Source organism: Bradyrhizobium sp. UNPF46 (assembly GCF_006658625.1).
GTDB classification, from domain to species: domain Bacteria; phylum Pseudomonadota; class Alphaproteobacteria; order Rhizobiales; family Xanthobacteraceae; genus Bradyrhizobium; species Bradyrhizobium nitroreducens.
In genome coordinates, this window is sequence record NZ_LFJB01000084.1 from 54,934 (window position 1) to 110,225 (window position 55,292).

Below are 55,292 nucleotides of genomic sequence, written 5' to 3' on the forward strand. Positions count from 1 at the left end.
TCCGATCATGGGAAAGAACACCAGCCCCATCATCGCCCATCCGAGCACGCCGTAGGCGATTCCTTTGATCGCTCCAATATTGCCCGGCAGCCACCGATAAAGGTGTCCAAAGGCGAGACTGACGAGGGTTGAGCCATTCAGGAATGACAGCAGCCAAGGCACCACGGGATGAACTGCAGTGCCGGCCGCGTGGCTCAGCGTCGTCTGGAGACTTTCGTAGGGCTCGAATGACGGAAGTAGTCCGGCCCAGGACTTGGAGTACATCAGCAGCGAATGCACGATGCTTCCGCACGCCCCTGCAACGACTGCCTTCCAAATCCTGTTGCCTGAAGGCATGCCGGGTTGCCCGTTCTCAGCGGTCGCTGCTGCTTGTCGCGATCATGGACGCAATTCGATTGAGGGCGTCAATCCGGCCTCGTCAGCTGAGGAACTGCTCAAGCGTAAAGGGAAGCATGCTGCGCTTCTCCCGGGCAATTTCGATTGAGCGTAGAGAACTGCGCGGCTTCGCCGCTTGATGAGGATCAACGTCGTCCCTCGAGGTCCGCTGGCTGCCCGAGGTTGACATGGACCCCTTTCGGCTTCGACGTCGTCTTCTGCGCGCATGGCGGACGCCAACAGTTCGACGGTACGCCTAGCTCAGCGCTCGTGCCCCGTGCGCCGCGTAGCGCTTCGGCGATGCGAAGCATCGTCCGGCGCGGTGTGCGGCGGGGCCGGGGCCCATCTCTGCATGGTGTCGTGTCACGTTCTGGGTCCCGGCTCAGCGGAGCAGCGTTGCACGCTGCACCGCGTCCGGGACACGAGCGGAGTCGAAGACGAAAACGGGGCCCGAAAGGGCCCCGCAAAAAACTCAGTCGCTTGTCCGCGTCTTACTTGATCTTGGCTTCGCGGAATTCGACGTGCTTGCGCGCGACCGGGTCGTACTTCTTCTTGACCAGCTTGTCGGTCATGGTGCGCGAATTCTTCTTGGCGACGTAGTAGAAGCCGGTGTCGGCCGAGGACACGAGCTTGACCTTGATGGTGACCGCTTTGGCCATGTTCAGAACCTCAGGAATGAAGGGAATCTGGAGCCGGCCAAACGGCCCGCGTTGGCCGGCAACCTAGCCAGAAATCGCGGGAAGTCAAGCTTCAGAAGTCACGACTATGGCTAAAAAGTGGCCGTAATCGGATCCCCGCTTTGAAGCTACAACGGAGGATCCGAAGTGTCGGTGACTTCACGCTTGGCCTCTTCAAACAACACGTCAAGGCGAGGTGGAGGACGCGACAGGTCAGGCTGGACGGACGTCAAGTATTTCTCGATGAGGGATCGCCATACTTGGTTGGCTTGCGCCCGGGGCAAGCCTGAGCGGGTAATCATTAGATCGATTGTGCTGACATGGTGCGCCGATTGCTCTGGTGCGTCGCGGCTCCGAAGGACGACATTAATAAAGAGCAGGGGCGCTATAACGATTACGTACCAAACGGAGCTAAACTCGTCCAATGCGATCCACAACTCGCCCTTTTCTACAAGAGCAGCAACGTGAACGAGCGTCTTCATCAGAAAGCCTAGCGCTACGCCGATCGCAAGTCTGACGGGGAACAGGGTTCCAAGCGCATTTGCTAGCTGACGCATTACTCCTGAGATTTGATCGTTCATCGCAATCTAAACAGCCCCTCAAACCGTTGCCTCTAAATATGTGCGGCCACGGCACCTACCGAAGACAAGCCCTGAGCTTCATCACGTATAACGGATTTTCCTACCTTCGTTCCGGGAGGAGCCTCACCGTCGTGATGTTTTCTTGCAATGAATGAAATAAGTTCAAGTGCTTCAGCACGATTGGTACCGAAGTATCCTCGCGAAACTCGATATTCAGTTAGGGTAGTTTGCAGAAAAAATAAGAACGCGATTCCAGATGAAAGAATTATTATCCCACTATCGCGCATCCAGATTGCGGTGCTTGCAACGATTAGAAGAATAAGCAGGGCTAGAATCGAACGATCATTGGCCTCGTGTACATAGTTTTCGGTGAGAACATCCGAACTCTTCTGGTATTCTCTTCGGGCAAAAATTCGTAAGCCGGTTGCGCGATGGAGCAGAAGCCTAACACTACCTCTCCTCGTCGTTACCAACTTGAGCCCAACGACCAGAATGATGAGAATGGGCCATACGAATATACAAACGCAGACCTTACTGTCGTCCTTAATGTCTTCAATCGTATAAAGGGCAAACGCCAGAAGGCTCGCCATCAATACGACGCAGGCGGCGCAAATCCTCGCAGTGGACAATGATCTAACGAATATCCGAAGTATGTGCGCGGGTGTCTTGCTATCTCTCGACATGAACCCTCAATAGCCCGAAGCGCCTACCAAACAGTGGCAAATTCACTCTAAATTTACAAGACGAACATTCGCCTTAAAGTGGTGGAAGCAGCCAATTCCCCAATTCCTATTGAATTGCGCCACAAGCTATTGATCTTGAGTGTGTTATTGTATGCTGCAGGTGCTTAGTCTCCCTCGAAGAAGCGGTTTTTGGGGCGCGGCAGGCCGAGATTCTCCCTCAAAGTGGCCCCTTCATATTCCTTCCGGAAAATCCCGCGCCGCTGCAGTTCCGGGACGACCTTGTCGACGAAATCGTCGAGGCCGGCGGGCAGGAACGGGAACATGATGTTGAAGCCGTCGGAGCCGCGCCCGACCAGCCATTCCTCCATCTGGTCGGCGATGGTTTTGGCGGTGCCGACGAAGGAGAGCCCGCCATAGCCGCCGACGCGCTGGGCGAGCTGGCGCACCGTGAGCTTGTCGCGGGCGGCGAGATCGACCATGCGCTGGCGGCCGCTCTTGCTGGCGTTGGTCTCGGGGATTTCGGGGAGGGGGCCGTCGGGATCGAAGCCGGACGCGTCGGTGCCGAGGATGACGGAGAGCGAGGCGATCGCACTGTCGTAATGCACGCGGCTGTCGAGCAGCGCGCGCTTCTCCTTGGCCTCGTCGACGCTGTCGCCGACCACGACGAAGGCGCCGGGCAGGATCTTGAGGTGTTCAGGATCGCGGCCGACCTTCTCCATGCGGCCCTTGATGTCGGCATAGAGCTTTTGGCCGTCGGCAAGGCTGCCGCCGCCGGTGAACACCGCTTCCGCCGTTTCGGCCGCGAGCTGCTTGCCGTCTTCCGACGCGCCGGCCTGCACGATGACTGGCCAGCCCTGCACGGGGCGGGCGATGTTGAGGGGGCCGCGCACCTTCAGATATTTGCCGTGGTGGTCGAGCGTGTGCATCTTCGCGGGATCGAAGAACAGCCCGCTCTCGACATCGCGTACGAAGGCATCGTCCGCGAAGGAATCCCACAGGCCTGTGACGACGTCGTAGAACTCGCGGGCGCGCTTGTAGCGCTCGGCATGCTCCATGTGGTCGTCGAGGCCGAAATTCAGCGCCGCGTCCGGGTTCGACGTCGTGACGATGTTCCAGCCGGCACGGCCGCCGCTGAGATGATCGAGCGAGGCGAAGCGGCGCGCGACGTGATAGGGCTCGTCGAACGTGGTCGAGCCCGTCGCGATCAGGCCGATACGCTCGGTGACCGCCGAGAGTGCCGACAGCAGCGTGAACGGCTCGAACGAGGTCACGGTGTGGCTGCGCTTCAGCGCATTGATCGGCATGTTCAGCACGGCGAGGTGATCGGCCATGAAGAAGGCGTCGAACTTGCCGGCCTCGAGCTTCCGGATCAGCTGCTTGATATGGCCAAAGTTGAAATTGGCGTCGGGCCAGGCCCCGGGATAGCGCCAGGCGCCGGTGTGGATGCTGATCGGGCGCATGAACGCGCCAAGCTTGAGTTGCCGTTGTGCCATCGCCCGGTGTGTCCTTCTTCATTGTCGTTCGGAAAGACATAGGTGCGCCGGGGAACTCCGCCATTAGGGAAGGTGGGAAGAATTTTCCGTTTTTTACAGCTATCTCAGCACGTCATTCCGGGGCGCGCCTCTTGGCGCGAACCCGGAATCCATCGAACTGCAGAGACGGTGGAGGAATGGATTCCGGGTTCGCGCTACGCGCGCCCCGGAATGACGAAAGGAATCCCGCAATGAAGAAGAGGCTTGGCGTCGCGGAGCTCAGCCCAAAATATCCTTCTGCATCCTGCCGCCGTAGAAATGGAAGAACGGCACCGGCGCGTCGTGGCGGAGCGGGCCGGTGGCAAGGCGGGTGTCGAGCTCGTTGAGCACGTTGCGCGTCATCGGATGCAGATCGGCCAGCGGCTTGGAGCCGAGCTCGACCCAGACCAGCTCGACCAGCTCGGCATCGGCATGGATCACACCGTCGACGCGATGGGTGATCGCGGAGGCATCGGCGGTGAAGAAGCGCGTGTCGAACCGCTTGACCCGGCCCGGCGGGGTGATCGCGCGCGCGATCAGGAACAGGCTGGAGGGGTCGGGCAGCAGGCCTGCATCGGCGAACGGCTGCCACGGACCTTCGAGCTTCGCCTTGATCTCCGCCTTGCGGCCGAGGCAGAGACCGGTTTCTTCGCAGGCTTCGCGGATCGCGGCAATAGCGAGCGACTTCGCGCGCGAGGCGGGAGTCTTCGGGCTTCCCTTGGCGAGATTGGCCTCCAGCTCGGCGGTGATGGGCGCAGCACAGGGCACGCGATGGTCGGCCTTGTCGACACGTCCCCCCGGGAAGACGAACTTGCCGGGCATGAACACCACCTTGTCGTGGCGCTTGCCGACCAGCACTTTCGGAACGGCGCTGCTGCGATCGACCAGGATCAGGGTCGCCGCGTCCTTCGGGCGGAAGTAGGGATGATGATCGGCCTCCTTCTCCTCGTGAACCCGGGCCTTCTCCACTGCCTGCGCCGTATCCGTCATATCCCCACCCAAACCGCTTTTGCTTCTTGCTTACACAGGCGGAATACCATCCGGAGGGCTCTCGTCAAACCCGTGCATGCGCAGAGCCCATTGCAAGCCGACCACAGCTCCCTTGACCGGCTGCAGCAGTGCGAGCGAGGCCACGAAGGTGAACGGCAGATAGGCCGCGAAGCTGATCCAGACCGGTGTCGAATAATTGGTCTCGATCCAGAGGACCGCCGGCACCACGATGTGGCCGACGATGACGATGACGAGATAGGCGGGCAGGTCATCGGCGCGGTGCGGCGTGAAATCGAGACCGCATTTGGCGCAATTGTCTGATGTCTTCAGGAAAGCGCGGAACAGCTTTCCCTGGCCGCAGCGCGGGCAGCGGCCGCGAAAGCCGCGCCTCATGGCGGCAAAGACGTCGCGCTTCTCGACGAGGCCGTCCTCGCGCGTCCAGATTTTTGGAGCCGTGCTCATCGTCACCATGCCTTGCCCTTCTTGCCCTTACCCTTGCTCTTGTTTCCCTTGGCCTTTTTCCCTTTGCCGGATTTTTGCTTTGCCGGCTTGCGTTTTCTATCCGGGCTGCGGCCGGGATGGGCCTTGAGCGAGGGGCGGCGTTGCGGGTTGGGACGCCCGCGGTCGCGCGGCGCAGTCTCGCTTGCCGACCCCAGCAGCTCGAAGCGTAGCGCGCCGGCGATGGGAGCGGCTTCGATCAGGCGGACGTCGACGACGTCGCCGAGCTGATACATGGTGCGGCTGCGCGTGCCGACCAGGGCGTGCCGGCCCTCGTCATAGTTGAAATATTCCGTGCCGAGGGATCGGATCGGGATCAGTCCGTCGGCGCCGGTCTCGGAGAGCTTCACGAACAGGCCGGCGCGGGTGACGCCGGAGACGCGGCCCTGGAAGCTCGCGCCGATGCGATCGGCGAGGTGATGGGCGATGAGCCGGTCCACGGTCTCGCGTTCCGCCTTCATCGCGCGCCGTTCGGTCAGCGAGATGTGCGCGGCGACTTCGCTCAGGGTCTCGGGCGTCTCGCTGTCGGGCAGGGCGCCTTCGCCGAGCCCAAGCGCGCGGACCAGCGCGCGGTGCACGACGAGGTCGGCATAGCGGCGGATCGGCGAGGTGAAATGCGCGTAGCGGCGCAAATTCAGGCCGAAATGTCCGTAATTCTCGGAGGAATACTCCGCCTGTGCCTGGGCGCGCAGCACGACCTCGGAGACCAGCGGGTAATAATCATGGCCTTCGAGCTGGGCCAGCACGCGGTTGAACAGCGTCGGGCGCAGCGCGCCTGATTTGGCGAAGGGGACGTCGAGCGTCTCCAGGAATTCGGAGAGCGCGTGGACCTTCTCCAGCGTCGGCTCGTCATGCACGCGGTAGATCAGCGGGAGCGACTTCTTCTCCAGCATCTCGGCTGCCGCGACATTGGCGAGGATCATGAACTCCTCGATCAGCTTGTGCGCATCGAGGCGCTCAGGCACCACGACGCGGTCGACCGTGCCGTCGCTGTTGAGCAGGATCTTGCGCTCGGGCAGATCGAGATTGAGCGGATCGCGCTCGTCGCGGGCGCGCTTGGCGCAGGCATAGGCGGCGTAGAGCGGCCTCAGGATCGGATCGAGCAGGGGGCCGGTGGTGTCGTCGGGCCGTCCGTCGATCGCGGCCTGTGCCTGCGCGTAGCTGAGCTTGGCGGCCGAGCGCATCAGGATGCGATGAAAACTGTGCGAGCGCTTGCGGCCGTCGGGGCCGAGCACCATGCGCACCGCGAGCGCGCCGCGCGGCTCGCCCGGCACCAGCGAGCAGAGATTGTTGGAGATGCGCTCGGGCAGCATCGGCACGACGCGATCCGGGAAATAGACCGAGTTGCCGCGATCGAGCGCGTCACGGTCGAGCGCGGTGCCCGGCCGCACGTAGAAGCTGACATCGGCAATCGCGACGTTGACGATGAAGCCGCCTTTGTTGTTGGGATCGTTATCCGGCTGCGCGTGCACCGCGTCGTCGTGATCCTTGGCGTCGGGTGGATCGATGGTGAGAAGCGGCACGTCGCGCCAGTCCTCGCGGCCCTTCAAATTGGCTGGCTCGGCGGCTTCCGCCTCGCGCTCCGCGGCGGAGGAGAATTGCAGCGGAATCTCGTGGGCGTAGATCGCGATCAGGCTGATCGCCTTCTCGGACTTGACCGAGCCGAGCTTCTCCTTCACGCGGCCCGAGGCGAGGCCAAAGCTGCGCGTACGGACGATGTCGACGCTGACGAGATCGCCGTCCTGCGCACCCTTGGTGTCGGCAGCGGCGATGTTGAGCTCGCGGTCCGCCATCTTCTTGTCGACGGGCACGAGCCGTCCGCCGCCTTCGGGAAGCTCGCGGAACACGCCGAGGATGCGGCTCTTGGCCTTGTCGAACACCTTGACGATACGGCCGCGATATTGCGGCCCTTCGGCCTCGTTGGTCGGCTCGACGCGCAACAGCGCGCGGTCGCCGACGCCGGCGGTGGTGCCGGGCTTGGGCCGGCGCGGCATCTCGATGATGATCTTGGGCGGCTCGCCGTTCTCGACCTCGTCCCATTCGGTGGGGGAGGCGATCAGCTCGCCGTCGCCGTCACGGCCGGTGATGTCGGCGACCAGGGTCGGCGGCAGCGCGTCCGGCTCGGACACCTTGTGACGTTTCTTCTTGATGGTGCCGTCGTCGGCGAGCTCGCGCAGCATGCGCTTGAGCTCGACGCGATCGGCGTTCTTCAAGCCGAACTCGCGCGCAATTTCGCGGGTCCCGACCTTTCCGGGATTTGCCTTGATGAAGGCGACGATGGCTTGCCGGTCGGGAAAGCCACGGTCATTCTTGCGTTTCACTTAACCTCTAATTCTTGATCTCAAGTCTTGCCGGCACTCTTCTTGGCCGGAGCCTTGGTGGCGGCGGACTTGGTCGGCGACGTCTTCGCCGTCGATGCCACGCCGGCGCGCGCCTTGCTGGTGGATTCGGATTTGGTTTTGGCCGCGGCTTTCTTCGCGGCCGGTTTCTTCGGCTTCGGCGCGGTGTCCTCGCCGTCCGCAGCCTTCTTCGCCTTGGCGGGTTTGGCCGCCTTCTTCGCCTTGGTCTTGCCGCCGCCCTTGGCCGCGCGCTCGTCGATCAGCGCGATCGCCTGCGCCAGCGTGACGGTGTCCTTTTCGAACTCGGCCGGGATGGTCGCGTTGACGCCACCGGCGGTGACATAGGCGCCGTAACGGCCGCTCTTCACGGTGACGGTGCCGAGCGTGGGATGATCGCCGATTGCCTTGCCAGGATCGGCGCCGAAGCGGCGGCTCGGGCCCTTGGCGACCTTTTCCGCGATCAGCGTGACCGCGCGGTTGAGACCGATGTCGAAGACTTCGTCGCCGCTCTCGAGGCTGGCATAGGTCTTCTCGTGCTTCACGAACGGTCCGAAGCGGCCGAGGCCGGCCGTGATCGGCTGACCGGTCTCCGGATGCTTGCCGATCTCGCGCGGCAGTGACAGCAGCTTCAATGCAAGCTCGAGCTCGACATCGCCGGGCGAGGTGCCCTTCGGGATGCCTGCGCGCTTCGGCTTCTCGCCTTCTTCGTAATCCTTGGGCTCGCCGAGCTGGATATAGGGCCCGAAGCGGCCGGCCTTGACCCAGACATCGCGCCCCGTCTCAGGATCCTGGCCGAGCGAACGGTCGGCGGTGGCTTCGCCGTCGGCGGCGAGCTGGCGGGTGTAGCGGCACTCCGGATAGTTCGAGCAGCCGACGAAGGCGCCGAACTTGCCGGCCTTCAGATTCAGCCGGCCATTGCCGCAGCTCGGGCACTGCCTGATGTCGCCGCCATCCGCGCGCGGCGGATAGATGTGCTGTCCGAGCATGTCGTCGAGCACGTCAAGGACCTGCGCGACGCGCAGGTCCTTGATCTCGTCGACGGCGCCGATGAAGCCGGTCCAGAAATCCTTCAGAACCTGCTGCCAGGAGATCTCGTTGTTGGAGATGCGGTCGAGCTGCTCTTCCAGATTGGCGGTGAAGTCGTATTCGACGTAGCGGCTGAAGAAACTTTCGAGGAACGCAACCACGACGCGGCCCTTGTCCTCGCCGTGCAGGCGCTTCTTCTCCAGCTTGACGTAGCCGCGGTCCTTGAGGACCTGGAGGATCGAGGCATAGGTCGAGGGCCGGCCGATGCCGAGCTCTTCCATGCGCTTGACCAGCGAAGCCTCGGAGAAGCGGGGCGGCGGCTCGGTGAAATGCTGGGTGACAGACAGCGATTGCCGCTTCAGCGCGTCGTTCGGGCTCATCGCGGGCAGGCGGCGGGAGTCCTCGTCCTCCTCGTCGTCGCGGCCTTCCTGATAGAGCGCGAGGAAGCCGTCGAACTTGACGACCTGGCCGGTGGCGCGCAGCTCCAGCGTGCGACCGCCCGCCTTCGCGGTGATGTCGACGGTGGTGCGCTCCAGCTCGGCCGATTCCATCTGGCTGGCGATGGTGCGCTTCCAGATCAGCTCGTAGAGCCGGGCCTGATCGGCATCGAGCTTGCGGCTCATGCTGTCGGGGCGGCGGGACATGTCGGTCGGGCGGATCGCTTCGTGCGCTTCCTGGGCGTTCTTGGCCTTGGCCTGGTACTGGCGCGGGGCCTCCGGCACATAGGCGTTGCCGTAATCCTCGCCGATCACCTTGCGCGCCTGGGTGATCGCCTCCGGGGCGATCTGCACGCCGTCGGTACGCATATAAGTAATGAGTCCCGTGGTCTCGCCGCCGATGTCGATGCCCTCATAGAGGCGCTGGGCGATGCGCATGGTGTGCGCCGGCGCAAAGCCGTATTTGCGGCTGGCTTCCTGCTGCAGCGTCGAGGTGGTGAAGGGGGCCTGCGGATTGCGCCGGGCCGGTTTCGCGTCCACCGCGGTGACCGCATAGGCAGCCGCTTCCAGCGCCTTCTTGAAGTCTTCGGCTTCCGCGCCGGTTCCAATATCGAGGCGCTGGATCTTCTTGCCGTCGGCGCCGACGAGGCGGGCCTCGAACGCATCGCCGCGCGGGGTCAGCAGGGTCGCGATCAGCGACCAATATTCCCGCGGCACGAATTTCTCGATCTCCAGCTCGCGGTCGCAGACAAGGCGCAGTGCCACCGACTGCACGCGGCCGGCCGAGCGGGCGCCGGGCAGCTTGCGCCACAGCACGGGGGAGAGGGTGAAGCCGACGAGGTAGTCCAGCGCGCGGCGCGCCATATAGGCGTCGACCAGCGCGCCGTCGATCTGGCGCGGATGCTTCATCGCGTCCGTGACGGCCTGCTTGGTGATGGCGTTGAACACCACGCGCTCGATCTTCTGATCCTTCAGCGCGCGCTTCTCCTTCATGACCTCCAGCACGTGCCAGGAGATGGCCTCGCCCTCACGATCAGGGTCGGTCGCCAGAATCAGGCGGTCGGCACCCTTCAGGGACTTGGCGATGTCGTTGAGCCGGCCGGCCGCCTTGGGGTCGACCTCCCAGATCATCTTGAAATTGCTGTCGGGATCGACGGAGCCGTTCTTCGCAGGCAAGTCCCGGACATGGCCGAACGAGGCCAGAACCTCATAGGACGAGCCCAAATATTTGTTAATCGTCTTGGCTTTCGCCGGCGACTCCACAATGACGATATTCATGTAGTTCCAGTAACTTACGGGAAAATTGGGGGCCGAAAACGAAAGGACTCGGGTCGGCCGTTTCGCCCCGAACATGGGTGGTGAGACCTCCGCTGTCAAATCGAGGGGTGTTGAAGCCCTCCCAAATGGGAAAAGTTTCATATCGAGAAAGTTGCAAAATACCACCTTGGAGTTGCGGCCGATGTCGGCGTAATGTTTCCGCGGGGCATGGATTCGGGTGGGGTCTGGTGACTAGGCCGGGAAAGAAACGGGCGCGCGCCGCATCAGGCGTGCCGGGAGGCTCACGTCACGAGGAACCGGGGGAGGGGGGCGCGGACGAGGCCGTCGCCTTCATCGCCGAGCAGGTCGGTGCGTTGCGCAAGCTCGCCGAGCGTCACAAGCTCGATGTCCTGCATTATCTCCTGGGCATGACCAAGCTGGAAGCCGACGAGCATTTGCGGCTGCGCAGCAAGCGCAAGCTGTCGTGAGGGGCGGGATGCAGCCGGGCCGTCGCCCTTCGAGGCTCGCCGAAGGGGCGAGCGCCTCAGGGGGACGGTGAGACAGTTGAAGCGAAGCAATCCAGAATCTTTCCGCGGCGGGATTCTGGATTGCGCAATGACGGAGAGGTTAGCGGCTTGCCATCCTGGCCAATCGCTGGCCGAGATATTCGGCCGTGTCGAGGTCGCTCTGCGGCAACGCGCCGTCCACCAAATGTGTTGCGAGGCCAAGCTGGCTGCCCAAGCGATTGCGGCCGCCCGGATCCTCGCCTCCAGGAATGTCGAGCCCGCACCAGAGCATGCCGTGCTGTGCAGCCAGGATCGTAAAGTAGGTCAGCGTGTGGAGTTGATCGCCGCTTGCGCAGGCGCCGGTGGTGAATCCGGCTGCGATCTTGTTGGACCATCGCTGCCGGGTCCACCGGTCGCTTGAGGCATCTGCGAAGGCTTTGAACTGCGCCGCGGGGCCGCCCATATAGGTCGGGCTGCCGAATGCAACCGCGTCGGCGCGGTCCGTCGTTTCCAATATGCTCTCATTCCGGAAGCGGCCCGACACGATATCGTCGCCTGTGATGCGACAAAGGGCGACCTGCGCTGTGCCATCAGCTCCGCGCGCTACTGCATGTGCCAGCGTCTCGGTGGTGCCGGAGATGGAAAAATAGATGATGGCGAGCAGGGGCATGGCGATGCCGCTTTGAGGGACTTACCATCTTTGACGGCGTCCATATTTTGCACAAGTCCCCCAGCGCGCATTGCGAGCATAGCGGGGTGGGAGGCGGTGCGCGGTCATCACGCCGAGCGCCGCCGCGGCGCCGGCCGCAGCTTCACCATCGTCTCCGCAGGCGTGAGCAGCCGCCCATCCTCCGCGCGCATTTCCAGCTTCTTCACTGGGCGGCCTTTTTCTCGATCCACCAAGATCGTTGCGATCTCCTCGGGGCGGTCGTCGAACTCCTCGCTCCATTGCCGCAGCGCCACCAGGATCGGGAAGGTGCCGCGGCCCTTCGGTGTCAGCACATATTCCTGATAGGCGCTGCCGTCGGAGGCTGGGGCGGTCGCCAGGATGCCGCGGTCGACCAGAGCGCGCAGCCGCGCCGACAGGATGTTCTTCGCCATGCCGAGCTTGTTCTGAAACTCGCCGAAGCGGCGCAGCCCAAACAGCGCCTCGCGGATGATCAGCAGCGACCACCAGTCGCCGAGCGCGTCCAGCGACCTCGCGATCGGGCAGGCATCGCCCTCGAAGCTCGTTCGTTTCACCATCGTCGCCTGTCCCATTCGCGTTCGCACGATTGCCGGGCCGATCACGCGCTTGTGTGGTTGCATCATAAAACCAAATGCCCTAGATGGCAATCTAGTTTCATAATGCAACTGCTGGAGGCGAGCGTGAGACTGACAAACAAGACGGCCCTGATCACCGGCGGCAACAGCGGCATCGGGCTTGCGACGGCAAAGCTGTTCGTGGCGGAGGGCGCCAGGGTGGTGATCACCGGGCGCAACAAGGAGACGCTGGCGGCGGCGGCCAAAGAGCTGGGGCCGAATGCGCTCGCGCTCGTCGCCGATGTGACCGACATCGCAGCGACGGAAGCCGCGATCAGGCAGGGCGCCGAAAAGTTCGGCAAGTTCGACATCGTGTTCGCCAATGCCGGCATTCCCGGCGCCGGAGGCACGCCGCTCGGTTCGGCGAAGCTGGAGGTGTTCGAGAAGGTCATCAGCACCAACCTGACCGGCGTATTCTTCACGGTGCAGTCGGCGCTGCCTTATCTCAACGACAACGCCTCGATCATCCTCAACGGCTCGGTGATCTCGGTGCTCGGCATTCCCGGCTATTCCGCTTACGGCGCGGCGAAAGCCGGCGTGCGGGCGATGGCGCGGATCATGGCCTCGGAGCTGTCGCCGCGCGGCATCCGCGTCAACGTGGTTGCGCCCGGCGCAATCCGCACGCCGATCTGGGGCGCGGCGATCGCAACGCCGGAAGCGGAGAAGGCGTTCGAGAAGCGGATCGGGTTGTCCACGCCTCTCGGGCGTATTGGTGAACCGGATCACGTCTCCAAGACTGTGCTGTTCCTCGCCTCCGACGATGCCGCGCATATCCAGGGCCAGGAGATCTTCGTCGATGGCGGCGCAGTTGCCGCTCCGGCCGGCGCGCCGATCTATCGCGGTTGATCGATTCAAACAAAATTGAATCCATCCGGCGCCACACGCAGGTTGCGCCGGATGGTTCCCTCGTCTTGCGAGGCGTATTTTCTGAACCTTTGCGTGAAGCGTTGAACCTTCGCTTGCGCTGCAAAGACATTTTTACGGGCAGGGGTCACGAGACTCATTTTCAGGGAGCCCGCGATGCCAAAGGCAGCTCGCATTTTTTCGTCGATTTCAGCACCGCGCATTTACAGCGAACGTTCCGCCATTCCCGCCAAACGCTCCGACATGTCCGAGTTCATCGGGGTGGCGCTTTTCGCCGGCATCGGCCTGTTCATTTCGCTGGTCGCCGTCATCCTCGGCATTCAGGGCGCCTGGTTTTAGCCTGATCGACCTGTCAGCCGCCGCCGGAATCCGGCTGCGGCTGTTGTCAGCGTGAGGCTCAGGCCGCGCGCAGGCTGGTGGCCGACTGAAGCGCGCCGGCGATCGCCTTTTCGCGGTGTTCGGGCCCGACCTGGATGCCGTCTGCGGAGATGAATTCGGGATTGGTAATGCCGATGAACCCGAACACCCAGCGCAGATAGGTTTCGAGATGCTCGCCAGCGGCGTATGGCGTCTCCGCGCCGTAATAGCCGCCGCGCGAGATCGCCACGATCACGCGCTTGCCGCCGGCGAGACCCTCGGGGCCGGCCGCGCCATACTTAAATGTCTTCCCAGCCACCAGGATGCGATCGATCCAGGCCTTGAGCTGGCTCGGGATGGTGAAATTGTACATGGGCGCGCCGATCACGACGGTGTCGGCATCGAGGAACTCGTTCAGCACGGCCGCGCTCGCAGCAAGGTCCGGGCCGAGCTCTGCGGGCGCGGGTGCGCCTTGCGCGGCGGCGAGGTGCGAGCCCGAGAGGTGCGCGAGCGGCGTCTGGGTCAGATCGCGGTAGACGATTTCGAGCGAGGGGCTCGCCTGGCGGAGCCAGTCGACGATGGCGGCGGAGACCTGCCGGGACACGGAGTGGGGGCCGAGCACGCTGGAGTCGATATGGAGGAGTTTCATTTGGGGTCACCCTGGTATAAGTTTGTAACCAGCGCTACATGAGTGACTGTCGAAATCCCCGCAAGAACGCACTTTTTTGAGCCATGGGCACATTATTGAAACCTGAGAACACCGGTTTGCCTGCTCCGTCGAGGCCAACCGAGAGGCCCGATCCCAACCACTCCGACTGCCGCGACGTCGCCTCCGTGCTGTCCCGCGTCGGCGACAAATGGAGCGTGTTCGTGATCATGATGCTCAGCGACGGGCCGAAGCGCTTCAACGAGCTGAAGCGCATGATCAACGGCATCTCGCAGCGGATGCTGACCCTGACGCTGCGCGGACTCGAGCGTGACGGGCTGGTCACGCGCACGATCTTTCCGACCATCCCGCCGCGCGTGGACTACGAGCTGACCGATCTCGGCCGCGGGCTGCAACAGCCGGTGAAAGCGCTCGGCGAGTGGGCGATGGCGCATCAGCAACAGATCGCTTCGGCGCGGGCGCGGTTTGACGAGCGCAACGATCGCTAGATCAGAGACACCAACCCGCCGCCGTGACGCTCCAGCTTGCCGGCAAGCTCGAGCTCCAGCAGCACGGTGCGCACGATCGCGGGCGAGGCGCCGGACATCCGCACCAGATCGTCGATCGAGATCGGGGTGGGGCCGAGCAGGCCGATGATCTGGTCGCGGTCGTGACCTTGCGGATCGGTCTCGAACGGCTCGCTGTCGGGCTCGCTCGCTGGGATCATCAGCGGGCGCTCCATGATCGGTGCGACAGCATTGATGATGTCGGCAGCTTCGGTGACCAGCGTTGCGCCCTGCTTGATCAGATCGTTGGCGCCCGCCGCGCGCGGATCGAGCGGCGAGCCGGGCACCGCGAACACCTCGCGGCCCTGTTCGGCCGCCATGCGCGCGGTGATCAGCGAGCCCGAGCGGTGCGCCGCTTCCACCACGACGACGCCGAGCGAGGCGCCCGAGATCAGCCGGTTGCGGCGGGGAAAGTCGCGGGCGCGCGGCTCGTGGCCGAGCGGCATCTCGGAGATCGCAGCACCGTCGTGATCGAGGATCGATGCGAGCAGATCGCCATGCTCCGGCGGATAGATGCAGTCATGGCCGCCGGCGAGCACCGCGATGGTGCCGCTCTCGACACTGGCGCGATGCGCGGCCTGATCGACGCCGCGCGCGAGCCCGGAGATGACGACGAAGCCGGCCTCGCCAAGCTCGCGCGCGAGCAGGCCCGCGAATTTCAGCCCGGCGCCGGAGGCGTTGCGCGAGCCGACGATCGCGATCATCGGCCGCATCAGGGTCTTGGCGTCGCCGCGCACGGCGAGCAGGGGCGGCGCATCGTCGATCATCGCCAGCCGCGCCGGATAGCCGTCCTCGCCGGGCGCGAGCCAGGCGATGCCAGCCTTGCGGCCAGCCGCCAGCTCGGCCTTCGCCTCGTCGGCGCTGCAGATGCGCCCCGATCGCTGCGCACCGCCGCGGCGCGCCAGATCCGGCAGCCGCTCCAGCGCTGCGCGCGCGGTGCCGAAATGATCGACCAGCGAGCGGAAGGTGCGCGGGCCGACATTGTCGGAGCGGATCAGCCGCAGACGGTCGATCCGCTCGGCCTCGGTCAGCTCCACGGTGGGATTGATGGCGTCCACGGCGTCTCCTTGCAAGCGCAGCATGGAACAACCTGAGGGCGTTGCGCAACAGCGACGTGCGCTTGCGCGACATCGCCCCAATGCTAAAAGCGATCCCAATAAGAAGGGTATTGCCATGATCTCACTCGCCGACCTCCAGCGCCGCATTGAAGCCGGCGAGCTTTCGCCCGACGACGCCATCGCCCAGTCGCATGTGGCGATCGAGGCCAAAGAGAAGGACGTCCGCGCCTTCGTCCGGCATGACAAAGCCGCGAAGGCGCAAGCGTCCGGCCCGCTGCGCGGCATCGCGGTCGGCATCAAGGACATCATCGACACCGCTGACATGCCGACCGAGATGGGCTCGGAGATCTATCGCGGCTGGCAGCCGCGCGCCGATGCGCCTGTTGTGATGATGCTGAAGCGGGCGGGCGCGACCATCATCGGCAAGACCACGACGACGGCGTTCGCCTCGCGCGATCCGACGCCGACGCTCAATCCGCACAATCTCGGCCATACGCCGGGCGGCTCGTCCTCGGGCTCGGCGGCGGCCGTCGGCGCCGGCATGATCCCGCTGGCGCTGGGCACCCAGACCGGCGGCTCGGTGATCCGGCCCGCGGCCTATTGCGGGACCGCCGCGATCAAGCCGTCGTTCCGGATGCTGCCGACGGTTGGCGTGAAGTGCTATTCGTGGGCGCTCGACACGGTCGGCCTGTTCGGCGCGCGCGCGGAAGATCTTGCGCGTGGCCTCCTGGCGATGACGGGCCGCACCGAATTTGCCGGCATCGTCCCGGCCAAGGCGCCGCGCATCGGCGTGGTGAGGCAGGAGTTTGCAGGCGCCGTCGAGCCGGCGGCTGAAGAGGGCTTGCAGGCCGCGATCAAGGCCGCCGAACGCGCCGGTGCCAGCGTGCAGACGATCGACCTGCCCGAGGCTGTGCAGGAGGCCTGGCGCATCCATCCCATCGTCCAGGATTTCGAAGCGCATCGTGCGCTGGCCTGGGAGTTCTCGGAGCGTCACGACGAGATCGCGCCGATGCTGCGGGCAAGCCTCGATGCGACCGCCCATCTGACGCCGAAGGAATATGACGAGGCGCGCCGGATCAGCCGCCGCGGCCGCCGCGAGCTCGGCGAGGTGTTCGAGGGTGTCGATGTGCTCCTGAGTTATTCGGCGCCCGGCACGCCGCCGGCAAAGGCGCTCGCGACGACAGGCGATCCCCGCTACAACCGGCTGTGGACGCTGATGGGCAATCCTTGCGTCAACGTGCCGGTGCTGAAGGTGGGGGGCCTCCCGATCGGCGTGCAGGTGATCGCGCGCTTCGGCAACGATCCGGTCGCGCTTGCGGCGGCGTGGTTCCTGGAGAACGCGCTGGCGAATTCAGGCTAGCGCGGGTTCGAAGGGGACAGCGGCGGGCGTTGCGTCTGCCTTTGCACGTTGCCCGAGCCAGCGTTCGGCGGCTGCGCGACCGCTTCGGTGCAGCAGGCGAATGAAGCCGCGGCCGAGATCGGTGGATGAGCGCTGCGCCAGGCCGTCAATGGAATCTTCCGCCGCGATCCTGGTGAGGCGCAGCGACGGTGCGGCATGAGCCTGCGCCCATGCGATCGCCGCGATCTCGGCATTGAGCGCGGCGTTGGCCGCGATCTGGTCGAGCCGGCGGTCGATCGCGGCGAGCGTGATCGGCACGTAGCTGTCGCGCGCCGGCGTGACCTGAACGAGCAGGACGTCGGAGGTCGTCGTCTCCTGCGCCAGCCGCAGCAGCGGCGGGTTGCCGCCGAAGCCGCCGTCCCAATAGGCTTCGCCCTCGATCTCGACGGCGCAATGAACCAGCGGCGGACAGGTCGAGGCCAGCGCGACGTCGGCGGTGATGGCGTCATTGCGGAAGACCTGCTGCTGCCCGTCGCGGATCCGCGTCGCCGCAATCAGCAGCTTTGGGCACGCCGCGCCGCGCAACGCGGAAAAGTCGATGTCGCGCGACAGCGCCTGCCGCAGCGGATCGAGATCGACCGGATCGAACTGGCCGGAGCGCAGCGTCGGCCCGAATGCGACCGAGCTTCCCGCCGGTGAGAAACCACCGACCAGCATCAGCGAACGGAACGAGGCCTCGTGCATCAGGCGGAGCCAGAACCGGCTCAGCCGGCTGCGCGCAGCTTCGCGGCCGCCCTCAGCGAGGCCGGAGGCGAGCAGCAGTGCATTGATGGCACCGGCGCTGGCGCCGCTGATGGTGTCGATCTCAATGGGTTCTTCCAGCAGCCGCTCCAGCACGCCCCAGGTAAAGGCGGCAAAGGTGCCGCCGCCCTGCAGTGCCAGCGAGAGTCTGCGCGGCGGCCATTGCTCGGCGCTTGCCGGCGCGGGTGCGGCCCGAGCAGCCCTGGTCACGACCTCGACCGTCGCAGGTGCTTGCACAACGGGCGGCGGTGCCGGCGGCAAAACCGGAATGGGATCTGGCGCGGGAGGCGGCGAGGGCGCATCGGACCAGATGTCCGTCGTCGAGAGCAGCCGGCTCGCCGCGGTGCGGGTAACACCCTGCGAACCACCCCCATCATGCGCGTCGACAATCTTCTCGCTCATTCCGAGCAACCGCGTAACGCCATCTCGACTGTCAGGATGACAGGCATGGAACCCATTCGCTACTGCCGGCCGCGAATGCGCGGGCAGTTGCGAACAGGATTTGAGATATAATGCAGAGAGAGGGCTCCGGTATCCGTAGATGCCCCGGCTTTAGACGCTTGTCGCGACAAGGTTCGCGACGCGATCAGGCCTTCTCGCCGATGCGGCTTTCCCTGCCGGCTTGCAGCCGCTTGATGTTCTCGCGATGCGCGTAGAACAAGAGCAGCGTCAGCACCGCGAACAATGCTGCGAGCGCGAGGTGGCCGAACCACCACAGGAACATCGGCGTGATGAACGCGGCCACCAGCGCCGACAGCGACGAGTAGCGGGTGGTGAAGGCGGTCGCCAGCCAGAGCAGGCAGAACACCACCATGCCGGGCCAGAACAGGCCGAGCAGGATGCCGATATAGACGGCGACGCCCTTGCCGCCCTTGAACTTGAGCCAGACCGGGAAGAGATGGCCGAGGAAGGCGCCGAGCCCGGCCACCATGGCGGCGTTGGGACCTGCGATGTAGCCGGCGATCACCACCGCCGCAGTGCCCTTGAGCGCGTCGAACAGCAAGGTGCCCGCGGCAAGGCTCTTGCGCCCCGTGCGCAGCACATTGGTGGCGCCGATGCTGCCGGAGCCGATCGAGCGGATATCCTGCGTGCCGGCGAGCCTGGTCAGGATCAGGCCGAACGGAATCGAGCCGAACAAATAGCCGATGACGAAGGCCACCGGCAAAAATGCTTCAAGCCCCATGGCGGCAGCTCCAAAGGCTGGATTTCGCGTCAGACATGCTCGTACACCGTCCGGCCGCCGACAATGGTGCGCACCACGCGGCCTGTAAAGCGGGCCTCGTCGAACGGAGTATTCTTGCAGGGCGATTTGAGGTCGGCGGGATCGACCACCCAGGGGACGTCGGGATCGATCACGATGACGTCGGCGGGGCTGCCTGCGCGCAAGGTTCCGCCAGGCAGTCCCAGAATCTCGGCCGGCCGGGTCGACATCGCCCGGATCAGCGTCTTCAGGTCCAGCTCGTCATTGTGCACGAGGCGGAGGCCCGCCGGCAGCATGGTCTCGAGTCCAATGGCGCCGGGTGCTGCCTCCGCGAACGGCAGGCGCTTGACCTCGACGTCCTGCGGATTGTGGTCCGACATGATCACGTCGATGAGGCCCGAAGCGACGGCTGCGACCAGCGCGCGGCGGTCGTCCTCGGTCCGCAAGGGCGGCGACAGTTTCAGGAAGGAACGGTAGGGGCCGATGTCGTTCTCGTTCAGCGCCAGATGGTTGATCGAGACCGAGGCGCTGACGGTGAGCCCGGCGTCGCGGGCGCGCTGGAGGACCTCCAGCGAGTCGACGCAGGTCAGCGAGGCCGCGTGATAGCGGCCGCCGGTCAATGCCACGAGGCGCATGTCGCGTTCGAGGATCACGGCCTCTGCGGCATTCGGAATGCCCATCAGGCCGAGCCGCGAGGCGAACTCGCCCTCGTTCATGACGCCTTCGCCGACCAGATCGGGATCCTCGGTGAAGTGTACGATCAGCGCGTCGAAATCGCGGGCGTAGGTCAGCGCACGGCGCATCACCTGCGCATTGGTCACGCTTCGAACGCCGTCGCTGAAGGCGACGGCGCCCGCGGCCTTGAGCAGGCCGAACTCGGTCATCTCCTGGCCATGCATGCCCTTGGTGAGGGCGGCCATCGGCTGGATGTTGACGATCGCGGTGTCGCGGGCGCGGCGCATCACGAAGTCGACGGTCGCCGAATTGTCGATCACGGGCTCCGTGTCGGGCTGGCAGATGATGGTGGTGATGCCCCCGGTCGCGGCCGCCTGGCTCGCGGTGGCGAAGGTCTCTCGATGGCTGAAGCCGGGCTCGCCGACGAAGGCGCGCATGTCGATCAGGCCGGGCGCGACGATCTTGCCGGAGCAGTTGACGATGTCGGTTCCCTCGGGGACGCCGGCTGCGCCAATGCCGCGGCGGGTCTCGCGGATGGTGCCGTCGGCGATCAGGACGTCGCCGACACCGTCGAAATCCCTGGAGGGATCCACGACGCGGGCATTGGCGAGCAGGATGGGGCGGCGATCGGTCAACATCGGCATCACGCGTTCGGCAGGTTACGGGCGAGCGCTTCCAGCACCGCCATGCGCACGGCCACCCCCATCTCCACCTGTTCGCGGATCAGGGATTGGGCGCCGTCGGCCACGATCGAGTCGATCTCGACGCCGCGGTTCATGGGGCCGGGATGCATCACGAGCGCGTCCGGCTTGGCATAGGCGAGCTTCTTCTGGTCGAGCCCGAAATAGTGGAAATATTCGCTCGACGACGGCACGAAGGAGCCGTTCATGCGTTCGCGCTGCAGCCGCAGCATCATGACGATATCGGCGCCGTTGAGGCCCTCGCGCATGTCGCGCGCGACCTCGACGCCCATCCGCTCGATGCCCGGTGGCAGCAGCGTGGTCGGGCCGACGACGCGGACGCGGGCGCCCATCGTATTCAGCAGGATGATGTTGGAGCGGGCGACACGCGAATGCAGCACGTCACCGCAGATCGCGACCACGAGCCCCTCGATCCGGCCCTTGTTGCGGCGGATGGTGAGCGCGTCGAGCAGGGCTTGCGTCGGATGCTCATGCGCGCCGTCGCCGGCATTGATCACGGAACCGTCAACCTTGCGCGCCAGCAGTTCCACCGCGCCCGAGGCGTGATGGCGCATCACCAGGATGTCCGGGTGCATCGCGTTCAGCGTCATCGCGGTGTCGATCAGCGTCTCGCCCTTCTTCATGGACGAGGAGGAGACCGACATGTTCATGACGTCCGCGCCGAGCCGCTTGCCGGCGAGTTCGAACGAGGATTGGGTCCGGGTGGAGGCCTCGAAGAAGAGGTTCACCTGCGTCCGTCCCCGCAGGACGGTGCGCTTCTTGTCAACCTGGCGGTTGAGCTCGACATATTCTTCGGACAGGTCGAGCAGGCCGGTGATGTCGGCCGCGGAAAGGCCCTCGATGCCCAGCAAATGCCGGTGGCCGAGGACGAAGGTCGATTTCGATGTCATTAAAGCGAGAGCTATAGGCGCGGATGGCTGGGGGGGCAAGGGCCAAAGCCGGGGTGGTGAGTTATCCCCTGATCTGTCGCCCACTCGGTCATTCCGGGATGGCGCGCAAGCGCCAGACCCGGAATCTCGAGATTCCGGGTTCGATGCTGCGCATCGCCCCGGAATGACGCCGGAGGACGGGAGGCATCGTGAAAACAATTCTTGCAGCTTTTATATCAATCGTCGTCATCTCGCCCGCCCACGCCCAATCGCTTCCCGGCGGCTTCGTCTACCTGCGGGACGTCGATCCCAGCATCATCCAGGACATCCGCTACGCCACGTCGAACAATTTCGTCGGCCGTCCGCTCGCCGGCTACGACGCCGGCGAATGCGTGGTGAAGCGGGAGGTGGGGCTGCGGCTCAAGGCGGTGCAGCAGGAGCTGGCGGCGCAAAACCTCTCGCTGAAGATGTTCGACTGCTACCGGCCGGCGCGGGCCTCGCTCGATATGGTCAAGTGGTCGCAGAACGGTCATGAGACCGCGGCCGAGCGGCGCTACAATCCCAAAATCCCCAAGACCGAGCTGTTCCGCCTGGGCTACATCGCGAGCCGCTCGCAGCATTCGACGGGCGCCGCGCTCGATCTCACTCTGGTCGATCTGAAGGCCGACAATTCCGGCAAGTATGACCCATCAAGAAGCTATGCCGATTGCACCGCGCCGGTCGAAGCGCGCGCCCCCGAAGGCAGCGTCGACATGGGCACCGGTTATGACTGCACCGACACAAAAGGCCATACCGCGGCACCGTCGATCACGGCGGAGCAGCGCGCTTGGCGCAAGCGGCTGGTGACTGCGATGGCCAGGCAAGGCTTTGTGAACTATTCGAAGGAGTGGTGGCATTTTTCCCTGCCAGGGGCAGGCGGGGCCGCCTATGATTTCCCGATCCAGCCGCGCCGGAACTAAAGTCCGCGCCGAGGAAACCTGATGACCCAGCCGAGCTCTGCGACCCACGAGGTCTTCAACCAGTCGCCGCCGTTCGAGGATATCGATCTCTTTACCGTGGACCAGCCGCTGGTCGCCGCGGTGAAGGCCAATGGCGGCGCGGCGGCGGAGCGCGAGCTGGCGGCGTTCGGCAAGCAATGGGGCTCGGCCGCGATGGCCGATCGCGGGCGCCTGGCGAACGAGAACACGCCGAAGCTGCGCACCTTCGACGCCAAGGGCAATCGCCGCGATCAGGTCGAGTTTCACCCGGCGTATCACGAGTTGATGGCGCACAGCGCCCACGCAGGTATCCACAATTCGACCTGGACCGCGAACGGCAAGCCTGCGGGCGAGGCCGCCGAAGTCATTCGTGCGGCGAAATTCTACATGGCCGCGCAGGTCGAGACCGGCCATCTCTGCCCGATCACCATGACGCGCGCCTCCGTTGGCGCGCTGGCGATGCAGCCGGATCTGCTCGCGCGCGTGATGCCGGTGCTGTCGACCAGGAGCTACGATCCCGCCTTCGCGCAGTGGTGGGAGAAGCGCGGCATGACGCTCGGCATGGGCATGACCGAGAAGCAGGGCGGCACCGACGTGCGCTCCAACATGACGCGTGCCGTGCGCGAGGGCGAGGCCTATCGCATCACTGGCCATAAATGGTTCATGTCGGCGCCGATGTGCGATGCATTCCTGGTACTGGCGCAGGCCGAGCAGGGCCTGACCTGTTTCTTCATGCCGCGCTTCGTGCCGGATGGTTCGGTCAATGCGATCCAGTTCCAGCGGTTGAAGGACAAGCTCGGCAATCGTTCCAACGCGTCCTCCGAGGTCGAGTTCGTCGGCGCCTATGGCGAACGGGTCGGCGAGGAGGGCAAGGGCATCCGCACCATCATCCAGATGGTGCAGCTGACGCGGCAGGATTGCGCGATCGCATCCGTCGGCCTGATGCGCTCGGGGCTGGCGCATGCGCTGCATCACGCCCGTCACCGCAGCGTGTTCCAGAAGCATCTGGCCGACCAGCCCCTGATGCAGGCCGTGCTGTCGGACATGGCGCTGCATGTGGAGGCGAGCACGGCTCTGGTGATGCGGCTGTGCCGCGCCTTCGACCGCACGCCGCACGATGCGGCCGAGGCCGCCTATATGCGGCTGCTGACGCCCGCGATCAAATACTGGACCTGCAAGAGTGCGCCGCCGTTCCTCTACGAGGCCATGGAATGCCTCGGCGGCAATGGTTATGTCGAGGACGGTATTCTGGCGCGGCACTATCGGGAGTCGCCGGTCAACGCGATCTGGGAAGGTTCGGGCAACGTGATGTGCCTCGACGTGCTCCGCGCGCTTGCGCGCGAGCCGGAGCCGGCGATGGCCGTGCTGCAATCGCTCGCGGCCGAGACGAAGGGATTGCCGGGGGCGGGGGATACGATCGGCTTCATCGGCCAGACGTTCCGCCGTGCCGACGGCGAGCGTGTTGCGCGCCTCGCGGTCGAGAAGCTGGCGCTGCTTGCCGCCGCTGCGGCGCTGAACGGCGTTTCCCCGCGCCATGCCGAACTGTTCGCGGCGACGCGTCTTGCGGCAGGCCATGCCAGCATGTACGGCGCCGTGGAGCTGGAGAGCGCCGATGCACGCGCATTGCTCGCCCGGGCATTGCCGTGAGCCTTCCCAACGAAAGCCTTTCGATGGACTCCCTCAATCCCGACAATGCACCGCTGACCGTGACGCCGGCGACGCCGCGCGTCTGGAAATTCTGGGGCACCGCGCTGTGGGGCCTTTTCATCTTCGTCGCGATGTTCATCGGGCAGATCGGTGCGATCGTTCTGCTGGCGGCCTCGCGCGGCCTGCCGATGGACCTCGCCTCGATCCAGGCGGTCGGCCATGAGCCTCAGGCGCTCGCGCTGTCGGTCATCATGGGCCTGCCGGCGACGCTCGCCGTGGTGTGGCTCGCCATCGCCATCAAGAAGGCGTCCTTCGTCGACTACCTCGCGCTTCATTGGCCGTCATGGAAGCAGCTGCTGTTTGGTGCAGTCGGCCTCATCCTGGTGGTGCTGGTCTGGGAGACGATGTCGCGCGCGCTCGGCCGCGAGGCGACGCCGGGTTTCATGACCGATCTGTTGAAATCGGGTCGCGACAAGGGCGCGGCGTTGTTGCTGCTGTTCGCCTTCAGCGTGGCCGCTCCGATGTCGGAAGAAATCCTGGCGCGCGGCTTCCTCTATCGCGGCTGGTCGGCGAGCTTTTTGCGCGTGCCCGGCGCGATCCTGCTGTCGTCGCTGGTCTGGACGATCGTCCACCTGCAATACGACATGTACTTCCTCGCCGAAGTCTTCACCATCGGCCTGTGGTTCGGCTACATGCGCTATCGTGCCAATTCGCTCTGGCTCACCGTCGCGCTCCACGCGCTGAACAACCTGACCGCGGTGGTGCTGACGATGTGGCTGGGGAGCTAGGCCACCAGCGCAATCGCGATCGGCATCGTGATCGCCGCCAGGATCGTCTGCAGCGTGATGATCTGCGCCAGCAGCGGCGCGTCGCCGCCCATCTGGCGTGCCAGGACATAGGCGCTCGAGGAGGTCGGCACCGCCGAGCAGATCGCAACGATCGCCAGGCTTTCGCCCGACAGACCGAACCAGACGGCGAGAGCAAGGGCAATCGCCGGCATCAGCACCAGTTTGAAGACGACGCCGATCGCAGCGCTGGCGCTCGGGCGCACCAGGCCTTCGAGATGCAGGCCGGCGCCGGTGACGAGCAGGCCGATCGCAAGCGAGGAGCGGCTGAGCGCGTCCGCCACCTCGTGCCAGAGCTTTGGCAGCGGCAGGTGGGTGACGTTGACGAAGAGGCCGATGACGCAGGCCCAGATCAGGGGATTGCGGATCACGGTCATGGCGATGGCGCGCGCCGACTGTTTCTCGGGCGATGCGTAATGTGCGAGCACGGCGACGCTGAACACATTGACCAGCGGGATGATTGCGACCATTGCGACCGAGGCCAGCGCGAGTCCGACGTCGCCGTACAAATTGGCGGAGACGGACAGCGCGACATAGGTTTGCCAGCGCGTCGCGCCCTGGAAGATCGAGGTGAAGGCGGGGCCGTCGATGGCGAGGCGCGTCAGGGCCGGGCGCAGCGCAAGGCAGAGCAGCGACATCGCCAGCGCCGACAGCAGCAGCGCGCCACCGACGCCAGCGACGGGGACTTTGCTGAGATCGGCCTTCACCAGCGTCTGGATCAGCAGCATCGGAAACAGCACGAAATAGGTCAGCCGCTCCAGCCCGTGCCATTGCGTGTCGAGCCGCATCAGGCTGCGCTTCAGCACCACGCCGAGCACGACGAGGATGAAGACCGGCAGCAGCGCCGCGATCACGACGGCCATCGGTCAGGCGGTCCCTGGACCGAGATTGGCGAGACGATCCAGCGCGCCTTGCAGGATGAAGATGGCGGCGTGCTCGTCGATCACCTCGGCGCGCTTGGCGCGGCTGACGTCCATGCCGATCAGTTCGCGCTCGACCGCTGCGGTCGACAGGCGTTCGTCCCACAGGCCGATGGGGAGGGCGGTCAGGCCGGCAAGATTGCGGGCGAAGGCGCGGGTGGATTGCGCGCGCGGACCTTCGCTGCCGTCCATGTTGATGGGCAGGCCAAGCACGAAGCCGACCACTTTTCGCTCGGCGGCGAGCGCGAGCAGCCGCGCCGCGTCCTGCTTGAACGCCTTGCGCTGGATCGTCTCGACGCCGGTCGCGAGCCGGCGGTCCGGATTGGACACGGCAACGCCGATCGTTTTGGTGCCGAGGTCAAGACCGATCAGCCCACCGCGCGCGGGCCAGTGGGTTGCAGCATCGACGAGAGGCAGGATAAGAGCCGGCATGGCCTAGCGCATATCACGCGTCGCGCCGCGGAGTGAACCCGGAACCATGGATGCGCTGACATTATTCGGCCTGTTCGCCGTCACGGCGATGCTGGTCACCTATGCGCTGGAAGACCGCAGCCATTGGTTTGTCCTGCTGTTCGCCGCGTCCTGCGCGCTCGGATCGGCCTACGGCTTTCTCCAGGGCGCCTGGCCGTTCGGTCTGGTGGAAGCGATCTGGGCCGTCGTGGCGCTGCGGCGGTGGCAGCGGAAGCCGTAGACCGTCCGGCGGCGGGAAGCAGCGTGCGCGAAATGATGCCGCACACCATCGATCAATTGTGGGAAATCTCACATGGGTGAAGGCGCAGGCATGACATGATGCCGGCGATTGACGCTCTGGTTGCAGCGCGGCAAATATATAAGTTTAAAGTAGTGTGGGGCGCATGCCCCCAATTTCCAGAGCGCTTGGCGGCCGGCAATCCAGCCCATGCCGCAACCTTGGCGCAGATTTTCAGGCGCCGGCCACGTCCATATTCGTCCAGTCATTTTGAGAGGTCACGATGCTCATCAAGCCAAGCCTGATCGCGGGCTCAGAAAGGCGATTCAAGCAAGCCGAGTTCTCACCCGACGCATTGAACCGGAAACTGGGCGACGGTCCGATCGAGATGACCGTCGACAAGATGCGCCTGCGCCAGCGCCAATTGCTGGCCGAGACGCAGGACGTGGAGAAGGCCGAAATCGGCCTGGAGCGGATCATCCAGGGCAACGATCTCGACAGCATCAATTACCTCGCCAAGGGCACCGCCGCCTCGCGCTCGGTCTGCCGCATCCAGCTCAGGGATCTCAAGTCGAACCTGCTCGGCTACGGCTCGGGCTTTCTGATCGGGCCAGGCCTGCTGATGACCAATCATCATGTGTTCGGCAAGCCGGCCGAGGCCGCCAATTCGATCGCCGATTTCAACTACGAGCTCGACATCTCCGGGCAGGAGCGCGTGCCGGTGCGGTTCGGCTTCGAGCCGGGCAAGTTCTTCTACACCAATGACAGGCTGGATTTCTCGATCGTCGCGGTGGCGCCGACCTCGCAGTCAAGCGGGGAGGAGCTCGAGGACTTCGGATGGCTGCCGCTCAGCGGCGCGCCGGGCAAGGCGGATCCCGGCGAATATCTCACCATCATCCAGCATCCCAGCGGGCAGATGAAGCAGGTTTGCGTCCGCGAGAACAAGCTGCTCAAATATGTCGGCGACTTCCTCTGGTACAACACCGACACGACCGCGGGCTCGTCGGGCTCGCCCGCGTTCAACCGCTTCTGGCAGGTGGTCGCGCTGCATCACAGCGGCGTTCCCCGCAAGGACGCGCAGGGCCGCACCCTGACCAAGGACGGCAAGGTGTGGAAGCCGTCGATGGATGAATCCCTGATCGACTGGATCGCCAACGAAGGCATCCGGATCAGCGCGATCGTCGCCGATCTCAAGGTGGCCGTCGGCTCCCATCCCATGATCAAGCCGGTGCTGGACGAGGAGGAGCCGCCGACCCGGCACGAGGTCGAGAAGGTCCGCGCGCCGGCCACGGCGCCTGCGTTCGGTGCCAATATCTGGGTCGAGCAGTCGCTCGACGGCACCTCGCTGGTGGTTCCGATCCGCGTGCCGCTGCCGATGCTCAGGAAGGACATTCCGTTCGCTCCGCTGCCGCCCGTGCCGGGCCCGGCGGGAGGCAATGGAGGCGCACCCAACGGCGGCACGCCGCTGATCCCGCCGCCGGCCGCTCTCCTGCCGCACATCAGCGCCAACAACGGCCTGCCCATGGAGGCCGTGCACATCGATCAGAGCACGCTGAAATCGCGCCCCGGCTACAAGGCGAGTTTTCTCGGCACCGGCAAATTCTCGGTGCCCTTGCCGAAGATTCCGGCCGCGCTCAAGTCCAGCATCGCGACGCTGAAGGGAAGCTCCAAGCAGTCCGAGCTGAAATATTTCAACTACAGCGTCGTCATGAACAAGGAGCGCCGGCTCGCCTTCTTCAGCTGCGTCAATATCGACGGCGGCAAGCAGCAGGACGTCGGCAAGCGCGAGGGCGATTCCTGGCTGCGCGATCCGCGCATCGACGACGATGCCCAGATCGGCGACGAGTTCTACCGCAAGCAGGCGACCCTCGAGGCGGACCGCAGCAAGAATCCGTTCGACCGCGGTCATCTCGTGCGCCGGCTGGATGCGACCTGGGGCGACACCGTCGCCGCGGCGAAGCAGCATGGCGACGATTCCTTCCACTTCACCAACTGCTCGCCGCAGTTCTTCTCGTTCAACCAGGGCAAGCAGCTCTGGGCGGGCCTGGAGGATTACACGCGCGACGTCCTGCTCGAAGGCGAGGAGAAGGGCATCGTCATGAACGGTCCGGTGTTCGACGGGCCGGATGCCGATGGCTCCGATCTGCCCAATCCGGCCGGTCGGCCGCACAAGGATCCGAGCTTCGGCGGTGTCCAGATCCCGAAATATTTCTGGAAGATCCTGATCCGGCGCAACGAGGATGGCGACGCGCTCAAGGCGGCGGCCTTCCTGATGAGCCAGCGAAAGCTGATCATGGACATCGACCGCATCCAGGAGGCGGATCTGCGCGAGAAGATGTCGGAGGAGGACGTCAGCGTCTTCCAGGTCTCGATCGCGGACCTCACGAAATTGACCAAGCTGGATTTCGGCAATCTCGCTGATGCGGATTCGCACGAGGCGACCTCGGTCGGCCCGCGGCGGATCGAGTCCTATGAGGACATTCGACTGTAGATCACGCGGAAAATACCGAGCGAGGTGGCGTCACCGCGTCAGGCCGCGATGACGTCCTCCTCGGGCTTCAGGCAGGCGGCAAAGCCGCTCAGCGCGCTGGTTTGATGGCCGGCGTGACGCTGGATGAAGAGCGTCTCGACGCGCGCATGGGCAGCGCTCAGCGTGTGGATCGAGACGCTGCCGTTCATCGCGCTGCGTTCGACGACCGCGCGCGGCAGCAACGTCACGCCCATGTCGGCGGCGACGCAGCCGATCATGCCGTCGAGCGTGCCGAGCTCGAAGCGTGCGGCCGACGGCCAGCCGAAATCGACGAAGACCTGCTCGAGCCGTTGGCGGTAGGTGCAGCCGGTGCGGAACACCAGCGCGGTCGGGCCGGATTCCGGCGTGCCGGCGCGCAGCTCGGCCAGCGAGCTCCAGCGGCGCGCGCTGACCAGCACCAGCTCCTCGCGGAAGGCGCTCGTCGCGGCGAGGTCGGCATGTGCGATCGGACCTGCGACGAAGGCGCCGTCGAGCGTGCCTTCGAGCACGCCGGCGACGAGGTCGGCCGTGGTGGCGGTGCGCAAGGAGAGCCGCACGGCGGGAAATCGGCGGTGGAAGTCGGCGAGCAGCGGCGGCAGCCGCACCGCGGCGGTCGTTTCCATCGAGCCGATCGCAAGAGGTCCCTTCGGCTCGCCATCGTCGCGCGCCGCCAGCACCGCCTCGCGCGCGAGCGCGGCCAGCCGTTGCGCGTAAGGCAACAGGCGCTTGCCCGCGCCGGTCAGCGTCATGCCGCGGCTGTGACGTTCGAACAGCGCCGTGCCGATCTCCGCCTCCAGCGCCTTCACGCGCTGGGTGACGTTGGATTGCACGGTATTCAGCTCTTCCGCAGCGCGGGTGATGCCGCCGGTGCGGGCGACGGCGGCAAAGGTCTGGATGTCCGTGAGTTCCATGGCATCGTTTCGCTTTTGAGATGGCAACGTTCGCAACAATTCATTTTTCGAGAATGTTAGTCGTGCCTAATCTCGCTGTCCAGATCGGGGAGGGGTCATGCCCATTGCGACGCCGCTGACGAGCTTGCTGGAGATCAGGCATCCCATCCTGCTGGCGCCGATGGATGTCGTCGCCGGCAGCCGTCTGGTGACGGCCGTCAGCCGCGCCGGCGGTTTTGGCATTCTTGGAGGCGGCTACGGCGAGAGGGCGTGGCTGGAGGGGGAGACCGCAAAGCTCGCCGGCCTGCGTGCGCCGTTCGGTGTCGGCTTCATCACCTGGAGCCTCGCCAAGCGGCCCGAGCTTCTCGACATTGCGCTCGCCGCAAAGCCATCCGCGATCATGTTGTCGTTCGGCGATCCCGCGCCGTTCGCAGTCAGGATCAAGTCAGCCGGCGCGCGTCTGATCTGCCAGGTTCAGGACGAGGCGATGGCGCGGCAGGCGCTCGATGCCGGCGCCGATATCCTGATCGCGCAGGGGACGGAGGCGGGCGGTCACGGTGCCTCGCGTACCACGGTCGATCTCGTGCCTGCCGTGGTTGATCTCGCCGCAGGTCGTGTGCCTGTCGTCGCGGCCGGCGGCATCGCCGACGGGCGCGGGCTTGCCGCCATGATGATGCTGGGTGCGAGCGGCGTGCTGCTCGGCACGCGCTTCTATGCCAGCCAGGAGGCCGACGGCGCGGAGGAGGCCAAGCGGCGCATCTGCGCGGCGAACAGCGGCTCGACCGTGCGCGGCATCGTCTTCGATCTCTCCCGCAACAATGTCTGGCCGGCGCCGTTTACCGGCCGATGCCTCGTCAATGATCACGCCCGGCGCTGGATCGGCCGCGAAGTCGAGCTGCTGCAGAATGTCGCCGCAGTCGCGGCGGAATATGCGGCGGCAAAAGCCGCTGGAAATTTCGACGTCGCGGCCGTCATCGCGGGTGAGGCGGTCGGACTGATCCATGATATTCCACCGGCGGCCGAGCTCGTCGAGCGGATTACGGTTGAAGCGGAGCAGCTTCTTGCCGGGCGGAGAAACTCGGTGACAGCAGCGTAGATTGCTTACCCTCCCCTGGAGGGGGAGGGTCGATCGCGCGAAGCGCGAGCGGGGTGGGGTGACAGCCTCTCCATTGAGGCGGTGCCCGTGTTGAGAGATCACCCCACCTCGCTTCGCATTTCGCTTCGCTACATGCGAACCGACCCTCTCCCTCCAGGGGAGGGTAAGAAAGAGAGAGAACAACCATGTGGCCTGACCGTCGACTGATCGACCTCTTCAAGACCGAATTTCCGATCGTGCTGGCGCCGATGGCCGGCGTAATGGATGCGGAGCTGGTGATCGCCGTGGCAGAGGGCGGTGGGCTCGGTTCGCTGCCGAGCGCGATGCTGTCTCCGGAGAAGGCGCGCGAGCAGGTCAACATCATTCGCCAGCGCGTGAAGGCGCCGGTCAACATGAACTTCTTCTGCCATACGCCGATCGATCTCACGCCCGAGGCCGAAGCGCGCTGGAAGCAGCGGCTCGCCGGCTATTACACCGAGCACGGTCTCGATCCCGCGGCGCCGGTCAACGCTGCGAACCGCGCGCCGTTCGACGCTTCTTTCTGCGAGGTGGTCGAGGAGCTGAAGCCGGAGGTCGTCAGCTTCCATTTCGGCCTGCCGGAGCCGGCGCTGCTCAAGCGCGTCAAGGCGGCCGGCTGCCTCGTCATCTCGTCGGCGACAACGGTCAAGGAAGCCGTCTGGCTCGAACAGCGCGGCGTCGATGCCGTGATCGCGCAAGGCGCGGAGGCGGGCGGCCATCGCGGCATGTTCCTGACCGACAAGATCTCCGAGCAGCCCGGCACGTTCGCGCTGGTGCCGCAGGTCGCCGATGCCGTGAAGGTGCCTGTCATCGCGGCGGGCGGCATCGCCGACGGGCGCGGCATCGCTGCAGCCTTCGCGCTCGGCGCCTCCGGCGTGCAGATCGGCAGCGCCTATCTGCGCTGCCCTGAATCCAAGGTCAGCGCCGGCGGCCGCAAGGCGCTGGCTGAGGCGCGAGACGATTCCACCGTCATCACCAATGTCATGACCGGGCGGCCCGCGCGGGGTGTCCAGAACCGCCTGATGCGCGAGGCCGGTCCGATCTCGCCGGACGCGCCGCCGTTTCCCCATGCGGCGACCGCACTGGGGCCGCTGAAGACGGCGGCCGAGAAGCAGGGCAGGGTGGATTTCACCAATCTCTGGGCCGGGCAGGCGATCGGCCTCGGCCGTGAGGTCCCCGCGGCCGAATTGACCCGGGATCTCGCCAAAACGGCGCTGGTCCGCATGAAAGCGCTGGCTGGGTAGCTCCCGGCGCCGGTTGCGGCGCAAAACCGGCCTCTGCTATACGGCACATGGGTTTTGCCGTGAGAGGCCTTATATAATGTCCGTCGACGCCGCTACCGTCCGCCGCATCGCGCATCTGGCGCGCATCGCGGTTTCCGAGGGCGAGGTTCCGCATCTGCAGGGCGAGCTCAACGCCATGCTCGCCTTCGTCGAGCAGCTTTCGGAGGTCAATGTCGAGGGCGTGGAGCCCATGACCTCGGTCACCCCGATGCAGATGAAGAAGCGGCAGGACCTGGTCGACGACGGCGAGATCGCCGACGATATCGTTGCCAACGCGCCCGCGACCGAAGGTCACTTCTTCCTGGTGCCGAAGGTCGTCGAGTAGTTTTTAGGACCTGTGCCATGTGCATGCTTTGCGACGATGAGAAGGCCTATCAGGCCTACATGAATTACCTCGACAAGATGGATCGGCAGGGCAAGGCTGCCGATCCCAACGTCGCCGTCAATGCCGTGCTCGACGAGATCGAGGCCGCCGCGAACGCTGCCGCCAAGAAAAAAGACGACCCGGCCAACGACAAGACCCTGTCTCCGTTCTTCTGCAGCCCGATCAATAAATGACCGATTTGACATCGCTGACGCTCGCCGAGGCCCGCAAGGGTCTCGCGGCCAAGACTTTCACGTCCCTCGAGCTGACCGACGCGCATCTTTCCGCGATCGAGGCGGCGCGGGTGCTCAATGCCTTCGTGATGGAGACGCCCGATCGCGCGCGCGACATGGCGCGGGCCGTGGACGAGAAGATCGCCAGAGGCGATGCCGGTCCGCTCGCCGGCATCCCGCTCGGCATCAAGGACCTGTTCGCGACCAAGGGCGTGCGCACCACGGCGTGCTCGAAGATCCTCGGCAACTTCGTTCCGACTTACGAGTCCACCGTGACCTCGCAGCTCTGGCGCGACGGCGCGGTGATGCTCGGCAAGCTCAACAATGACGAATTCGCGATGGGGTCGGCCAACGAGACCTCGTGCTTCGGTCCCGTCGGCAATCCCTGGCGGCGCGAGGGCAGCAACACCACGCTGGTGCCGGGCGGCTCGTCCGGCGGTTCGGCCTCGGCAGTGGCGGCGCTACTCTGCATGGGTGCGACCGCGACCGACACCGGCGGTTCGATCCGCCAGCCGGCGGCCTTCACCGCGACCGTCGGCATCAAGCCGACCTATGGCCGCTGCTCGCGCTGGGGTATCGTCGCCTTCGCCTCCTCGCTCGATCAGGCCGGTCCGATCGCGCGTAGCGTACGCGATGCCGCGATGCTGCTGCGCTCGATGGCCGGTCATGATCCGAAGGACACCACTTCGGTCGACGTTCCCGTGCCGGATTACGAGGCCGCGATCGGCAAGTCCGTGAAGGGCATGAAAATCGGCATCCCCAAGGAGTACCGTCTCGACGGCATGCCGGCCGAGATCGAGAAACTATGGAGCGAGGGCGCGGCCTGGCTGAAGGCGGCCGGCGCCGAGCTCGTCGAGGTCTCGCTGCCGCACACCAAATACGCGCTGCCGGCCTATTACATCGTGGCGCCGGCGGAGGCGTCATCCAACCTCGCGCGCTATGACGGCGTGCGCTACGGCCTGCGCGAGCAGGGCAAGAACATCAACGAGCTCTACGAGAATACCCGCGCCGAAGGGTTTGGCGCCGAGGTGCGCCGCCGCGTCATGATCGGCACCTATGTGCTCTCGGCCGGCTATTACGACGCCTATTATCTGCGCGCGCAAAAAGTGCGCACGCTGATCAAGAAGGATTTTGAGGATTGCTTCGCGAAGGGCATCGACGCGATCCTCACGCCGGCGACGCCGTCGGCGGCCTTCGGCATCGGCGAGAAGGGCGGCGCCGATCCCGTCGAGATGTATCTCAACGACATCTTCACGGTGACCGTGAACATGGCGGGCCTGCCGGGCATCGCGGTGCCATCAGGCAAGGATGCGCAAGGCCTGCCGCTCGGCCTGCAACTGATCGGCCGTCCCTTCGACGAGGAGACGCTGTTCTCGCTCGGCGAGGTGATCGAGCAGGCGGCCGGCCGCTTCACGCCCGCGAGGTGGTGGTGAATGTCGCTGGCTTCATCGCAAGCCTCGACGGCGCGGCGCCTGCGCCGGACCTGAACGCGCCGCTCGCCGGCCTCTGGTGGGCCGCGAAAGGCGATTGGGACCAGGCGCACAGGATCGTTCAGGACGACAGCAGCCGCGACGCCGCCTGGGTGCATGCCTATCTGCACCGCGTCGAAGGCGATCTCGGCAATGCCGGCTACTGGTACCGCCAGGCCGGCCAACCGGCGGCAAAGGATTCATTGGAAGCGGAGTGGGAGCGGATCGCTGCCACGCTGCTCGGAGCGGCGTGATGGCTAAAGAAGGTTTGAAAAGCCCGACTTCTGTGATTTGGGACGATCGTCTGGGGGCCGGTGACAAGGAGGCAATTGCGAACTTTAACGCCTGCGCGGAGCGTCTCGCAAAACTTAGAGTTCGAGAAATAAGGCACTCTGGGCAGCTGCGGTCACGGGCCGCTTGGAATTTGGCTGCTTTGCAGCAAGGACTCCTTCGCCGCACCGTAGCTTTGATTGATGGCGTCGCCTTGGGCTGGAACAGCCGATCCATCGTTTCAGCCTTCTTGGCTGGAAGGGCCCTCCTTGAGACAGTGGCCGTCCTAGCCGAATTGGAGAAGCTCACTGCTCCTCTTCTCGCTCAAAAGGACATCAACGGGCTAGACGAGCTTGCGAGAAAAGGAGTTTTTGCTATTCGGGATCCTGAAGTAATAGAGCAAGCTCCGGAAACTAAGGCTAAGAACGTTCTCACTTGTCTGAAAAACTTCGACAAGCAACATCCGGGCGCTGAGAAGCTCTACTTCGACCTTTCTGAACGGTGCCACCCAAACGCGCTTGGACATACGTATCTGTTTGGTCGACTAGACCTGCCTAAGGAGACCTATCATTTCTCAGACGAGCGTGATCCCGATAAGAACGGTCTCTTCATTGTCGCTGCTTTGAGCTTCTTACCAGTGGCGGAACAGATCATGTCCAACCTGAGCCTTTCTATTTCGAAGATATCTGACATGCACGAGACCGTTGAACGCAAATCTGGCAAGCTTCTCAAGGGCGCCACCGGTGAGTGGGAGATGGTCATCGGCATGGAGATTCATGCGCAGGTGACGTCGAAGTCGAAACTGTTCTCCGGCGCGTCCACCGCCTTCGGCGGCGAGCCGAACAGCCAGGTCTCGCTGGTCGACGTGGCGATGCCGGGCATGCTGCCCGTCATCAACGAGGAATGCGTCAGACAGGCTGTCCGGACCGGGCTCGGCCTCAACGCGCAGATCAACCTGCGTTCGGTGTTCGACCGGAAGAATTATTTCTATCCGGATCTGCCGCAGGGCTACCAGATCAGCCAGTACAAATCGCCTGTCGTGGGCGAGGGCGAGGTGATCGTCGATCTCGACGGCGGCAAGACGGTCACCATCGGTATCGAGCGGCTGCATCTGGAGCAGGATCCCGGCAAGATGCTGCACGACCGGTCTCCGTCGCTGTCCTACATCGATTTCAACCGCTGTGGCGTGGCGCTGATGGAGATCGTCTCGAAACCGGACATCCGCGACGCCGAGCAGGCCAAGGCCTATGTGACCAAGCTGCGCTCGATCATGCGTTACCTCGGCACCTGTGACGGCGACATGGAGAAGGGATCCTTGCGCGCCGACGTCAACGTGTCCGTGCGCAGGCCCGGGGCGCCGCTCGGCACCCGCTGCGAAATCAAGAACATGAATTCGATCACCTTCATCGGCCAGGCGATCGAGTATGAAGCGCGGCGCCAGATCGAGATCCTGGAGGATGGCGGGCAGATCGAGCAGGAGACGCGTCGGTTCGATCCCAACAAGGGCGAGACGCGCTCGATGCGATCCAAGGAAGAGGCGCACGACTATCGCTACTTCCCCGATCCCGACCTCTTGCCGCTCGAATTCAGTCAGGCGTTCGTCGACGAGCTGAAGGCGAAGCTGCCGGAGCTGCCCGACCAGAAGAAGGCGCGCTTCGTCGCCGATCTTGGCCTGTCGGCCTATGATGCGAGTGTGCTGGTCGCCGAGCGCGAGAGCGCGGTGTTCTACGAGACCGTGCTCGACAAGCTCGGCAACCGCGCGCGCGACGGCAAGATGGCGGCGAACTGGGTGATCAACGAGCTGTTCGGCCGTCTCAACAAGGAAGGCCGGGATATTACGGGCTCGCCGGTGAGCGCCGAGCAGCTCTCCGGCATCATCGACCTGATCGGCGAGGGCACGATCTCGGGCAAGATCGCCAAGGATCTGTTCGAGATCGTCTGGCAGGAGGGCGGCGACCCCCGCGCGCTGGTCGAAAGCCGCGGCATGAAGCAGGTGACGGATCTTTCGGCGATCGAAAAGGTTGTCGACGACATCATCGCGGCCAATCCCGACAAGGCCGCGCAGGTCAAGGACAAGCCGCAGTCGCTCGGCTGGTTTGTCGGCCAGGTGATGAAGGCATCCGGCGGCAAGGCGAACCCGCAGAGCGTCAACGACCTGCTCAGGTCCAAGCTCGGCGTCTGACGTCACGCGCTCGAACGAGGGGACGGACGCGCTTCGTCTCCTCGTCTCGGTTCTCGACGCGACGTTCGCGCGCATCATCGGCGACAGACTTCACCCGGCCGAGGTCACGATGAGCGGGCGAATCGCAGTGGCGCGATTCGCCCAAAACGGCGACTTGCACACGCTCCGACGAGCGCTTCCGCCGTTAAGCATGAAAATAATTTCGTTGCCAAAACTCGCGACTCAGAGTCCGCGACTCGCCTTCGCGCGGCGGTCGAACGCTTTGCATCGTGCTTCATCGCACCGGCCACGCGTCATGCACACGCGCAGAATACCACTTGCTGCATAGAGTTTTTTGTAATCGCTGCGCTTGCCGACGTCATCGTCGCGAGACGCAATCGCAATCGCAGACGCGTGTCTCTGCGTGTCCGCAAATCAAACGCGGCTGGCGCACGCGCACTGCGTCGTCAACACTTCCTTAAGTGAGAAGATGTTTTTTTCGTCGTGTTGGTGTATTCGGGATTGGTGTGCAATCGATCCGCGACTGCATGCAGCGATTAAAGCCATCTCACACATCGGAGGGCAACATGGCCAAGAAAGCGAAGAAGGCGAAGAAGGCGAAGAGCGCAGTGAAGAAGACTGCGAAGAAGACCCGCAAGGTCGCGAAGAAGAAGAAGTAACTTCGACTTCTGAAGTTGCCGGCTTAAGCGCCGGCACGTCATCAGCGTCTCCTTGAGGTTCTGATCGACGATAGAGGGTGTCGGCGAGACATCAGGTCAACGGTCGGATCGTTCTCTTGACGGTCCGGCAGAAGAAACGAGTTTTCTTCGTTCGGTGCGGTTCTCCTTGCGGGGCTCCGCAATTTCACAAGCGGCCTTCGGGCCACCGTGGAATCTGGTCCTGACGTGTTCGCCGACGCCCTCGTTCTCTTGAGGCCGGGGTATTGCCGGCATTCCCTTTCCCGACATTGCTGATCTGACGCGCGACGCGGTCGTGCTGCTTTGCTCGAACTGCCTTGGGGCAGGTTGGGGTTTGCGGCTTGACGCTCGCATGCCGCTTCTTCGTCCGCGTCGGTGCCGCCCTGCCGGCCCGGGGACATGACCGACAGGCGTTCGGGACATTGGCAGACACATCAAGCCGGGCGATCGGGTGCCCCGAGACGGTGGTGTTCGAGGCAATCGGCTGCGGCAACGAATCCCCGCCTGGAATGAGCGCGGGTACGGCCCCGACATCGATCCGCTCCACACATCGTAACCACATGACACGCGCCACTGCGCACGATGGTTATCGTTCTCCCAAAATCCTGCGGTAAACAGAATCTGACGAACTGCAGAAGTGCCTGCAAATCAGGGATTTTTTGAAATCCCGGCGCAGCCTGCGCGCGCTCGCGTTTACGTCTGCTTCATCGCGATACTTAAACTGCCATTCAAATTTGCCCGCCATCATCGCCTCCAACAAGCCGGCAAACGGCAATGGGCACTTAGCCCTGGGGATGAGTTGAACAGTGCACGATCCGGGGAAGGGTCATGCACATCAGAGTTGGACGGGAGCCGCGCTCGGGGGAACGAGGCGGCAAAAAGAAAAAGGGGATGCGTTATGTTTCAGGGTACTTTCGATCTGGAGACCGCAACGCCGATCGACGCGAGCGCGCTGTCGGACGTGCTGTTCGAGCGCGGCATCTATTGGGCGAGCGGCCGCTCCGGGCTCGTCGATCTCGTCGCCGCGCATAAATGGTTCAACCTCGCCGCGCTGAAGGGCCGCAAGGACGCCGTGGCGCTGCGTCAGGAAGTGGCCTGCCAGATGTCGGATGCCGAGATCTCGGCCGCGCAGCGCGAGGCGAGGGCGTGGGTCTCCACTCATTGAACCGCGAAGCGCATCCACACCCGTGTTCGCACGGGTGGGCCTGGTTGCGCTGAATCAAGTTTCTTCGTCGTGCCGCTGCCTAGACCCGAGCGGCATGAGCGACCCCGACACGAATGGACGATGGCTGCCGATTCAGATCGCTCCCGACGAGTGCGATTTGGAGCTCGGACGTCTCCACAAGACGGGGGTCCTGCCGTTGCCCTTTCCGTGCCGACGCAGGTCCGGCGTCTGGTTCAACGTCTGGGCCGGCGAGGCGGTGCTGATTTCGCCCTCGCACTGGCGGATCTGGCGGTTCCGCCGCTAAGACGCACATATATATAAGGACAGGCGCGAATCGAACGCGCCGCGCCGATCCTTGCGCCAGGCTTTCGCAGCAGCCGCGCCGCCGCTTTCAGGTGAAAGAACCCACAGATCTCGATTGATGCTGCTGTTGGGTGGCGGAGAGGGAGGGATTCGAACCCTCGATACAGCTTGAGACCGTATGACGCTTTAGCAAAGCGTTGCCTTCAGCCACTCGGCCACCTCTCCGGTGCGAGCCTTATGCATCTAATTGCTTGGACCGGTCAATTTGGAAGCGTGTGTTTTCGCTCGAATATTCCCAGCGATTTTCGAAATAAGGCGGTTTGCTCCCGGGCGCCGTCCAATAGAGCCCCTCATATAGAGTCGCCGCTGCCGGTGCGGTCGGAAGGCAGGGCCTCCGATGCGCAGATGAACGGCCGGCCCGCCAGTGTTGGCGTTTCGCCCTCGAGTATCGGCCTGATTCTACGATTCGAACCTGCTCAGCGTCGCAACATCGGGACGCGCGGTCGGGCCTGCCTCAGGTGAGGAGTTTTGGCGGCGAATGGAACCGCTTCAAAAATCACAACAAAAACAATATGTTGCGAGGGCGCCGCGATCACATCTGCGTGTTATTTGTGCAACACCCGTTGGAAAACAAGCTTCATCGGCCCGTTTCGGAGCGTTCTGTTGTTGTGTGTGCAAGGACGTTCGGTAATTGTGACTGAGCGACGGAGGGGGGCATCCCGAGGTCGTCCCGTTTAGGTCATTCGCTTAAGTCCCTCGCGTTCATGCGGGTGTGTCCGAAGGCGCGAAGGGGGCCAAGGCGGTGATTTAGAGGGGGTTGGGGAATTGGCCGTCCGGTCAGTGACCTTCCCTGAAGAGCAACTTGGAGGTTTAACATGAAGTTGGTTAAGAGCCTTTTGCTCGGCTCAGCGGCGGGTCTGATCGCCGTGGGCGGAGCTCAAGCAGCCGATCTGCCGGTGAAGGCCAAGGCGGTCGAATACGTCAAGATCTGCTCGCTGTACGGCGCCGGTTTCTACTACATCCCGGGCACCGACACCTGCATCAAGCTGGGTGGTTATCTGCGCGCTGAAGTCGCGCTGAACACCAACTCGGACTTCAGCGGCCAGCTCACGTCGAACAACGGCGCGCGCAACCGTCTGACGAACTACTACACCATGCGCGCTCGTGAAGATCTCAACATCGACACGCGCACCGCGACCGAGTACGGCGTCGTCCGTACCTTCTTCGACGGCGTGTTCTCCTGGACCACCGGCAACTACGCCGGCACCGGCAGCGCGACCGGCGCGACCGCCTACAGCGGCACGCTGGCTCTCAACACCTCCGGCGCCACCCCGGCTCTCGTTGGTTCGTCGGTCAACGGCACTGACGGCAACACCTCGGCCGGTTCGCTCGGCGTGTACTACGCCTTCATCCAGTTCGCTGGCTTCACGATGGGTAAGGCCGTGTCGCAGTTCGACGCGCCCTGGACCAACTATCCCGGCAACAACTTCGACAGCCTCGTCGGCGGCAGCGGCACGGTCACTGGTGTCAACCAGTTCACCTACACCGCTGACTTCGGTCAGGGCGTGACGGCGGCCTTCTCGGCTGAAGACGCGACGGCCTACTACCAGGCCGGCAACCTGAACATGAGCGGCGCGACTGCGGCTGGCATGATCGGTGGTTCGTACGGCTCCAACGCCATCGGCGGTTCGCGTTCGCCGAACCTCGTTGGTATGGTCCGTGTCGACCAGGCTTGGGGCCTGTTCCAGGCGTCGGTCGCTGCGCATGACAACCACGTTGCCTACTACGGCGCCACCGAGCCGACCGGCCACCCCGACGACAAGTGGGGTTGGGCTGTTCAGCTCGCTCTGTCGATCAAGAACATCCCGACCGGCGCGGGTGACACGATCAACATCCAGGGCGTCTACACCGACGGCGCGTCCCGCTACAACTTCCAGAACCTTGCGGGCGGCAGCTACTCGATGTTCGGCAGCTCCGGCATTGCCTACCAGAGCGTCGGCTTCGCCATCGCTCCGGACACCGTGTTCATCACGGGCGGTGCGCAGGAAACCGTCAAGACCTGGGGCTTCCGTGGTGCTTACACGCACAACTGGGATCCCTACTGGAACTCGGCGCTGTACGGTGCCTACGCTCAGGCCCAGTACGGCACGCTGGCTAAGACCACCCTCTGCGGCGCTGGCGGTGCTGGCGGCGTGTTCGGCGGCCTCGCCGGTGTCACGGGTTGTAACCCTGACTTCGCGATCGCCCAGATCGGTCTGATCACCCGTTGGACCCCGGTCAAGAACCTGACCTTCTCGGCCGACGTCAACTGGACCCATCTCGACCAGAAGTACTCGGGCACCGTTGCCTACGTTGGTTCCGGCACGACGGCCAAGCCGGCCGCTGTGTACGAGCTGAAGGATCAGGACACCATCACCCTGCTCCTCCGCGCTCAGCGCAACTGGTAAGCTCGGTCTAACGACCTGATCTAGAGAGCCCCGGCGGGAAACCGCCGGGGCTTTTCTTTTGGGGGATCGAGAGGCGACAGGTCCTGTCCAAGGAGGAGGAGGAGGAGGGAGAGCGGTGGCCCTCGATGCGAAAAAAGGCCGCCCATCGAGGCGGCCTTTCGCGTTGTGAATCGGACCGGCCTTATCTCAAGTCCAGGGCCCGGCAGTGGTAGGAGCTCTCGACGCTGGTCCAGCCCCGCTCCATCCTGTTGCTTTGGCATTCGAAGAAGGTCTTGAAGCCGAGAACGCTTCTGCAGTTCTGGACGCGGCACCGGGCAGTGAGCATCCGACCGATGGACCGCGACCCGAGCCGTTGCCGGTCTGGGCTGCGACCTTGATCGGAGCTCAACGTCCCGATCGACGGGAGACAAGAGCAAAAGCGGACATCAACGTCTTGATGGCTTGCCTCCTTTTCTTGTTGCTTGGGACGGCAGATTCCTATCCCGGAGGCGATGGTGCCAGAGAGCGTATCGACCCTCATGCTCAATCCAGACGTATCTGATGATCGAGGTGGCCTGGTTCCTCTCCAGGGAGGGGGCGCTATTCCACGCTGCCGGCGCCGCGGCGCAAATCGGCTTCGATCTGCAAGCGGGTGCCGCCGCCGAAGCGGGCGCGGTAGACCTGAAGGTTCTCCATGATCCGCTGCACGTAATTGCGCGTCTCCGAGAACGGAATCAGCTCGACCCAATCGACCGCGTCGACCTTGGGATCGCGCGGATCGCCGTAGCGCTCGATCCATTTCTTCACGCTGCCGCGGCCGGCATTGTAGGCGGCAAAGGTCATGATGTAGGAGCCGCGGTAATCCTCGAGCAGTCCGCCGAGCTCGGCCGAGCCGAGCGTGGCGTTGTAGACCGAATCGTTCTTCAGCCGCCCGAGATCGTAGGTCGCGCCATGCCGCTTGCAGACATAGCGCGCGGCGTCCGGCGTCACCTGCATCAGCCCGTAGGCCTGTGCCGGCGAGACCACCGATGGGTTGAACGCGCTTTCCTGCCGGGCGATCGCGTAGACGATGCTGCGCTCGACCTCGGGGCCGATCGGCGTGAATTGCGGAATGCCGTTGACGGGATAGGCGTAGAAGTCGAAGGGCAGGCCGCGATTGAGCGCGGCCTTGCCGAGCAGCAGCATGCCGCGCGCATCGTTGTAGCGCTGGGTGAGCTCGCCGAGGCCGGCTAGCGCCTCGGGATCGCCGTTCTCGCCCATGTCGGCCAGCAGCGGGATCGCCATCTCGCGCTCGTCGAGTTCGTAGAGCAGCTGCGCGGCACGCACGATCTCGAGCCGTTCGGCGCCGCGGCTGCGCGGCTGGCTGTTGAGCTCGATCTGCGGCAGGCCGAGCTTGGCCCGGGCGAGCTGGCCGTAATAGCTGGTCGACTGTTCGGCCGCGCGCGCATAGGCGTTGCGAGCCTCCTGCTGGCGGCCCATGGCTTCCGCGGCGCGGCCCTGCCAATAGCCGGCGCGTGCCAGCGCGGTCGGATTGACGCTGCCGACGCCGATGCGGGCAAAATGCTGAGCGGCGGCGGCGGGATCGTTGAGAAAGCGCAGCGCGATCCACCCGGCAGTGAACTCCTGCTCGGTCTTGTAGATGTCGCGCGAAGGCAGCGCGGCGTCGCGCGCGATCAGATAGGCGCTGCGGAATTCTTCGGTGTCGATCATCTTGCGCGCCAGCAGGCGCCGCTCGATCCACCATTCGTCGAGATTGTGGAGGCGACCCGGATCCTTCGGCGCGGACAGCATCAGCTGCGCCGCTTCCGCGAACTTCTCCTCGCGGCGCAGCAGCTGGATCTTGCTGAAGATGAAGCCGGGATCGCTGTGCAGCTCGCGCGGCACGGCATCCAGCAGCGCGCGCGCATTGGGCGCCTTCTTGACGGCGGCGATGCGGGCCTTGGCCAGCGCGACATAGCCGGCGCCGAGGCGCTTCGCGGCGCGCATCGCGGCCTCGTTCTCGCTGCCGTAGAGCAGGGTGTCCATCCGCGCCTTCTGGTCGCCGGCCGTCAGCAGCGCGCCGAACTGGTCGAGCGCGTTGTTTTCGGTCTCCTCCGACATCGGATCGCTGCGCCAGGCCTCGCGCACCAGCCGTTCGGCGTTGGCGCGATCGCCGCGCGCCAGCATCGCCCTGGCGAGCGTGAAGCGGCCCTTGGCGGAGATTGGCGACTCGCTCTCGAACCACGACCACGCCACGGACTCGTCGCGCCTGTCGTCCCACATCGCAGCCTCGAGGCGCCGGCGCAGGAAGGTCTGCGACGGCCAGCTCGGATTGGCGGACAGGAAGGCGCGGTAGCGCTCCACGGTCGCGCCATTGTCCTCGCTGCGCAGGATGATCCATTCCGCGAGTTTTCGCGCAACCGGATCGGAGATGCCGGCCGCGGCATTGGTGGCGTCGCCCGCCTTGCGCTTGCGCACCAGCTCGATGACGCTCTCCAGAGTCTCCTTGTCGCCCTGCGACGTCGACGACGTCGCGGCAACCGCGGCCGGGACGACCGGCTTGCGCGGCGCGGCATGCTGGCGCGTCGCCGGCGCCAGTACGGGGGCTGCGATGGGGCGCGGGGCAGGGGCGGAAGGTCTGACGGTCGCCGTCGCGGCCGGCGCGGGGACCGGTTTCGGCGGCGAACTGCTGGCGGTCGGGTGTGATTTCGGCGCAGGCGCCGCCGCGGCAGGCCTGGGCTTGTCCTTCGCGGCGTCTTTGCCGGTGCTCTTGCTGGTGTCCTTGCTGGTATCCTTGCCGCTATCCTTGGCTGGCTTCTTCGCGGCGTCCTTGGCGGGGGCTGCCGTGGTGGCCTTGCTCGCGCCCTTGGTTGCGTCCTTGCTGGCTCCCTTGCTGACTCCCTTGGACGAACCCTTCGCTGCGTCCTTGGTGGCGGGCTTGGCTGTGTCCTTGGCGGTCTCCGCAGCCGTCTCATTGGACTTGGCCAAAACGGCGCCGCCAACCGACAGCCCTGCCATCAGGCACAGGACGAGGCCAGTGGATCGCCAGGCGGCACGAGGGAATGAGGTCACGGGTTTCGTCGCCCCGAATCAGTCAGGTGGCTCAAGATCTAGCTGTATTTGATTGAATATGCGGACAAAATACCAACAGCCGCTTACCTCGGACCGATTTGCACCACCACCACGGCGAAATCGCGGCCTAAACGGTGCGTCACAGGGCTGCGGACCTTTTACCGGCGGGCCAGACTCGATATGAAGGGGGCTTGCTCGAATAGCCGCGTACGGAGAAAGTCCATGGCCGCCAAGACGAAATTCCGGGGATCGTTCACCGCCTTGGTTACCCCGTTCAAAAACGGCGCGCTGGACGAGGCGGCGTTCCGCTCGCTGGTCAATTGGCAGATCTCCGAAGGCACCAATGGCCTCGTCCCGGTCGGCACCACCGGCGAGAGCCCGACGCTCAGCCATGACGAGCACAAGAAGGTGGTCGAGTGGTGCATCGAGGAGGCCAAGGGCCGCGTGCCTGTTGTTGCCGGCGCCGGCTCCAACTCGACCAAGGAGGCGATCGAGCTCGCCCAGCACGCCGAGAAGGCGGGCGCGGATGCCGTGCTGGTGGTGACGCCGTACTACAACAAGCCGACCCAGGAAGGCATGTACCAGCACTTCAAGGCGATCAACGACGCCATCGGTATTCCGATCATCATCTACAACATCCCGCCGCGCTCGGTGATCGACATGTCGGTCGACACCATGAAGCGGCTGTGGGAGCTGAAGAACATCGCCGGCGTCAAGGACGCCACCGCGAGCATGGTCCGCGTGTCGCAGCAGCGTGCAGCGATGGGCGAGGACTTCAATCAGCTCTCGGGCGAGGATGCCACCATCATCGGCTACATGGCCCATGGCGGCCACGGCTGCATCTCGGTGACCTCGAACGTCGCGCCGCGCCTGTGCGCCGAGTTCCACGCCGCCTGGGCGAAGGGCGACGCCAAGGCAGCGCTCGCGATCCACGACAAGCTGATGCCGTTGCACAACAACCTCTTCATCGAGAGCAATCCGGCGCCGATCAAGTACGCGATGTCGCTGCTCGGCAAGCTGGACGAGACGCTGCGCTTGCCGATGGTGCCGGTTTCCGAGCCGACCCGTGTTGCGGTTCGCAGCGCCATGGTGCACGCTGGCCTGATCAACTGACGCGCCAGCTTTGCGGGGAGCCCGGTCATGAGCGCCGACGAGAAGGGCAGGAAGATGCTCACGGAGTTCCGTGAGTTCGCCATGAAGGGCAACGTCGTCGATCTCGCGGTCGGCGTCATCATCGGCGCAGCCTTCGGTGCCATCGTCACGTCGCTGGTCGGTGACATCATCATGCCGCTCATCGGTGCCGCGACCGGTGGCCTCGACTTCTCGAACTACTTCGCCCCCTTGTCGAAGGCGGTGACAGCCACCAATTTAGCGGATGCGAAAAAGCAAGGCGCCGTACTTGCTTACGGCAGCTTCCTGACGCTGACGATCAACTTCATCATCGTCGCCTTCGTGTTGTTCCTGGTCATCCGCGCCATGAACACGCTGAAGCGGAAGGAAGAGACGAAGCCCGCGGAGCCGCCGAAGCCGTCGGCCGAGGTCGTGCTGCTGACCGAGATCCGCGATCTCCTCAAGAAGTGACGCGCGCGCTTCAACCAGACTGCTAGCTTACGCCTGCATCTTCCTCAGGTTTGTCCACCATGGCCGATAAAAACGAACGTCCAATCAAGGTCATGGCGGAAAATCGCAAGGCCCGCTTCAACTATGCGATCGAGGATACGATCGAGGCGGGCATTGCGCTGACTGGCACCGAGGTCAAGTCGATCCGCAACGGCAAGAGCACGATCGCGGAATCCTATGCCGATTCCAAGGACGGTGAGATCTGGCTGATCAACGCCACCATTCCTGAATATCTGCAAGGAAACCGCTTCAATCACGAGCCCAAGCGGCCGCGAAAGCTGCTGCTGCATCGCCGGCAGATCAACAAGCTGATGGGCGCGGTCGACCGCGAAGGCATGACGCTGATCCCGCTCAAGCTCTATTTCAACGAGCGTGGTCGCGCCAAATTGCAGCTCGCGGTTGCAAAGGGCAAGAAGCTGCACGACAAGCGCGAGACCGAGAAGAAGCGGGATTGGAGCCGCGAGAAGGGCCGCCTGATGCGGGCGAGGGGCTGACGAGATGACCCAGCGGAACCTGCTTGAGGTCGATTGGAGCCGGATTCCCGCCCCCGCCGATGACGGCGCGGCCGCGCATCTCACCGGCATGGTGGTGCCGCCGATCGGCCTGTTGGCGACCAACGACACCTCGGTGACGCTGTCGGCCCTGCGCGGCCGAACCGTGGTGTTCGCCTATCCGCGCACCGGCGAGCCCGGCAAGATCGCGCTGGTGGACGATTGGGACATGATCCCGGGCGCGCGCGGTTGCACGCCGCAGACCTGTGCGTTTCGCGATCTGTTCGCTGAGCTGAAGGCTGCCGGCGCCGCCCATGTGTTCGGGCTCTCGACCCAGAGCAACGACTACCAGACCGAGATGGCCTCACGGCTGCATCTGCCGTTCCCTGTGCTGTCGGACGAGAAGCTGGCGCTCACGCGCGCGCTGAAGCTGCCGACCATGGAGGTCGCGGGCCTGACGCTGATCAAGCGCCTTGCGCTTGTTATCGATGACGCCCGCATCACGCACGTGTTCTATCCGGTGTTTCCGCCGGACCGGAATGCTGGCGACGTCCTGGACTGGCTGAAGGCCAATCCCGCGAAAGCCTAATCGAGGTCCGCCTTCACCTTCGCGAACACCGAGCGGAACATGTCCGGCGTCAGCACGCCGGTGTTCGTGTTGTAGCGCGAGCAGTGATAGCTGTCGTAGAGCTTGAACGCGCCGGCCTGGTGCACGGCGCCATGGCCGAAGGGGGCTTGGGAAGCCTTCAGCTTCAGCGGCTTGAGCACGCTGTCGTGCGCAATCCGTCCGAGCGCGATGATCGCGCGCAGCTTCGGCATCGTCTCGAGATTGGCGACCAGAAACTGCCGGCAGGTATTGATCTCGACCGGCAGCGGCTTGTTTTGCGGCGGGACGCAATGCACTGCGTTGGCGATCCGGCAGTCCACCAGCTTCAGACCGTCATCGGGCCGCGCCTGATAGCTGCCCTTGGCAAAGCCGTATTCGAGCAGCGTGGCGTAAAGCAGATCGCCTGCATAATCGCCGGTGAAGGGGCGGCCGGTGCGGTTGGCGCCCTGCATCCCCGGCGCGAGGCCGACGATCAGAAGGCGCGCCTTGATGTCGCCGAACGGCGCAACCGGCGCATTGTGCCACAAGGGCTCGCGTGCACGGTTTGCCGCGCGAAAGGCAACCAGGCGCGGACATAGCGGACAATCGCGGTCGGGAACGAGGGTGGGGGGCTGGCGGCTTGGCCGGGCCGCCTCACTCCTCGAAGTCGTCATCGCCCCTCGGCGCCATCGTGGTTGCGCGCTGGAGGAACTGCGGAGCGTGGTGGCGGGCCTCGCGCTCGCCGCGGTCGCGTGGGGCGGGCCGTTCGGACGGATCGCGGCCAAGCTTGGACTGCAGCTCGACGAGGTCGGTGAAGACGTCGGCCTGGCGGCGCAGCTCGTCGGCGATCATCGGCGGCTGGCTGGCGATGGTGGAGATCACCGTGACCCGGACGCCGCGGCGCTGCACGGCCTCGACCAGGGAGCGGAAGTCGCCGTCACCGGAGAACAGCACCATCTGATCGATGTGCTCGGCGAGCTCCATGGCGTCGACGGCGAGCTCGATGTCCATGTTGCCCTTGACCTTGCGGCGGCCGGAGGCGTCGATGAATTCCTTGGTCGCCTTGGTGACGACGGTGTAGCCGTTGTAGTCCAGCCAGTCGATCAGCGGGCGGATCGAGGAGTATTCCTGATCCTCGATGATGGCGGTGTAGTAGAACGCCCGGAGCAGCGTCCCGCGGCCCTGAAACTCCTTCAGCAGGCGCTTGTAATCGATGTCGAAGCCCAGAGTTTTCGCCGTCGCGTAGAGATTGGCCCCGTCGATGAAGAGCGCGATCTTGTTGGTAGGAGAAGGTGACATTCAGTTTGCTCGCGTAGTGTTCGTGATTGATCGTTTTATTGTTGGCGCGGCGACAGCAAGCCGCGCATTTCTAAAGTGCCGCTGAGACCCGTCGAAACCGCAAATCCGGAGAAGTCGGGGCAATCAAGGTATAGTTATGACGGACTTGCATAAACCCAGCGCCGCCCTCAATGGCAGCCCGGGAAACTACCCACCCCAGCCCCAATGTGGGGGTAGCAGAGCCGTTTGGCGAGGCCAAATCACAAATTGGCCTTGCGAAATTGGCCTGACCCCTATAACTAGCCCCAATCATCCACATATTTCGTCCCACCCACAACGGAGCGACAGTCCATGGCTCGCGTCACCGTAGAAGATTGTATCGACAAGGTCGACAACCGGTTTGACTTGGTCCTGCTGGCCGCCCACCGTGCCCGCATGATTTCGTCCGGTTCACAACTAACGGTTGACCGCGATAACGACAAGAACCCTGTTGTGTCTTTGCGCGAAATTGCCGACACGACCATTTCGCCGGAGGACCTCCGCGAGGAGCTGGTGCACTCGCTCCAGAAGTTCGTCGAGGTCGACGAGCCCGAGCCGGACACGGTGCCTCTGATCGGTTCCGCGGGTGCAAGCGTCGATGCGGACGATACCGAAGTCGCCGTCGAACGCATGACCGAAGAGGAGCTCCTGAAGGGTCTCGAAGGCCTCGCCCCGCCCGAGGAGCAGCCCGAGGAAGACGAGTAAATCGTCAGTCGCGATCGTCGATTTCTTGTGATCTTATCAAAGGCCCGAACCGTTGTTCGGGCCTTTGCTTTTGTTGACGTTTTCGTGGTTACCATAGCGTTGTCGGTTGGCGACGTGTCCTGTCACTGAATTGATCGGACACGAGCGCGATCGGAGCTAAGATGTATACAACGGGCCGCCGCGGGCTCGTTTGAAGGCAGGACGGCATGGTATATCGGCGTCGCAGATCCACGCAGATGCAGGCCGCAACCGAATCGGTTGCCGTGGCCCCGACTGCGCCGGTCGCGCGCCCGGCCAAGCCGCGCGCGCGCATGATGCGTCAATATGACCTTGTCGAGCGCGTCAGGTCCTACAATCCCAACACCAACGAAGACCTGCTGAACCGCGCCTATGTCTACGCCATGAAGGCGCATGGCTCGCAGACCCGGGCCTCGGGCGATCCGTATTTCTCGCACCCGCTCGAAGTGGCGGCGATTCTCACCGACCTCAAGCTCGACGACGCCACCATCGTGGCCGCGCTGCTCCACGACACCATCGAGGATACCGAAGCGACGCGGGCCGAGATCGACCAGATCTTCGGGCCGGAGATCGGCGCGCTGGTCGAGGGCCTGACCAAGCTGAAGCGGCTGGAGCTGGTGTCGCGGGAGGCCAAGCAGGCCGAGAATCTGCGCAAATTGTTGCTGGCCATTGCCGATGATGTCCGTGTGCTTCTGGTCAAGCTCGCCGACCGTCTGCACAACATGCGCACGCTGGACTTCGTGCCGACGGAATCGCGCAGGCGCATCGCCGAGGAGACGCTCGACATCTATGCGCCGCTCGCCGGGCGCATGGGCATGCAGGAAATGCGCGAGGAGCTGGAGGATCTGTCCTTCCGCACCCTCGATCCCGAAGCCTATTCGGTCGTGATGCAGCGCCTCGATGCGCTCGCCGAGCGCAACCGTAATCTGATCGGCGAGATCGAGGACCAGCTCTCCAACAACCTGCGCCACCGGGGCTTGGGCGCGCGGGTCTATGGCCGCCGCAAGAAGCCGTTCTCGATCTGGACCAAGATGGAGCGCAAGTCGGTCGGCTTCGAGCAATTGTCCGACATCTTCGGCTTCCGCCTCGTCGTCAACGACATCGAGGCCTGCTACCGCGCACTCGGCATCGTCCACACCACCTGGCCGGTCGTGCCGGGGCGCTTCAAGGACTACATCTCGACGCCGAAGCAGAACGACTATCGCTCGATCCACACCACGGTGATCGGCCCCGGCAACCAGCGCGTCGAGCTGCAGATCCGCACCGAGGCGATGGACCAGATCGCCGAGCGCGGCATCGCCGCGCATGTGTTCTACAAAGAGGGCGTCGGCTCGCCGACCGAATTCCTCAAGCGCGAATCCAACGCCTTCGCCTGGCTGCGCCACACCATCGGCATCCTCTCGGAGAGCGCCAATCCGGAGGAATTCCTCGAGCACACCAAGCTCGAGCTGTTCCACGACCAGGTGTTCTGCTTCACCCCGAAGGGCAAGCTGATCGCGCTGCCGCGCCATGCCAACGTGATCGACTTCGCCTATGCCGTGCACACCGACGTCGGCAACAGCGCGGTCGGCTGCAAGATCAACGGCCAGTTCGCGCCGCTGTCCTCGGAGCTGCAGAACGGCGACGAGGTCGAGGTGCTGACCTCGGAAGCGCAATCGGCGCCGCCCTCGGCCTGGGAAACGCTTGCGGTCACCGGCAAGGCGCGCGCCGCGATCCGCCGCGCCACGCGGACTGCCGTGCGCGATCAATATGCTGGCCTCGGACGGCGCATCGTGGAACGCCTGTTCGAGCGCGCCAAGATCGAATATGCCGACGACAAGCTCAAGGGCGCGCTGCCGCGGCTCGCGCGGACGTCGATCGAGGACGTGATGGCGGCCGTGGGGCGCGGCGAGATCAAGGCCTCCCACGTCGCGCGCGCGATGTATCCCGACTACAAGGAGGAGCGCATCGCGCGCTACGGCGCGAAGAAGGGACTTGCCGCCAAGCTCAAGGAGAAGTCCTCGGAGCCGCCGCGCAGCCCGGTCGCGATTCCGATCCGCGGCATCAATTCCGATCTGCCGATCAAGTTCGCGCCGAACGGCGGCGCAGTGCCCGGAGACCGCATCGTCGGCATCGTCACGCCGGGCGAGGGGATCACGATCTACCCGATCCAGGCGCCGGCGCTGAAGGATTTCGAGGAGGAGCCGGAGCGCTGGCTCGACGTCCGCTGGGACATCGAGGACTCCGCGCCGCAGCGTTTCCCGGCCCGCATCAAGGTCGAGAACGTCAACGAGCCCGGCGCGCTGGCGCAGATCGCGACCGTGATCGCCGAGCACGACGGCAACATCGACAACATCAGCATGCAGCGCCGCTCGCCGGACTTCACGGAGACGACGATCGATCTCGAAGTCTACGATCTGAAGCATCTGAGCGCGATCCTGGCCCAGCTGCGCGCGAAGGCGGTCGTCGCCAAGGTCGAACGTGTTAATGGATAAGTTCTGTCGTTGCCGGGCTAGACCCGGCAACCCATCTCTCCGAAGAGGATGGATGCGCGGGTCGCGCCCGCGCATGACAAGTTGAGAGAGTTCTAGAATGCCCGCAATTCCGCTTCGCCTCGGCGTCAATATCGATCACGTCGCAACCGTGCGTAACGCGCGCGGCGGTCGCCATCCCGATCCGGTGCGCGCAGCGCTGCTGGCGATCGAAGCGGGTGCCGACGGCATCACCGCCCATTTGCGCGAGGATCGCCGGCACATCCGCGACGAGGACATGGCGCGGCTGAAGGCTGAGATCTCCAAGCCGCTCAATTTCGAGATGGCGGCGACCGACGACATGATGCGCATCTCGCTCGCCACCAAGCCGCACGCTGTGTGCCTGGTGCCGGAGCGTCGGCAGGAGGTGACCACCGAAGGCGGGTTGGACGTCGTCGGCCAGCACAATGCGCTCGCGCCCTATATTGCGCGGCTGAGCGATGCCGGTATTCGGGTCTCGCTGTTCATCGCAGCCGATCCCGCCCAGATCGAGATGGCGGCGCGGCTGCGCGCGCCCGTGATCGAGATCCACACTGGCGCCTGGTGCGACGCCGTCACCGACGGCCACACCGAGAAAGCCGAGGCCGAGTGGAAGCGGATCGTGGCGGGGGTGAAGCTGGCCAGGGCGGCCGGGCTGGAGGTCCATGCCGGGCACGGGCTCGACTATGCGACGGCGGAGACGATCGCGGCACTGCCCGAGATCATGGAGCTCAACATCGGCTATTACATGATCGGCGAAGCGCTGTTCGTCGGGCTGGCCGAGACGGTGCGCAGCATGCGCGCGGCGATGGACCGCGGTCGGAGCCGGGCATGATCATCGGCATCGGCTCCGACCTGATCGACATCACCCGCGTTGCCAAGGTGATCGAGCGTCACGGCGAGCGCTTCCTCGACCGCATCTTCACCGCGGCCGAGCGGGCCAAGGCGGAGCGCCGCGCCAAGAACGAGAAGATGGTGGTTGCGACCTACGCCAAGCGCTTCGCCGCCAAGGAGGCCTGCTCCAAGGCGCTCGGCACCGGCATCAGGCGCGGCGTCTGGTGGCGCGACATGGGGGTGGTCAACCTGCCGGGCGGGCGGCCGACCATGCAACTGACTGGCGGCGCCCTGGCCCGGCTTCAGGCCCTGACACCTGAGGGGTTCGAGGCCAGGATCGACCTTTCGATCACCGACGACTGGCCGCTGGCGCAGGCCTTCGTCATCATTTCCGCCGTCCCGCTGCCTAAACCCTGACGGGGTCTCGGATATTTCATGATTATCGATTATAAATCAATGCCTTATCCAATTTTGATGCGATCCTTGATTGCGTGGCCTCCGACAACCGTCTAAAAGTCCGCGGACGCAAATCAGCCTGGGCGAATTCGGCTTTACGCCGGAATTGGCCCTCACTGTCAGAATCAGGACAATCTCCTTGCGCCGCGAACCGGTGGGCCGTTCGCTGGAGGAGGGCGCTCTGTGATCGCCGGCCGGAATTGAGAGAGCAATGAGCGTGACTTCGGGAACGAAAACTGAGAGCGGCGTCGGCGAAACGATCCGGGTCGTGATCCACGCTCTCCTGATCGCGCTGGTGATCCGCACCTTCCTGTTCCAGCCTTTCAACATCCCGTCCGGCTCGATGAAGGCGACGCTGCTGGTCGGCGACTATCTGTTCGTCTCGAAATATTCCTACGGCTACAGCCACTATTCGATTCCGTTCTCGCCGCCGCTGTTCTCCGGGCGGATCTGGGGCTCGGACCCGCAGCGCGGCGACATCGTCGTGTTTCGGCTGCCGAAGGACGATTCCACCGACTACATCAAGCGCGTGATCGGTCTTCCCGGCGACCGCATCCAGATGCGGGACGGGCTGCTCTACATCAACGACACGCCGGTCGAGCGGCAGCGGATGAGCGAATATGTCGGCGAGGAGCCGTGCGGCTCGGAAGGCGGCGGCATCTCCCGGGTGAAGCGCTGGAAGGAAACGCTGCCGAACGGCGTGTCCTATGAGACGCTCGATTGCGCCGACAACGGCTATGTGGACAACACCAACGTCTACACAGTCCCATCAGGCCATTTCTTCATGATGGGGGACAACCGCGACAACTCCACCGACAGCCGCTTTCTCGGCCAGGTCGGCTATGTCCCGCAGGAGAATCTGATCGGCCGCGCCCAGATGATCTTCTTCTCCATCGGCGAAGGCGAGCACGCCTGGATGTTCTGGCGCTGGCCGTGGGCGGTGCGCTGGAATCGCTTCTTCAAAATCGTCCGATGAAAGACGAAGCCAAGGACATCGCGGCCGAACCGATCGAGGCACAAGCGGGCCTCGACGGCGAAGCTGCGACCAGGGCTGCTGCAGGCAAGGCGCCCGCGAAGAAGAAGCGGACGCGGAGCAGCAAGACCAAGGGCACCGATGCCAACGCGGCTCTCGAGGCGCGCATCGGCCACAAATTCGCCGACCCGAACATGCTGATGCAGGCAATCACCCATGTCTCGGCGCTGAAGTCCGGGCGCAAGCGCGGCGACAGCTATCAACGGCTGGAATTCCTCGGCGACCACGTGCTCGGGCTCGTCGTCTCCGACATGCTCTATCATGCGTTCCCCAACGCCGACGAGGGCGAGCTGTCCAAGCGACTTGCCGAGCTCGTGCGCAAGGAGAGCTGCGCCGACGTCGCCAAGTCGCTCGGTCTGCTCGACGACATCAAGCTCGGCTCGGTCGGCTCCAGCGCCGACGCGCGCCTGCGCAAGTCCATTCTCGGCGATATCTGCGAGGCCGTGATCGGCGCCGTCTTCCTCGACGGCGGCTACGCGGCGGCGTCCGAATTCGTCAAGCGCAACTGGACCGAGCGCATGCACAAGCCGCGCCGTCCCTTGCGCGACCCCAAGACCGTGCTGCAGGAATGGGCGCAGGGGAAGGGGCTGCCGACGCCGGTTTACCGCGAGGTCGAGCGCACCGGCCCGCATCATGATCCGCAATTCCGCGTCGCGGTGGACCTGCCGGGGCTCGCGCCGGCCGAAGGCATCGGCGGCAGCAAGCGCGCGGCAGAGAAGGTGGCAGCTTCAGTGATGATCGAGCGAGAAGGTGTTGGCGGCAGCAATGACGGCTGAAGCAAGCGGCGAGACGCCCCCTGCGACGCGCTGCGGTTTCGTTGCGCTGATCGGCGCGCCGAATGTCGGCAAGTCCACGCTGGTCAACGCGCTGGTCGGGGCCAAGGTCACGATCGTCTCGCGCAAGGTGCAGACCACGCGCGCGCTGATCCGCGGCATCGTCATCGAGAACAACGCACAGATCATTCTGGTCGACACGCCCGGCATCTTCCTGCCCAAGCGCCGGCTCGACCGCGCCATGGTTTCGACCGCCTGGAGTGGGGCGCATGACGCCGATCTCGTCTGCGTGCTGCTCGACGCCAAGACCGGGATCGACGAGGAGGCCGAGGCAATCCTCACCAAGGCGGCCAGCGTCAACCACGAGAAGATTCTCGTCATCAACAAGGTCGATCTGGTCCAGCGCGAGAAGCTGCTGGCGCTGGCGCAGGCTGCCAACGAGCGCATGAAGTTCGCGCGCACCTTCATGATCGCGGCGATCTCGGGCGACGGCGTCGACGACCTCCGCAAGACTCTCTCCGAGATGGTGCCGCCGGGTCCGTTCCTTTACCCTGAGGACCAGATGTCCGACGCGCCGATGCGGCAGCTGGCGGCCGAGATCACGCGCGAAAAAATCTATCAGAAGCTGCACCAGGAATTGCCCTACCAGTCCACGGTCGAGACCGACAAGTGGGAGGAGCGCAAGGACAAGTCGGTGC

General features: G+C 64.5%; 54 protein-coding genes and 1 tRNA gene (2 of these 55 only partly in view). 30 read left to right on the plus strand and 25 right to left on the minus strand.

The annotated features are described in order from the left end of the window. The 9 genes from UNPF46_RS30135 to topA all read right to left on the minus strand — a co-directional run. Positions 1-336, minus strand: the 5' portion of a protein-coding gene (locus UNPF46_RS30135; protein WP_142252423.1) for a DUF6789 family protein. Its footprint begins 117 nt before the window's first position; the window shows 336 of its 453 coding nt (coding positions 1-336); it begins with the start codon at positions 334-336; its stop codon lies beyond the left edge, outside the window. Positions 337-866: 530 nt separating this feature from the next. Then, on the minus strand, positions 867-1,034 hold the full coding sequence (gene rpmG / locus UNPF46_RS30140) for a 50S ribosomal protein L33 (RefSeq protein ID WP_007603295.1): 168 nt from the start codon (positions 1,032-1,034) through the stop codon (positions 867-869). Positions 1,035-1,180: 146 nt separating this feature from the next. Next, a complete protein-coding gene (locus UNPF46_RS30145; RefSeq protein WP_142252424.1) occupies positions 1,181-1,633 on the minus strand; it encodes a hypothetical protein in 453 nt (150 codons plus the stop codon). A 32-nt stretch (positions 1,634-1,665) separates the two neighbouring features. Next, the gene (locus UNPF46_RS30150) at positions 1,666-2,223 is read right to left on the minus strand and encodes a hypothetical protein (protein WP_142252425.1); all 558 of its coding nucleotides are present in this window, start codon (positions 2,221-2,223) and stop codon (positions 1,666-1,668) included. A 257-nt stretch (positions 2,224-2,480) separates the two neighbouring features. Continuing rightward, positions 2,481-3,809 carry an LLM class flavin-dependent oxidoreductase gene (locus UNPF46_RS30155; RefSeq protein WP_142252426.1) on the minus strand — a complete coding sequence of 443 codons (1,329 nt, stop codon included), beginning with the start codon at positions 3,807-3,809 and terminating at the stop codon, positions 2,481-2,483. 258 nt (positions 3,810-4,067) lie between these two features. Further along, positions 4,068-4,817 (minus strand): NUDIX hydrolase, encoded by a 750-nt coding sequence (locus tag UNPF46_RS30165; protein WP_100174681.1) that lies wholly within the window; start codon positions 4,815-4,817, stop codon positions 4,068-4,070. Positions 4,818-4,847: 30 nt separating this feature from the next. Beyond that, on the minus strand, positions 4,848-5,288 hold the full coding sequence (locus UNPF46_RS30170) for a DUF983 domain-containing protein (protein WP_100174682.1): 441 nt from the start codon (positions 5,286-5,288) through the stop codon (positions 4,848-4,850). Further along, positions 5,282-7,636: a ribonuclease R gene (gene rnr / locus UNPF46_RS30175; protein WP_142252427.1), complete on the minus strand. Its 2,355-nt coding sequence runs from the start codon at positions 7,634-7,636 to the stop codon at positions 5,282-5,284. The genes UNPF46_RS30170 and rnr overlap by 7 nt, the downstream gene beginning before the upstream one ends. 20 nt (positions 7,637-7,656) lie before the next feature. Further along, positions 7,657-10,395: a type I DNA topoisomerase gene (gene topA / locus UNPF46_RS30180; protein ID WP_142252428.1), complete on the minus strand. Its 2,739-nt coding sequence runs from the start codon at positions 10,393-10,395 to the stop codon at positions 7,657-7,659. A gap of 227 nt (positions 10,396-10,622) precedes the next feature. Here topA and UNPF46_RS30185 point away from each other — a divergent pair, with 227 nt between their 5' ends. Next, positions 10,623-10,862: a hypothetical protein gene (locus UNPF46_RS30185; protein ID WP_142252429.1), complete on the plus strand. Its 240-nt coding sequence runs from the start codon at positions 10,623-10,625 to the stop codon at positions 10,860-10,862. A gap of 139 nt (positions 10,863-11,001) precedes the next feature. On the opposite strand, the gene UNPF46_RS30190 is transcribed toward UNPF46_RS30185, so the two are convergent. Both UNPF46_RS30190 and UNPF46_RS30195 read right to left on the minus strand, forming a co-directional pair. After that, positions 11,002-11,550, minus strand: a complete 549-nt coding sequence (locus UNPF46_RS30190) for a flavodoxin family protein (RefSeq protein WP_142252430.1) — start codon at positions 11,548-11,550, stop codon at positions 11,002-11,004. A gap of 107 nt (positions 11,551-11,657) precedes the next feature. Continuing rightward, complete coding sequence (locus UNPF46_RS30195) at positions 11,658-12,125, minus strand: winged helix-turn-helix transcriptional regulator (protein WP_142252431.1); 468 nt, start codon at positions 12,123-12,125, stop codon at positions 11,658-11,660. Positions 12,126-12,248: 123 nt separating this feature from the next. Here UNPF46_RS30195 and UNPF46_RS30200 point away from each other — a divergent pair, with 123 nt between their 5' ends. Beyond that, positions 12,249-13,028, plus strand: a complete 780-nt coding sequence (locus tag UNPF46_RS30200) for an SDR family oxidoreductase (protein WP_181770180.1) — start codon at positions 12,249-12,251, stop codon at positions 13,026-13,028. Between the two features lie 5 nt (positions 13,029-13,033). Here the strand turns inward: UNPF46_RS30200 and UNPF46_RS37975 are convergent, their stop codons facing one another. Then, a complete protein-coding gene (locus UNPF46_RS37975) occupies positions 13,034-13,249 on the minus strand; it encodes a hypothetical protein (RefSeq protein WP_174718666.1) in 216 nt (71 codons plus the stop codon). Here UNPF46_RS37975 and UNPF46_RS30205 point away from each other — a divergent pair. Beyond that, positions 13,203-13,385, plus strand: coding sequence for a hypothetical protein (locus UNPF46_RS30205; RefSeq protein ID WP_100174688.1), 183 nt, complete (start codon positions 13,203-13,205; stop codon positions 13,383-13,385). The two genes, UNPF46_RS37975 and UNPF46_RS30205, sit on opposite strands and share 47 nt — an antisense overlap. A 58-nt stretch (positions 13,386-13,443) precedes the next feature. Here the strand turns inward: UNPF46_RS30205 and UNPF46_RS30210 are convergent, their stop codons facing one another. Then, a complete protein-coding gene (locus UNPF46_RS30210; protein ID WP_142252433.1) occupies positions 13,444-14,052 on the minus strand; it encodes an FMN-dependent NADH-azoreductase in 609 nt (202 codons plus the stop codon). Positions 14,053-14,135: 83 nt separating this feature from the next. On the opposite strand from UNPF46_RS30210, the gene UNPF46_RS30215 reads away from it, so the two are divergent. Next, positions 14,136-14,558, plus strand: a complete 423-nt coding sequence (locus tag UNPF46_RS30215) for a winged helix-turn-helix transcriptional regulator (RefSeq protein WP_142252434.1) — start codon at positions 14,136-14,138, stop codon at positions 14,556-14,558. On the opposite strand, the gene dprA is transcribed toward UNPF46_RS30215, so the two are convergent. Next, complete coding sequence (dprA, locus tag UNPF46_RS30220; RefSeq protein WP_142252435.1) at positions 14,555-15,697, minus strand: DNA-processing protein DprA; 1,143 nt, start codon at positions 15,695-15,697, stop codon at positions 14,555-14,557. The genes UNPF46_RS30215 and dprA overlap by 4 nt on opposite strands. Positions 15,698-15,788: 91 nt before the next feature. Here dprA and UNPF46_RS30225 point away from each other — a divergent pair, with 91 nt between their 5' ends. Then, positions 15,789-17,033: an amidase gene (locus UNPF46_RS30225; protein ID WP_142252436.1), complete on the plus strand. Its 1,245-nt coding sequence runs from the start codon at positions 15,789-15,791 to the stop codon at positions 17,031-17,033. On the opposite strand, the gene UNPF46_RS30230 is transcribed toward UNPF46_RS30225, so the two are convergent. The 4 genes from UNPF46_RS30230 to UNPF46_RS30245 form a co-directional block, all read right to left on the minus strand. Next, the gene (locus UNPF46_RS30230; protein WP_181770181.1) at positions 17,025-18,215 is read right to left on the minus strand and encodes a patatin-like phospholipase family protein; all 1,191 of its coding nucleotides are present in this window, start codon (positions 18,213-18,215) and stop codon (positions 17,025-17,027) included. The genes UNPF46_RS30225 and UNPF46_RS30230 overlap by 9 nt on opposite strands. Before the next feature lie 184 nt (positions 18,216-18,399). After that, entirely contained in the window at positions 18,400-18,996 is a 597-nt protein-coding gene (gene plsY / locus UNPF46_RS30235; RefSeq protein ID WP_142252438.1) for a glycerol-3-phosphate 1-O-acyltransferase PlsY, read from the minus strand. Between the two features lie 29 nt (positions 18,997-19,025). Beyond that, positions 19,026-20,327: a dihydroorotase gene (locus tag UNPF46_RS30240; RefSeq protein WP_174719265.1), complete on the minus strand. Its 1,302-nt coding sequence runs from the start codon at positions 20,325-20,327 to the stop codon at positions 19,026-19,028. Positions 20,328-20,332: 5 nt separating this feature from the next. Next, complete coding sequence (locus UNPF46_RS30245; protein ID WP_028135931.1) at positions 20,333-21,280, minus strand: aspartate carbamoyltransferase catalytic subunit; 948 nt, start codon at positions 21,278-21,280, stop codon at positions 20,333-20,335. 188 nt (positions 21,281-21,468) lie between these two features. Between UNPF46_RS30245 and UNPF46_RS30250 the strand changes: the two genes are divergently transcribed. The 3 genes from UNPF46_RS30250 to UNPF46_RS30260 are packed head-to-tail and all read left to right on the plus strand — an operon-like array spanning position 21,469 to position 24,671. Continuing rightward, the gene (locus UNPF46_RS30250) at positions 21,469-22,218 is read left to right on the plus strand and encodes a M15 family metallopeptidase (protein ID WP_502705507.1); all 750 of its coding nucleotides are present in this window, start codon (positions 21,469-21,471) and stop codon (positions 22,216-22,218) included. Positions 22,219-22,239: 21 nt separating this feature from the next. Then, entirely contained in the window at positions 22,240-23,883 is a 1,644-nt protein-coding gene (locus UNPF46_RS30255; RefSeq protein ID WP_142252439.1) for an acyl-CoA dehydrogenase family protein, read from the plus strand. A 23-nt stretch (positions 23,884-23,906) separates the two neighbouring features. Then, positions 23,907-24,671, plus strand: a complete 765-nt coding sequence (locus tag UNPF46_RS30260; RefSeq protein WP_142252440.1) for a CPBP family intramembrane glutamic endopeptidase — start codon at positions 23,907-23,909, stop codon at positions 24,669-24,671. On the opposite strand, the gene UNPF46_RS30265 is transcribed toward UNPF46_RS30260, so the two are convergent. Both UNPF46_RS30265 and ruvX read right to left on the minus strand, forming a co-directional pair. After that, positions 24,668-25,591 carry an AEC family transporter gene (locus tag UNPF46_RS30265; RefSeq protein WP_142252441.1) on the minus strand — a complete coding sequence of 308 codons (924 nt, stop codon included), beginning with the start codon at positions 25,589-25,591 and terminating at the stop codon, positions 24,668-24,670. The two genes, UNPF46_RS30260 and UNPF46_RS30265, sit on opposite strands and share 4 nt — an antisense overlap. A 3-nt stretch (positions 25,592-25,594) precedes the next feature. Further along, entirely contained in the window at positions 25,595-26,080 is a 486-nt protein-coding gene (gene ruvX / locus UNPF46_RS30270) for a Holliday junction resolvase RuvX (protein ID WP_100174699.1), read from the minus strand. A 46-nt stretch (positions 26,081-26,126) separates the two neighbouring features. Between ruvX and UNPF46_RS30275 the strand changes: the two genes are divergently transcribed. Beyond that, positions 26,127-26,339, plus strand: a complete 213-nt coding sequence (locus tag UNPF46_RS30275; protein WP_097663185.1) for a hypothetical protein — start codon at positions 26,127-26,129, stop codon at positions 26,337-26,339. Positions 26,340-26,619: 280 nt separating this feature from the next. Beyond that, a complete protein-coding gene (locus tag UNPF46_RS30280; RefSeq protein ID WP_142252442.1) occupies positions 26,620-28,827 on the plus strand; it encodes a DNA/RNA non-specific endonuclease in 2,208 nt (735 codons plus the stop codon). 38 nt (positions 28,828-28,865) lie between these two features. Here the strand turns inward: UNPF46_RS30280 and UNPF46_RS30285 are convergent, their stop codons facing one another. Next, positions 28,866-29,756 carry a LysR family transcriptional regulator gene (locus UNPF46_RS30285; RefSeq protein WP_100174702.1) on the minus strand — a complete coding sequence of 297 codons (891 nt, stop codon included), beginning with the start codon at positions 29,754-29,756 and terminating at the stop codon, positions 28,866-28,868. Between the two features lie 97 nt (positions 29,757-29,853). On the opposite strand from UNPF46_RS30285, the gene UNPF46_RS30290 reads away from it, so the two are divergent. From UNPF46_RS30290 to UNPF46_RS30340, 8 genes are all read left to right on the plus strand, one after another. Further along, positions 29,854-30,831: an NAD(P)H-dependent flavin oxidoreductase gene (locus tag UNPF46_RS30290; protein WP_142252443.1), complete on the plus strand. Its 978-nt coding sequence runs from the start codon at positions 29,854-29,856 to the stop codon at positions 30,829-30,831. Positions 30,832-31,016: 185 nt separating this feature from the next. Next, positions 31,017-32,093, plus strand: coding sequence for an NAD(P)H-dependent flavin oxidoreductase (locus UNPF46_RS30295; protein ID WP_100174704.1), 1,077 nt, complete (start codon positions 31,017-31,019; stop codon positions 32,091-32,093). 76 nt (positions 32,094-32,169) lie between these two features. Beyond that, the gene (gatC, locus tag UNPF46_RS30300; protein WP_100174705.1) at positions 32,170-32,457 is read left to right on the plus strand and encodes an Asp-tRNA(Asn)/Glu-tRNA(Gln) amidotransferase subunit GatC; all 288 of its coding nucleotides are present in this window, start codon (positions 32,170-32,172) and stop codon (positions 32,455-32,457) included. Positions 32,458-32,474: 17 nt separating this feature from the next. Next, positions 32,475-32,690, plus strand: coding sequence for a hypothetical protein (locus UNPF46_RS30305; RefSeq protein WP_142252444.1), 216 nt, complete (start codon positions 32,475-32,477; stop codon positions 32,688-32,690). After that, positions 32,687-34,162, plus strand: a complete 1,476-nt coding sequence (gene gatA, locus UNPF46_RS30310) for an Asp-tRNA(Asn)/Glu-tRNA(Gln) amidotransferase subunit GatA (protein WP_100174706.1) — start codon at positions 32,687-32,689, stop codon at positions 34,160-34,162. The genes UNPF46_RS30305 and gatA overlap by 4 nt, the downstream gene beginning before the upstream one ends. After that, positions 34,153-34,452, plus strand: a complete 300-nt coding sequence (locus UNPF46_RS30315) for a hypothetical protein (protein WP_142252445.1) — start codon at positions 34,153-34,155, stop codon at positions 34,450-34,452. Before gatA ends, UNPF46_RS30315 begins: the two co-directional genes overlap by 10 nt. A 707-nt stretch (positions 34,453-35,159) precedes the next feature. Next, positions 35,160-36,650, plus strand: a complete 1,491-nt coding sequence (gene gatB / locus UNPF46_RS30320; RefSeq protein ID WP_142252446.1) for an Asp-tRNA(Asn)/Glu-tRNA(Gln) amidotransferase subunit GatB — start codon at positions 35,160-35,162, stop codon at positions 36,648-36,650. 1,575 nt (positions 36,651-38,225) lie between these two features. Next, positions 38,226-38,492, plus strand: coding sequence for a hypothetical protein (locus UNPF46_RS30340; protein ID WP_100174710.1), 267 nt, complete (start codon positions 38,226-38,228; stop codon positions 38,490-38,492). Between the two features lie 435 nt (positions 38,493-38,927). Here UNPF46_RS30340 and UNPF46_RS30350 read toward each other — a convergent pair. Then, positions 38,928-39,020: transfer RNA gene (locus UNPF46_RS30350), tRNA-Ser, on the minus strand. A 650-nt stretch (positions 39,021-39,670) separates the two neighbouring features. Between UNPF46_RS30350 and UNPF46_RS30360 the strand changes: the two genes are divergently transcribed. Continuing rightward, positions 39,671-41,242, plus strand: a complete 1,572-nt coding sequence (locus UNPF46_RS30360; protein WP_142252449.1) for a porin — start codon at positions 39,671-39,673, stop codon at positions 41,240-41,242. A gap of 579 nt (positions 41,243-41,821) precedes the next feature. Here UNPF46_RS30360 and UNPF46_RS30365 read toward each other — a convergent pair. Further along, complete coding sequence (locus UNPF46_RS30365; RefSeq protein ID WP_181770182.1) at positions 41,822-44,218, minus strand: lytic transglycosylase domain-containing protein; 2,397 nt, start codon at positions 44,216-44,218, stop codon at positions 41,822-41,824. A 276-nt stretch (positions 44,219-44,494) separates the two neighbouring features. On the opposite strand from UNPF46_RS30365, the gene dapA reads away from it, so the two are divergent. The 4 genes from dapA to UNPF46_RS30385 are packed head-to-tail and all read left to right on the plus strand — an operon-like array spanning position 44,495 to position 46,972. After that, positions 44,495-45,385: a 4-hydroxy-tetrahydrodipicolinate synthase gene (dapA, locus tag UNPF46_RS30370; protein ID WP_142252451.1), complete on the plus strand. Its 891-nt coding sequence runs from the start codon at positions 44,495-44,497 to the stop codon at positions 45,383-45,385. Positions 45,386-45,439: 54 nt separating this feature from the next. Continuing rightward, positions 45,440-45,853: a large conductance mechanosensitive channel protein MscL gene (gene mscL / locus UNPF46_RS30375; protein ID WP_100181195.1), complete on the plus strand. Its 414-nt coding sequence runs from the start codon at positions 45,440-45,442 to the stop codon at positions 45,851-45,853. A 59-nt stretch (positions 45,854-45,912) separates the two neighbouring features. After that, entirely contained in the window at positions 45,913-46,386 is a 474-nt protein-coding gene (smpB, locus tag UNPF46_RS30380; RefSeq protein WP_027530006.1) for an SsrA-binding protein SmpB, read from the plus strand. A gap of 4 nt (positions 46,387-46,390) precedes the next feature. Beyond that, positions 46,391-46,972 (plus strand): peroxiredoxin, encoded by a 582-nt coding sequence (locus UNPF46_RS30385; RefSeq protein ID WP_100177553.1) that lies wholly within the window; start codon positions 46,391-46,393, stop codon positions 46,970-46,972. Here the strand turns inward: UNPF46_RS30385 and UNPF46_RS30390 are convergent. Then, positions 46,969-47,643 carry a uracil-DNA glycosylase gene (locus UNPF46_RS30390; RefSeq protein WP_100177554.1) on the minus strand — a complete coding sequence of 225 codons (675 nt, stop codon included), beginning with the start codon at positions 47,641-47,643 and terminating at the stop codon, positions 46,969-46,971. The genes UNPF46_RS30385 and UNPF46_RS30390 overlap by 4 nt on opposite strands. After that, on the minus strand, positions 47,624-48,268 hold the full coding sequence (locus tag UNPF46_RS30395) for a LabA-like NYN domain-containing protein (protein WP_028135957.1): 645 nt from the start codon (positions 48,266-48,268) through the stop codon (positions 47,624-47,626). Before UNPF46_RS30395 ends, UNPF46_RS30390 begins: the two co-directional genes overlap by 20 nt. Positions 48,269-48,598: 330 nt before the next feature. On the opposite strand from UNPF46_RS30395, the gene rpoZ reads away from it, so the two are divergent. The 7 genes from rpoZ to era form a co-directional block, all read left to right on the plus strand. Further along, complete coding sequence (rpoZ, locus tag UNPF46_RS30400) at positions 48,599-48,991, plus strand: DNA-directed RNA polymerase subunit omega (protein ID WP_008133017.1); 393 nt, start codon at positions 48,599-48,601, stop codon at positions 48,989-48,991. Positions 48,992-49,197: 206 nt separating this feature from the next. After that, on the plus strand, positions 49,198-51,483 hold the full coding sequence (locus UNPF46_RS30405; protein ID WP_100177555.1) for a RelA/SpoT family protein: 2,286 nt from the start codon (positions 49,198-49,200) through the stop codon (positions 51,481-51,483). Between the two features lie 97 nt (positions 51,484-51,580). After that, the gene (locus UNPF46_RS30410) at positions 51,581-52,333 is read left to right on the plus strand and encodes a pyridoxine 5'-phosphate synthase (protein WP_100177556.1); all 753 of its coding nucleotides are present in this window, start codon (positions 51,581-51,583) and stop codon (positions 52,331-52,333) included. Next, positions 52,330-52,749 (plus strand): holo-ACP synthase, encoded by a 420-nt coding sequence (gene acpS / locus UNPF46_RS30415; protein ID WP_100177557.1) that lies wholly within the window; start codon positions 52,330-52,332, stop codon positions 52,747-52,749. Before UNPF46_RS30410 ends, acpS begins: the two co-directional genes overlap by 4 nt. 250 nt (positions 52,750-52,999) lie before the next feature. Next, the gene (gene lepB, locus UNPF46_RS30420) at positions 53,000-53,764 is read left to right on the plus strand and encodes a signal peptidase I (protein WP_100177558.1); all 765 of its coding nucleotides are present in this window, start codon (positions 53,000-53,002) and stop codon (positions 53,762-53,764) included. Continuing rightward, complete coding sequence (gene rnc / locus UNPF46_RS30425) at positions 53,761-54,597, plus strand: ribonuclease III (protein WP_100177559.1); 837 nt, start codon at positions 53,761-53,763, stop codon at positions 54,595-54,597. Before lepB ends, rnc begins: the two co-directional genes overlap by 4 nt. Further along, on the plus strand, positions 54,587-55,292 hold the 5' portion of the coding sequence (gene era / locus UNPF46_RS30430) for a GTPase Era (RefSeq protein ID WP_100177560.1). The gene runs 221 nt beyond the window's last position; the window shows 706 of its 927 coding nt (coding positions 1-706); the start codon lies at positions 54,587-54,589; its stop codon lies off the right edge, out of view. The genes rnc and era overlap by 11 nt, the downstream gene beginning before the upstream one ends.

What these genes read in the sequence shown, in the direction of transcription:
- UNPF46_RS30305 (WP_142252444.1), top strand. Translation starts at nt 32,475, where the DNA reads ATGTGCATGCTTTGCGACGATGAGAAGGCCTATCAGGCCTACATGAAT.
- UNPF46_RS30395 (WP_028135957.1), bottom strand. Translation starts at nt 48,268, where the DNA reads ATGTCACCTTCTCCTACCAACAAGATCGCGCTCTTCATCGACGGGGCC.
- plsY (WP_142252438.1), bottom strand. Translation starts at nt 18,996, where the DNA reads ATGGGGCTTGAAGCATTTTTGCCGGTGGCCTTCGTCATCGGCTATTTG.
- rnc (WP_100177559.1), top strand. Translation starts at nt 53,761, where the DNA reads ATGAAAGACGAAGCCAAGGACATCGCGGCCGAACCGATCGAGGCACAA.
- smpB (WP_027530006.1), top strand. Translation starts at nt 45,913, where the DNA reads ATGGCCGATAAAAACGAACGTCCAATCAAGGTCATGGCGGAAAATCGC.
- UNPF46_RS37975 (WP_174718666.1), bottom strand. Translation starts at nt 13,249, where the DNA reads ATGCGCGGTGCTGAAATCGACGAAAAAATGCGAGCTGCCTTTGGCATC.
- acpS (WP_100177557.1), top strand. Translation starts at nt 52,330, where the DNA reads ATGATCATCGGCATCGGCTCCGACCTGATCGACATCACCCGCGTTGCC.
- UNPF46_RS30340 (WP_100174710.1), top strand. Translation starts at nt 38,226, where the DNA reads ATGTTTCAGGGTACTTTCGATCTGGAGACCGCAACGCCGATCGACGCG.
- UNPF46_RS30205 (WP_100174688.1), top strand. Translation starts at nt 13,203, where the DNA reads ATGCCAAAGGCAGCTCGCATTTTTTCGTCGATTTCAGCACCGCGCATT.
- UNPF46_RS30230 (WP_181770181.1), bottom strand. Translation starts at nt 18,215, where the DNA reads ATGAGCGAGAAGATTGTCGACGCGCATGATGGGGGTGGTTCGCAGGGT.
- UNPF46_RS30170 (WP_100174682.1), bottom strand. Translation starts at nt 5,288, where the DNA reads ATGGTGACGATGAGCACGGCTCCAAAAATCTGGACGCGCGAGGACGGC.
- UNPF46_RS30240 (WP_174719265.1), bottom strand. Translation starts at nt 20,327, where the DNA reads ATGTTGACCGATCGCCGCCCCATCCTGCTCGCCAATGCCCGCGTCGTG.
- UNPF46_RS30275 (WP_097663185.1), top strand. Translation starts at nt 26,127, where the DNA reads ATGGATGCGCTGACATTATTCGGCCTGTTCGCCGTCACGGCGATGCTG.
- UNPF46_RS30190 (WP_142252430.1), bottom strand. Translation starts at nt 11,550, where the DNA reads ATGCCCCTGCTCGCCATCATCTATTTTTCCATCTCCGGCACCACCGAG.
- rpoZ (WP_008133017.1), top strand. Translation starts at nt 48,599, where the DNA reads ATGGCTCGCGTCACCGTAGAAGATTGTATCGACAAGGTCGACAACCGG.
- UNPF46_RS30295 (WP_100174704.1), top strand. Translation starts at nt 31,017, where the DNA reads ATGTGGCCTGACCGTCGACTGATCGACCTCTTCAAGACCGAATTTCCG.
- UNPF46_RS30360 (WP_142252449.1), top strand. Translation starts at nt 39,671, where the DNA reads ATGAAGTTGGTTAAGAGCCTTTTGCTCGGCTCAGCGGCGGGTCTGATC.
- UNPF46_RS30390 (WP_100177554.1), bottom strand. Translation starts at nt 47,643, where the DNA reads ATGACGACTTCGAGGAGTGAGGCGGCCCGGCCAAGCCGCCAGCCCCCC.
- lepB (WP_100177558.1), top strand. Translation starts at nt 53,000, where the DNA reads ATGAGCGTGACTTCGGGAACGAAAACTGAGAGCGGCGTCGGCGAAACG.
- UNPF46_RS30255 (WP_142252439.1), top strand. Translation starts at nt 22,240, where the DNA reads ATGACCCAGCCGAGCTCTGCGACCCACGAGGTCTTCAACCAGTCGCCG.
- UNPF46_RS30285 (WP_100174702.1), bottom strand. Translation starts at nt 29,756, where the DNA reads ATGGAACTCACGGACATCCAGACCTTTGCCGCCGTCGCCCGCACCGGC.
- dprA (WP_142252435.1), bottom strand. Translation starts at nt 15,697, where the DNA reads ATGCTGCGCTTGCAAGGAGACGCCGTGGACGCCATCAATCCCACCGTG.
- UNPF46_RS30195 (WP_142252431.1), bottom strand. Translation starts at nt 12,125, where the DNA reads ATGGTGAAACGAACGAGCTTCGAGGGCGATGCCTGCCCGATCGCGAGG.
- gatB (WP_142252446.1), top strand. Translation starts at nt 35,160, where the DNA reads ATGCACGAGACCGTTGAACGCAAATCTGGCAAGCTTCTCAAGGGCGCC.
- topA (WP_142252428.1), bottom strand. Translation starts at nt 10,395, where the DNA reads ATGAATATCGTCATTGTGGAGTCGCCGGCGAAAGCCAAGACGATTAAC.
- gatA (WP_100174706.1), top strand. Translation starts at nt 32,687, where the DNA reads ATGACCGATTTGACATCGCTGACGCTCGCCGAGGCCCGCAAGGGTCTC.
- UNPF46_RS30290 (WP_142252443.1), top strand. Translation starts at nt 29,854, where the DNA reads ATGCCCATTGCGACGCCGCTGACGAGCTTGCTGGAGATCAGGCATCCC.
- UNPF46_RS30410 (WP_100177556.1), top strand. Translation starts at nt 51,581, where the DNA reads ATGCCCGCAATTCCGCTTCGCCTCGGCGTCAATATCGATCACGTCGCA.
- UNPF46_RS30155 (WP_142252426.1), bottom strand. Translation starts at nt 3,809, where the DNA reads ATGGCACAACGGCAACTCAAGCTTGGCGCGTTCATGCGCCCGATCAGC.
- UNPF46_RS30260 (WP_142252440.1), top strand. Translation starts at nt 23,907, where the DNA reads ATGGACTCCCTCAATCCCGACAATGCACCGCTGACCGTGACGCCGGCG.
- dapA (WP_142252451.1), top strand. Translation starts at nt 44,495, where the DNA reads ATGGCCGCCAAGACGAAATTCCGGGGATCGTTCACCGCCTTGGTTACC.
- UNPF46_RS30365 (WP_181770182.1), bottom strand. Translation starts at nt 44,218, where the DNA reads ATGGCAGGGCTGTCGGTTGGCGGCGCCGTTTTGGCCAAGTCCAATGAG.
- UNPF46_RS30280 (WP_142252442.1), top strand. Translation starts at nt 26,620, where the DNA reads ATGCTCATCAAGCCAAGCCTGATCGCGGGCTCAGAAAGGCGATTCAAG.
- gatC (WP_100174705.1), top strand. Translation starts at nt 32,170, where the DNA reads ATGTCCGTCGACGCCGCTACCGTCCGCCGCATCGCGCATCTGGCGCGC.
- UNPF46_RS30150 (WP_142252425.1), bottom strand. Translation starts at nt 2,223, where the DNA reads ATGGCGAGCCTTCTGGCGTTTGCCCTTTATACGATTGAAGACATTAAG.
- UNPF46_RS30245 (WP_028135931.1), bottom strand. Translation starts at nt 21,280, where the DNA reads ATGACATCGAAATCGACCTTCGTCCTCGGCCACCGGCATTTGCTGGGC.
- UNPF46_RS30215 (WP_142252434.1), top strand. Translation starts at nt 14,136, where the DNA reads ATGGGCACATTATTGAAACCTGAGAACACCGGTTTGCCTGCTCCGTCG.
- ruvX (WP_100174699.1), bottom strand. Translation starts at nt 26,080, where the DNA reads ATGCCGGCTCTTATCCTGCCTCTCGTCGATGCTGCAACCCACTGGCCC.
- rpmG (WP_007603295.1), bottom strand. Translation starts at nt 1,034, where the DNA reads ATGGCCAAAGCGGTCACCATCAAGGTCAAGCTCGTGTCCTCGGCCGAC.
- UNPF46_RS30225 (WP_142252436.1), top strand. Translation starts at nt 15,789, where the DNA reads ATGATCTCACTCGCCGACCTCCAGCGCCGCATTGAAGCCGGCGAGCTT.
- UNPF46_RS30165 (WP_100174681.1), bottom strand. Translation starts at nt 4,817, where the DNA reads ATGACGGATACGGCGCAGGCAGTGGAGAAGGCCCGGGTTCACGAGGAG.
- UNPF46_RS30145 (WP_142252424.1), bottom strand. Translation starts at nt 1,633, where the DNA reads ATGAACGATCAAATCTCAGGAGTAATGCGTCAGCTAGCAAATGCGCTT.
- UNPF46_RS30385 (WP_100177553.1), top strand. Translation starts at nt 46,391, where the DNA reads ATGACCCAGCGGAACCTGCTTGAGGTCGATTGGAGCCGGATTCCCGCC.
- mscL (WP_100181195.1), top strand. Translation starts at nt 45,440, where the DNA reads ATGCTCACGGAGTTCCGTGAGTTCGCCATGAAGGGCAACGTCGTCGAT.
- UNPF46_RS30210 (WP_142252433.1), bottom strand. Translation starts at nt 14,052, where the DNA reads ATGAAACTCCTCCATATCGACTCCAGCGTGCTCGGCCCCCACTCCGTG.
- UNPF46_RS30405 (WP_100177555.1), top strand. Translation starts at nt 49,198, where the DNA reads ATGGTATATCGGCGTCGCAGATCCACGCAGATGCAGGCCGCAACCGAA.
- UNPF46_RS30265 (WP_142252441.1), bottom strand. Translation starts at nt 25,591, where the DNA reads ATGGCCGTCGTGATCGCGGCGCTGCTGCCGGTCTTCATCCTCGTCGTG.